At 72.4% G+C, this 56,407-nt stretch carries 44 protein-coding genes, 1 rRNA gene and 1 other RNA gene (1 of these 46 running past the window's edge); 21 read left to right on the forward strand and 25 right to left on the reverse strand.

What is annotated here, in order from left to right:
* The 5 genes from AB0D48_RS08505 to AB0D48_RS08525 all read right to left on the reverse strand — a co-directional run.
* On the reverse strand, positions 1–108 hold the 5' portion of the coding sequence (locus AB0D48_RS08505) for an ABATE domain-containing protein (RefSeq protein ID WP_362392173.1). The gene continues 438 nt to the left of window position 1, outside the view; the window shows 108 of its 546 coding nt (coding positions 1–108); its start codon is at positions 106–108; its stop codon lies beyond the left edge, outside the window.
* A 248-nt stretch (positions 109–356) separates the two neighbouring features.
* Entirely contained in the window at positions 357–905 is a 549-nt protein-coding gene (locus AB0D48_RS08510; RefSeq protein ID WP_362392175.1) for a GNAT family protein, read from the reverse strand.
* A 32-nt stretch (positions 906–937) separates the two neighbouring features.
* Positions 938–2,089 (reverse strand): uroporphyrinogen-III synthase, encoded by a 1,152-nt coding sequence (locus tag AB0D48_RS08515; protein WP_362392177.1) that lies wholly within the window; start codon positions 2,087–2,089, stop codon positions 938–940.
* Positions 2,090–2,195: 106 nt separating this feature from the next.
* Entirely contained in the window at positions 2,196–3,566 is a 1,371-nt protein-coding gene (locus AB0D48_RS08520) for a nitrate/nitrite transporter (RefSeq protein WP_362392179.1), read from the reverse strand.
* 95 nt (positions 3,567–3,661) lie between these two features.
* On the reverse strand, positions 3,662–4,627 hold the full coding sequence (locus AB0D48_RS08525; protein ID WP_362392181.1) for a LysR family transcriptional regulator: 966 nt from the start codon (positions 4,625–4,627) through the stop codon (positions 3,662–3,664).
* Positions 4,628–4,721: 94 nt separating this feature from the next.
* Here AB0D48_RS08525 and AB0D48_RS08530 point away from each other — a divergent pair, with 94 nt between their 5' ends.
* From AB0D48_RS08530 to AB0D48_RS08540, 3 genes are read left to right on the forward strand one after another with little or no spacing between them, the layout of a single operon-like run.
* Complete coding sequence (locus AB0D48_RS08530) at positions 4,722–5,999, forward strand: MFS transporter (RefSeq protein WP_362392331.1); 1,278 nt, start codon at positions 4,722–4,724, stop codon at positions 5,997–5,999.
* Positions 6,000–6,030: 31 nt separating this feature from the next.
* The gene (locus AB0D48_RS08535) at positions 6,031–6,306 is read left to right on the forward strand and encodes a type II toxin-antitoxin system Phd/YefM family antitoxin (protein WP_362392183.1); all 276 of its coding nucleotides are present in this window, start codon (positions 6,031–6,033) and stop codon (positions 6,304–6,306) included.
* Entirely contained in the window at positions 6,303–6,560 is a 258-nt protein-coding gene (locus AB0D48_RS08540; RefSeq protein WP_362392185.1) for a Txe/YoeB family addiction module toxin, read from the forward strand. Before AB0D48_RS08535 ends, AB0D48_RS08540 begins: the two co-directional genes overlap by 4 nt.
* A gap of 58 nt (positions 6,561–6,618) precedes the next feature.
* Here AB0D48_RS08540 and ssrA read toward each other — a convergent pair.
* The 5 genes from ssrA to ftsE all read right to left on the reverse strand — a co-directional run bounded on the left by ssrA (position 6,619) and on the right by ftsE (position 10,517).
* Positions 6,619–7,007, reverse strand: a transfer-messenger RNA (tmRNA) gene (gene ssrA / locus AB0D48_RS08545).
* 84 nt (positions 7,008–7,091) lie between these two features.
* On the reverse strand, positions 7,092–7,577 hold the full coding sequence (gene smpB, locus AB0D48_RS08550; RefSeq protein ID WP_069920480.1) for an SsrA-binding protein SmpB: 486 nt from the start codon (positions 7,575–7,577) through the stop codon (positions 7,092–7,094).
* Positions 7,578–7,595: 18 nt separating this feature from the next.
* A complete protein-coding gene (locus tag AB0D48_RS08555) occupies positions 7,596–8,777 on the reverse strand; it encodes a S41 family peptidase (RefSeq protein WP_362392188.1) in 1,182 nt (393 codons plus the stop codon).
* A gap of 67 nt (positions 8,778–8,844) precedes the next feature.
* Positions 8,845–9,810: a permease-like cell division protein FtsX gene (ftsX, locus tag AB0D48_RS08560; protein ID WP_362392190.1), complete on the reverse strand. Its 966-nt coding sequence runs from the start codon at positions 9,808–9,810 to the stop codon at positions 8,845–8,847.
* A 17-nt stretch (positions 9,811–9,827) separates the two neighbouring features.
* A complete protein-coding gene (gene ftsE / locus AB0D48_RS08565; RefSeq protein ID WP_328925968.1) occupies positions 9,828–10,517 on the reverse strand; it encodes a cell division ATP-binding protein FtsE in 690 nt (229 codons plus the stop codon).
* 239 nt (positions 10,518–10,756) lie between these two features.
* Between ftsE and AB0D48_RS08570 the strand changes: the two genes are divergently transcribed.
* Positions 10,757–10,948 (forward strand): hypothetical protein, encoded by a 192-nt coding sequence (locus AB0D48_RS08570; protein WP_030662818.1) that lies wholly within the window; start codon positions 10,757–10,759, stop codon positions 10,946–10,948.
* A 129-nt stretch (positions 10,949–11,077) separates the two neighbouring features.
* Here the strand turns inward: AB0D48_RS08570 and prfB are convergent, their stop codons facing one another.
* Positions 11,078–12,187, reverse strand: a complete 1,110-nt coding sequence (gene prfB, locus AB0D48_RS08575; RefSeq protein WP_362392195.1) for a peptide chain release factor 2 — start codon at positions 12,185–12,187, stop codon at positions 11,078–11,080.
* Between the two features lie 315 nt (positions 12,188–12,502).
* On the opposite strand from prfB, the gene AB0D48_RS08580 reads away from it, so the two are divergent.
* Entirely contained in the window at positions 12,503–13,507 is a 1,005-nt protein-coding gene (locus AB0D48_RS08580) for a 2-oxoglutarate and iron-dependent oxygenase domain-containing protein (RefSeq protein ID WP_362392198.1), read from the forward strand.
* A 360-nt stretch (positions 13,508–13,867) separates the two neighbouring features.
* Here the strand turns inward: AB0D48_RS08580 and AB0D48_RS08585 are convergent, their stop codons facing one another.
* A complete protein-coding gene (locus tag AB0D48_RS08585) occupies positions 13,868–15,127 on the reverse strand; it encodes a serine/threonine-protein kinase (RefSeq protein WP_362392200.1) in 1,260 nt (419 codons plus the stop codon).
* A 160-nt stretch (positions 15,128–15,287) separates the two neighbouring features.
* A complete protein-coding gene (locus AB0D48_RS08590) occupies positions 15,288–16,988 on the reverse strand; it encodes a serine/threonine-protein kinase (RefSeq protein WP_362392203.1) in 1,701 nt (566 codons plus the stop codon).
* Positions 16,989–17,412: 424 nt separating this feature from the next.
* Here AB0D48_RS08590 and AB0D48_RS08595 point away from each other — a divergent pair, with 424 nt between their 5' ends.
* The 5 genes from AB0D48_RS08595 to AB0D48_RS08615 all read left to right on the forward strand — a co-directional run bounded on the left by AB0D48_RS08595 (position 17,413) and on the right by AB0D48_RS08615 (position 27,029).
* Complete coding sequence (locus AB0D48_RS08595; RefSeq protein ID WP_362392205.1) at positions 17,413–20,871, forward strand: FHA domain-containing protein; 3,459 nt, start codon at positions 17,413–17,415, stop codon at positions 20,869–20,871.
* Between the two features lie 117 nt (positions 20,872–20,988).
* Positions 20,989–22,350: an ABC transporter substrate-binding protein gene (locus AB0D48_RS08600; protein WP_362392208.1), complete on the forward strand. Its 1,362-nt coding sequence runs from the start codon at positions 20,989–20,991 to the stop codon at positions 22,348–22,350.
* A 4-nt stretch (positions 22,351–22,354) separates the two neighbouring features.
* Positions 22,355–23,686 (forward strand): sugar ABC transporter permease, encoded by a 1,332-nt coding sequence (locus AB0D48_RS08605; protein WP_362392211.1) that lies wholly within the window; start codon positions 22,355–22,357, stop codon positions 23,684–23,686.
* Positions 23,683–24,639: a carbohydrate ABC transporter permease gene (locus AB0D48_RS08610; protein ID WP_362392214.1), complete on the forward strand. Its 957-nt coding sequence runs from the start codon at positions 23,683–23,685 to the stop codon at positions 24,637–24,639. The genes AB0D48_RS08605 and AB0D48_RS08610 overlap by 4 nt, the downstream gene beginning before the upstream one ends.
* A 134-nt stretch (positions 24,640–24,773) precedes the next feature.
* Positions 24,774–27,029, forward strand: a complete 2,256-nt coding sequence (locus tag AB0D48_RS08615) for a bifunctional glycosyltransferase family 2 protein/CDP-glycerol:glycerophosphate glycerophosphotransferase (protein WP_362392217.1) — start codon at positions 24,774–24,776, stop codon at positions 27,027–27,029.
* A gap of 96 nt (positions 27,030–27,125) precedes the next feature.
* Here AB0D48_RS08615 and AB0D48_RS08620 read toward each other — a convergent pair whose 3' ends face one another.
* Positions 27,126–27,743 (reverse strand): TetR/AcrR family transcriptional regulator, encoded by a 618-nt coding sequence (locus AB0D48_RS08620; protein ID WP_362392220.1) that lies wholly within the window; start codon positions 27,741–27,743, stop codon positions 27,126–27,128.
* A 146-nt stretch (positions 27,744–27,889) separates the two neighbouring features.
* Between AB0D48_RS08620 and AB0D48_RS08625 the strand changes: the two genes are divergently transcribed.
* Positions 27,890–28,795 carry an ABC transporter permease gene (locus AB0D48_RS08625; RefSeq protein ID WP_362392223.1) on the forward strand — a complete coding sequence of 302 codons (906 nt, stop codon included), beginning with the start codon at positions 27,890–27,892 and terminating at the stop codon, positions 28,793–28,795.
* On the forward strand, positions 28,788–29,570 hold the full coding sequence (locus AB0D48_RS08630; protein WP_362392226.1) for an ABC transporter ATP-binding protein: 783 nt from the start codon (positions 28,788–28,790) through the stop codon (positions 29,568–29,570). Before AB0D48_RS08625 ends, AB0D48_RS08630 begins: the two co-directional genes overlap by 8 nt.
* A 191-nt stretch (positions 29,571–29,761) precedes the next feature.
* On the opposite strand, the gene AB0D48_RS08635 is transcribed toward AB0D48_RS08630, so the two are convergent.
* The 3 genes from AB0D48_RS08635 to AB0D48_RS08645 form a co-directional block, all read right to left on the reverse strand.
* Positions 29,762–34,729 carry an NAD-glutamate dehydrogenase gene (locus AB0D48_RS08635; protein WP_362392229.1) on the reverse strand — a complete coding sequence of 1,656 codons (4,968 nt, stop codon included), beginning with the start codon at positions 34,727–34,729 and terminating at the stop codon, positions 29,762–29,764.
* A 367-nt stretch (positions 34,730–35,096) separates the two neighbouring features.
* A complete protein-coding gene (locus AB0D48_RS08640; protein WP_362392232.1) occupies positions 35,097–35,768 on the reverse strand; it encodes an HAD family hydrolase in 672 nt (223 codons plus the stop codon).
* Positions 35,765–36,265: a hypothetical protein gene (locus tag AB0D48_RS08645; RefSeq protein WP_362392235.1), complete on the reverse strand. Its 501-nt coding sequence runs from the start codon at positions 36,263–36,265 to the stop codon at positions 35,765–35,767. The genes AB0D48_RS08640 and AB0D48_RS08645 overlap by 4 nt, the downstream gene beginning before the upstream one ends.
* Positions 36,266–36,635: 370 nt before the next feature.
* Between AB0D48_RS08645 and AB0D48_RS08650 the strand changes: the two genes are divergently transcribed.
* Positions 36,636–37,100 (forward strand): Rv3235 family protein, encoded by a 465-nt coding sequence (locus AB0D48_RS08650; RefSeq protein ID WP_362392334.1) that lies wholly within the window; start codon positions 36,636–36,638, stop codon positions 37,098–37,100.
* A 280-nt stretch (positions 37,101–37,380) separates the two neighbouring features.
* Here AB0D48_RS08650 and secA read toward each other — a convergent pair whose 3' ends face one another.
* Complete coding sequence (gene secA, locus AB0D48_RS08655; protein ID WP_362392238.1) at positions 37,381–40,182, reverse strand: preprotein translocase subunit SecA; 2,802 nt, start codon at positions 40,180–40,182, stop codon at positions 37,381–37,383.
* Between the two features lie 242 nt (positions 40,183–40,424).
* On the opposite strand from secA, the gene AB0D48_RS08660 reads away from it, so the two are divergent.
* Positions 40,425–41,009 (forward strand): GNAT family N-acetyltransferase, encoded by a 585-nt coding sequence (locus tag AB0D48_RS08660; RefSeq protein WP_362392241.1) that lies wholly within the window; start codon positions 40,425–40,427, stop codon positions 41,007–41,009.
* A 316-nt stretch (positions 41,010–41,325) separates the two neighbouring features.
* Positions 41,326–42,501 (forward strand): crosslink repair DNA glycosylase YcaQ family protein, encoded by a 1,176-nt coding sequence (locus AB0D48_RS08665; RefSeq protein ID WP_362392244.1) that lies wholly within the window; start codon positions 41,326–41,328, stop codon positions 42,499–42,501.
* A 97-nt stretch (positions 42,502–42,598) separates the two neighbouring features.
* Here AB0D48_RS08665 and AB0D48_RS08670 read toward each other — a convergent pair whose 3' ends face one another.
* The 6 genes from AB0D48_RS08670 to mtrA form a co-directional block, all read right to left on the reverse strand.
* Complete coding sequence (locus tag AB0D48_RS08670; protein WP_362392247.1) at positions 42,599–43,339, reverse strand: response regulator transcription factor; 741 nt, start codon at positions 43,337–43,339, stop codon at positions 42,599–42,601.
* A 208-nt stretch (positions 43,340–43,547) separates the two neighbouring features.
* Positions 43,548–44,243, reverse strand: coding sequence for a ribosome-associated translation inhibitor RaiA (gene raiA, locus AB0D48_RS08675; protein WP_362392337.1), 696 nt, complete (start codon positions 44,241–44,243; stop codon positions 43,548–43,550).
* 315 nt (positions 44,244–44,558) lie between these two features.
* Positions 44,559–45,263, reverse strand: a complete 705-nt coding sequence (locus AB0D48_RS08680; RefSeq protein ID WP_362392249.1) for a ComF family protein — start codon at positions 45,261–45,263, stop codon at positions 44,559–44,561.
* Between the two features lie 74 nt (positions 45,264–45,337).
* Positions 45,338–47,260, reverse strand: a complete 1,923-nt coding sequence (locus AB0D48_RS08685; protein WP_362392252.1) for an LpqB family beta-propeller domain-containing protein — start codon at positions 47,258–47,260, stop codon at positions 45,338–45,340.
* Positions 47,211–49,199, reverse strand: coding sequence for an MtrAB system histidine kinase MtrB (gene mtrB / locus AB0D48_RS08690; protein WP_362392255.1), 1,989 nt, complete (start codon positions 49,197–49,199; stop codon positions 47,211–47,213). The genes AB0D48_RS08685 and mtrB overlap by 50 nt, the downstream gene beginning before the upstream one ends.
* Position 49,200: 1 nt before the next feature.
* Positions 49,201–49,890, reverse strand: a complete 690-nt coding sequence (mtrA, locus tag AB0D48_RS08695; protein ID WP_360903204.1) for a two-component system response regulator MtrA — start codon at positions 49,888–49,890, stop codon at positions 49,201–49,203.
* A 235-nt stretch (positions 49,891–50,125) separates the two neighbouring features.
* Between mtrA and AB0D48_RS08700 the strand changes: the two genes are divergently transcribed.
* The 6 genes from AB0D48_RS08700 to AB0D48_RS08725 all read left to right on the forward strand — a co-directional run bounded on the left by AB0D48_RS08700 (position 50,126) and on the right by AB0D48_RS08725 (position 56,255).
* Positions 50,126–51,358 carry a hypothetical protein gene (locus AB0D48_RS08700; RefSeq protein ID WP_362392260.1) on the forward strand — a complete coding sequence of 411 codons (1,233 nt, stop codon included), beginning with the start codon at positions 50,126–50,128 and terminating at the stop codon, positions 51,356–51,358.
* A gap of 7 nt (positions 51,359–51,365) precedes the next feature.
* On the forward strand, positions 51,366–52,046 hold the full coding sequence (locus AB0D48_RS08705) for a DUF4129 domain-containing protein (protein ID WP_362392262.1): 681 nt from the start codon (positions 51,366–51,368) through the stop codon (positions 52,044–52,046).
* Complete coding sequence (locus AB0D48_RS08710) at positions 52,043–53,404, forward strand: DUF4350 domain-containing protein (protein ID WP_362392265.1); 1,362 nt, start codon at positions 52,043–52,045, stop codon at positions 53,402–53,404. Before AB0D48_RS08705 ends, AB0D48_RS08710 begins: the two co-directional genes overlap by 4 nt.
* Entirely contained in the window at positions 53,401–54,387 is a 987-nt protein-coding gene (locus AB0D48_RS08715; RefSeq protein ID WP_362392268.1) for a MoxR family ATPase, read from the forward strand. Before AB0D48_RS08710 ends, AB0D48_RS08715 begins: the two co-directional genes overlap by 4 nt.
* Entirely contained in the window at positions 54,387–55,697 is a 1,311-nt protein-coding gene (locus AB0D48_RS08720; protein ID WP_362392271.1) for a DUF58 domain-containing protein, read from the forward strand. The genes AB0D48_RS08715 and AB0D48_RS08720 overlap by 1 nt, the downstream gene beginning before the upstream one ends.
* Positions 55,698–55,829: 132 nt before the next feature.
* The gene (locus AB0D48_RS08725) at positions 55,830–56,255 is read left to right on the forward strand and encodes a nuclear transport factor 2 family protein (protein ID WP_362392340.1); all 426 of its coding nucleotides are present in this window, start codon (positions 55,830–55,832) and stop codon (positions 56,253–56,255) included.
* Positions 56,256–56,314: 59 nt separating this feature from the next.
* Here the strand turns inward: AB0D48_RS08725 and rrf are convergent.
* A 5S ribosomal RNA gene (gene rrf, locus AB0D48_RS08730) occupies positions 56,315–56,407 on the reverse strand; the annotation flags it as partial.

Raw genomic sequence — 56,407 nt, forward strand, 5'->3', positions numbered from 1 at the left:
CCGGTCGGGCACCAGCCCGGCCCCGGCGAGCCACTGCCGCAGCTCGTCGCCGTCCCGGATCTCCTCGGCCACCAGGTCCAGGCAGACCCGCCCGGCGTCGAACCGCATGCCCGTCACCGCCTCGCGTCTTGGGGGCGCCCCACCAGAGTGCCCCTCGCCGCCGCGCAGCGGAACCCCCCGTGCGGGTGCGGCCTCCGCCTCGCGGAGCCTTCCCCGCCCCGCCCTTCGCCGCTCCCCGGGCTCCCCCGGACCCTCGTCGCCGGTGAGGCTCAAAGACCTGGGGCTCCGCCCCGGACACTCCCCAGACTCCGTCCGGGGGCGGAGCCCCCGGCGACGGCTCCGCACCCACCTGACGGCTAGCGGCCCGGGGGGTCGTCGTGCAGCAGTCGCTGGAAGAGGCGGTGGTCCCGCCAGGCACCGTTGATGTGGAGGTACCGCGGCGCGACGCCGTACGGCTCGAAGCCCGCCTTCGCCAGCACCCGCTGCGAGGCCACGTTGTCGAGCAGGGTCCCGGCCTCCACCCGGTGCAGGCCCAGGTCGTCGCGGGCGGCCCGGCACACCTCTTCCAGGGCCGCCGTGGCCACGCCCTTGCCGTGCCAGGCCCGGTCCACCCAGTAGCCGACGCCTCCGCTGCACAGCGGCCCGAGCGCGATCGAGCCCAGGTTGATCGCGCCGACCGGCGCACCCGTGGCCGCGTCGGCCAGCACGTACGGGACCATCCGCCCCGCGTCGCGCTCGGCGAGCATTCCCTCGATCCGGGCGCGCTGCCCCTTCTCGGTGTAGAAGTCCTCCGGCCGGACCGGCTCGAAGGGCGTCATGTACGCACGGTTCCGCGCGAACGCCTCGGCCAGCCCGGCGGCGTCGCCGAGCCCGAGGCCCCTCATCTCCACCCCGTCAATGATCATTCGGGCACGCTAACCCGGGCCACGCCCGCCGGTCACCCCGCGGGAGCGTCCCCGTACTTGGCCTCCCCGCCCGCGTCCAGCGACAGCCGGTACCCCCGCTTGACCACGGTCTGGATCATCTTCGGCTCCCCGAGCGCCGCCCTCAGCCGGGCCATCGCCGTCTCCACGGCGTGCTCGTCGCGCCCCGCCCCCGGAAGGGCCCGCAGCAGCTCACCGCGGGCCACGACCCATCCCGGCCGCCGGGCCAGCGCCCGCAGCAGGGCCATCCCGGCCGGCGGCACGGGCCGCAGTTCCGCGTCCACCAGGACCGCGTGCCCGCGGATCTCCAGCCGGTGCCCGGCCACCGGCAGCACCCGTGCCCGGCCCGGCAGCTCCCGGCAGAGCAGCTGCACCAGCGGGCCCAGCCGGAAGCGCTCCGGCTGCACGGTCTCCACCCCGTGCGCCTGCAACGGCACCGCGGTCACCGGTCCCACGCACGCCGACACCACCCCGCCCCGCAGAGCCGCCAGCACTGCCTCCTGTACGCCCCGCTCCTCGGCCCGGGACAGCAGCGAGGCCGCCGCCGGGGCCGAGGTGAAGCTGACCGCGTCCACCCCGCCGCCGACCACCGCGTCCAGGAGCCGGTCCAGCGGCGCGAGGTCCTCCGGTGCCATCCACCGGTACACGGGGACCACCACCACCTCGGCCCCGCCGGCCCGCAGCGCCTCCACGAATCCGGGCAGCGGCTCCCCGTGCAGCTGGAGCGCGATCCGCCGCCCGGCCACCCCGGCCGACAGCAGCCGTTCCAGGACCTCGGCGAGCGATTCCGAGTCCGGCGACCAGGTCTCCACGAGTCCGGCGGCCCGGATGGCGCCCTTCACCTTCGGTCCGCGCGCCAGCAGTTCGGTGGTGCGCAGCCGCGCCAGCAACTCCTCACCGATCCCCCAGCCGTCGGCGGCCTCGATCCATCCGCGGAACCCGATGGCGGTGGTGGCGACCACCGCGTCCGGAGCGCAGCTGATCAGCTCCTTGGTGGCGGCGAGCAGTTCACTGTCGTCGGCGAGCGGCACGATCCGCAGCGCGGGCGCGTGCAGCACGGCGGCTCCGCGCCGGCGCAGCAGGGCGATCAGTTCGTCCGCCCGGCGGGCGGCGGTGACCCCGACGGTGAAACCTGCGAGCGGCCCGGTGTGCGTGTCGTCGTTCATGCTGACCTGCCTTGCCCAGTGGGTCGGTGTCGCGTGGCTGGAACCGAGCCTGCCAAGTCGGCGTGTCAGGCTCGGTTCCCCCGCATTTCGCCCCCGTTAACGGCCATTACACCGACGTGAGCTGCGGCTTCGCCGCGACCTCGGCGCCCGGGGCGATCACCGCGGCCGGCCGGCGAAGGTATACCGCCCACGTCACGGCGCAGCACACCGCGTAGAAACCGAGGAAGGTCACGAAGGCGGCCGTCCCCGACCCGGAGTTCAGGAACGCCCCCCGGAAGACCAGGTTGATGCCGAGGCCCCCGAGCGCGCCGACCGCGCCGATCAGCCCCATCGAGGCCCCGGACAGCCGCCGCCCGTACGCGGCCGCGCCCTCGCCGCTCATGCCGCGGGCAAGCGCCTTGGCCTGGAAGATCCCGGGGATCATCTTGTACGTCGACCCGTTGCCCAGCCCGCTCAGCACGAACAGGGCCACGAACCCGACCAGGAACACCGGCAGCGACTCCCGTACCGAGGCCAGGACGACGACCCCGGTCGCGGCGGCCATCGCCACGAAGGTGGCGAGGGTGATCCGCGCCCCGCCGAACCGGTCCGCCAGCGCGCCGCCCACCGGCCTGATCAGGGAGCCGAGCAGCGGTCCGATGAAGGTCAGCGAGGCCGCCTGGAGCGGGGTCCGGCCGAACTGCGTCTGGAGTACGAGTCCGAAGGCGAAGCTGTAGCCGATGAAGGACCCGAAGGTGCCGATGTAGAGGAAGGCCATGATCCAGGTGTGCGGTTCACGGACCGCCTCGCGCACCGCGCCGGTGTCGTTGCGCACGGGCGCCAGGTTGTCCATCCGCAGCGCCGCGAGCGCCGCCGCGGCCACGATCAGCGGGAGGTACGCGCAGAGCAACAGCCGCGGGTGCCCGGCCCCGGCGGTGGCGATGACCAGCAGCGCGGCGAGCTGCACCACGGGGACGCCGATGTTCCCGCCGCCCGCGTTCAGCCCGAGCGCCCAGCCCTTCTTGCGCAGCGGGAAGAAGGCGTTGATGTTCGTCATCGACGAGGCGAAGTTCCCGCCGCCGACGCCGGTCAGGGCGGCCACGGCCAGGAAGGTGCCGTACGAGGTCCCGGGCTCCATGACCACCACCGCGGCCACGGTCGGCGCGAGCAGCAACAGGGCGCTGACGACGGTCCAGTTTCGGCCGCCGAAGCGGGCTACGGCGAAGGTGTACGGCACCCGCACGAACGCGCCCACGACGGTCGCCGTCGCGATCAGGGAGAACTTCCCGGCCGGGTCGATCCCGTACTGCGGACCCATGAAGAGGACCATCACGGACCACAGTGACCAGATGGAGAACCCGATGTGCTCGGAGAGCACGGAGTAGAGCAGGTTGCGGCGGGCGATCCGCTCCCCCGTCTCGTTCCAGAACGTCTCGTCCTCGGGTTCCCACCGCTCGATCCAGCGGCCCCCCTTGCGCGGTGCGGTCGTACTGGTCATCACGCCTCCACAGCTGTCGCGTCCGTGGTGACGAGCGTAGGAACGGCGCGTTTCGGCCCCGGTCCCCGCCGGATGACCTCCGGGAAACCTTGCTCTCACCCGCCGCCGGGACCGTGTGTGAGCCGTACCGGGCTCCAGCTTCCGGGCGGCGGTACGAGCCACCCCCGGTCGGCGGCCAGACCCGCAGCCGCGGCGCGCAGTGCGTCCAGCCCGGGATGGCCGAATCCCTTGCGCCACACCATCGACAGCGGGGACAGCGGCACGGGGTCGGTGAGCGGCCGCTTCACGCAGCCGGGCATGTCGAGGAAGTCCACCGTCGCCAGTACCGGATGGCCGGTCTTCACCATCACCCGGCGGAACTCCTCCTTCCCCACGGCCACGGGGGCGGGCGGCGCCACCTCGATCCCGCGCCCCGCGAACAGCTCCCGCGCGAGCCCCGTCCACTCCACGGTCCGCGGGTTCCCGGCGCCCGCGTACACGGTCTCCCCGGCCAGCTCGTCCAGGCGTACGGCGGCCCGCGCGGCCAGGGCGTGCCCCTCGGGCAGCAGCACGGCGAGCGGCTCGTACCGTACGGGTGCCTGCGCGAGGCGTGCCCGCAGCGCCGGGGCCAGGCCGTCGGCGTATCCGAAGGCGACGTCGAGCCGGCCGGCCGCGATCTCGGCGGCGGCGTGGGTGAGCCCGCTCTCGAAGCGGGCCATCAGCTCGCAGTCCGGGGCGAGTTCGCGGGCCCGTTCCAGCACCGCGCGCCCGGTGCTGGGACCGTCGGTGTTCAGGTCGACGAGCAGCGCCCTGGGGGAGGTGAAGGCGGCGGCCAGGTCCTCGTGCGCGCGCAGGACCCGCCGGGCCAGGGGCAGCAGCCGCTCCCCGTCGGGGGTCAGCTCGACCGCGCGGGTGGTCCGCACGAACAGGCCGGCGCCCAGGGCCTGTTCGAGGCGCCGGACGTCCCGGCTGAGGGCCTGCTGGGCGACATAGAGCCGGGCGGCGGCGCGGGTGAAGTGCAACTCCTCGGCGGCGGCGACGAACCCGCGCAGGAGCCGGGGGTCCACATCACGGGGCATCATCCCCGGAGACTAACAACAGAAGGGCGTGAATGGGCCCCGAACAGGTGTTGGACGGTGGACGGGGTCCCGGCCGAGGGTGGTGGTCATGCCCCTCATGACCGTCACCGGCACCACGCTCGTCCTCGCCGCACCGCCCGCACCGCCCGCACCGGCCACCCCCGCCACTCCGGCCCCGCGGCCTCCCGGCCCGTACCGCCGCCTGTTCGCCCTGCCGGGCACCCGGGCCTTCACCGCCGGGAACCTCCTCGCGCGGCTCCCCATGGGCATGTTCGGGATCAGCGCGGTCATGATGATCGCCGGCCAGCGCGGCTCGTACGCCCTCGCCGGCGCGGTCACCGCGACCGGGCTTGCCGCCACGGCGCTGGTGGCGCCCTGGACGGCTCGGCTCGTCGACCGCCACGGCCAGGCCAGGATCGCCCTCCCGGCCACCCTGATCGCGGTCCTCGGCTCCCTCTCCCTGATCGTGTGCGTCCGTACGGAGGCGCCCGCCTGGACCCTCTTCGCCTCGTACGCCGCGACCGCCACCACCCCCAACATCGGCGGCATGTCCCGCGCCCGCTGGACGCACCTGCTGCGCGGCGCCCCGGCCTCGCACCACACGGCGATGTCCTTCGAACAGGCCGCCGACGAGCTGTGCTACATGCTCGGCCCGGCGCTGGCGGCCTTCCTCTGCACGGCCGTCTTCCCCGAGGCCGGCACCCTCACCGGCGCGGCCCTGTTCCTCACGGGGATGCTGCTCTTCACCGCCCAGCGCGCCATGGAGCCCCCGGTGACCGGGGTGGCGGCGGCCCGGCGGGGCTCGCCGCTGCGCGCCCTGGGCCCGCTGCTGGTCCTCTTCCTCTGCCTGGGCCTGGTCTTCGGCTCGATGGAGGTCGCCTCGATCGCCTACCTCGACTCCGCCGGCCTGGGCGCCACGTCCGGCCTGGTCCTGGCCCTCCAGGCGGCGGGCTCCTGCGCCGCCGGCCTGCTCTACGGCACCCTGCGCCCGCGCGGCCTGGGCGCCTGCCTGGCCGTCCTGGCCCCGGCGATGGCCCTGCCGGCCGCGGCCGCGGCCACCGGCTCCGTCCTCCTGCTGGCCCTGGCCCTGCTCCTGGCGGGCATGGCCACGGCCCCGACGATGGTCACCGCGATGTCCCGGGTCCACGCCCGCACTCCGCAGGGCCGCCTCAACGAGGGCATGACCCTCGCGGTCACCGCCATCCTCACGGGCATCGCGGCCGGCTCGGCCACGGCAGGCCTGACCGTCGACCACCTCGGCCCGTCGGCGGCCTACGTCCTCCCGGCCGTCGCCACCCTCCTGGCCCTCCTGATCGGCATGCGGGTCACTCCACTCAGAGCCGTACAGCATTCCGGTACCAATCCTGTACCGTAAACTCGTACAAGCCAGAAAGGGAGTGTGGACCGTGTCCATAAGTGCCAGCGAAGCGCGGGCGAGCCTCTTCCCGCTCATCGAGCGCGTCAACACCGATCACGCCCCGGTGCGCATCACCTCTCGCAACGGCGACGCCGTCCTCATGTCCGCCGACGACTACGACTCCTGGCAGGAGACCGTCTACCTGCTGCGCTCCCCCGCCAACGCCCAGCGCCTGATGGAGGCCGTCGCCCGCGATCGGGCAGGCGCGCCCACCGTCACCAAAACCATGGATGAGCTGCGGGAGCTGGCGGGGGGTGAGGGGTGAGGAGCGTCCACTTCGACTCCGACGCCTGGGAGGACTTCCTTTTCTGGCTCGCCTCGGACCGCAAGATGGCCCGCAGGATCACCCGCCTGATCGGCGAGATCCAGCGCGACCCGTTCGGCGGGATCGGCAAGCCCGAGCCCCTGAAGGGCGAGCTGTCGGGTTATTGGTCCCGCCGGATCGATGACGAACACCGGCTCGTCTACCGGGCGGACGAGAAGGAAGTGAAGATCCTCAAGGCCCGCTACCACTACTGATACGGCACGACGAAGGCCCCGCAGCCGAGAGGCTGCGGGGCCTTTGCCCACATGGGATGAGTGGAGATGGCGGGAATCGAACCCGCGTCCAACGGTGCAGAAGCAGGGCTTCTCCGAGCGCAGTCCGCTGCGCTTTTCTCGGCCCCGGAGATCACACGGACAAGTCTCCGACGGGCTCAGTCACTGTTTGATTTCCCTCCAACCCCCGTGACCGGGGCTAGAGGTTTAGATCCCTAGTTGACGCCAGGATCCGGACCGGGACCACTTCCGGGCTGACGCTCCTCACAGAGGCTTCAGCTCACTGTTATTAGGCAGCGAGGGTGAAGCGGGAGTTATCGCTCTTGGAGTTGGCGATTATTGTTTGCGACATATGGTTAGCGAGATCATTGCCGCTTCCTCGGCTCGCTTCCCCTGCATCGACATCCGCTGTCGAAACCGATCATCCCCATGTTTTTTTAACAAAGTGCTCCACCCGCAAGCGGGGGGTGCTGACGCCATGGTACGCGAAGTGGACCACTGCGTGCCAGAAGATTAAACCGTGCCCCGCTGCTTGCGGCGGATCGCCGAGATCGCCCGGTTCGTCTCGCGGGTGTCCTGCTTCTCCCGCAGCGTCTGCCGCTTGTCGTACTCCTTCTTGCCCTTCGCCAGCGCGATCTCGACCTTCGCGCGGCCGTCCTTGAAGTACAGGGACAGGGGCACGATCGTGTGACCCGACTCGTCCGCCTTCCGCTCCAGCTTGTCGATCTCCTCGCGGTGCATGAGGAGCTTGCGCTTGCGGCGGGCGCTGTGGTTCGTCCAGGTGCCCTGGCTGTACTCCGGCACGTGCACGTTGTACAGCCAGGCCTCGCGGCCCTCCACCGACACGAAGCCGTCGACCAGCGAGGCCCGGCCCTGGCGCATCGACTTGACCTCGGTGCCCGTGAGCACGAGACCGCACTCGTAGGTGTCGAGGATCGTGTAGTCGTGCCGCGCCTTCTTGTTCTGGGCGATCAGCTTGCGCCCTTTTTCCTTAGCCATAGTGAGGTCATTTTCGCACTACGGACCCACCCCGAGGCCACCCAATACCTTGGCGGCCCGTTCCTCGACCCGCTCGCCCACCGCCAGGTCCGGGGTGATGCCGCTGCCGTCCAGACTGCGGCCCCCCGGCGTGCGGTACGTGCCCACCGTCAGCTCGGCCACCGAACCGTCCGGGAGCTCCGTGGGCATCTGCACCGAGCCCTTGCCGAAGGTCCGGCTGCCGACCGCCACGGCCCGGCCCCGGTCCTGGAGGGCTCCCGTCACCAGCTCGGCCGCGCTCATCGTGCCGCCGTCGACCAGCGCCACCAGCGGCCGGGCCGTGTCCCCGCCCGGCGCCGCGTACAGGGCGCGCTGGTCGCCCCGTACGTCGTACGTCGCCACGAGCCCCCCGTCCAGGAAGGCGGAGGCGGCCGTCACCGCCTCGGCGACCAGCCCGCCCGGGTTGCCGCGCAGGTCGAGCATGACCCCGGCGCCGGGCGGGGCCTCGCGGACCGCGGCCTTGACCCGTTCGCCCGAGCCGCGGGTGAAGGAGGCGACCTTGATGACGGTGATCCCGCCCGTGAGCTGCCGTACCGTCACCGGCTCGGTGCGCAGCTGCTCGCGGCGGACGGTCTCGGTGAGGTCGACGCCGTCGCGGCTCAGGTTCAGTACGACGGGGGTGCCGGCCTCGCCGCGCAGTAAGCCCACCACCTCGGTGAGGGGCAGGCCGGTGACGGCGTGCCCGTCGACGCTCAGCAGCCGGTCCCCGCCGCGCAGGCCGGCCCGCGCGGCGGGACCGCCGGGCTGGACCTTGTCGACCTTGATCAGGCCGTCCCGGCCGCGTTCGGCCCAGAGCCCGACGCCGGTCCAGCGGCCGTCGAGGCCCTCGGCGAAGGCGGCGTACTCACCCTGGTCGTAGACGGTGCCCCAGCGGTCGCCGCTGCGGCTGACCACCTCCTGGGCGGCCTTCTTGCCGGACTTCCCCTCGGCGACGGCCTCGGCGGCGGCGCGGGCCACTGCCTCGCGGTCGGCGGTGCCCGTCGCACGGGGCTCCTCGGGCGCCGCGGCCCCCGTACGGGCGGCGAGGGCTGCGGTGGGGTCCTCGCGGTCCCAGCAGCCGGTGCTCGCGGCGGTGCCGACGGCCGCCAGGAAGGCCAACGTCAAAACGGCCCCGCGACGCAAGTCGCGGGGCCGGAGACAGAAGGCGGGAAGACCCGGCATGGCGCCGAGTCTAGGACAAGCCCCGCGCCGGTACGGATGGTTGACCGGACCGCTCGCGGGGCGCTTGTCACACCTTCAGGTACTTGCGCAACGCCAGGAAGGCCGCCAAGGAGGGCATCAGGAGCCCGATGAAGAGCACGTACGGCAGCTTGCCGATCATCGCTCCCCAGCCCAGGAAGTCGATGAGTTCCATCCTGTCCCGCAGCGCGAAGCCGTGGTCGATCACGAAGTACTGGCCGGAGACGAGCATGCCGCAGGCGAGGACCGCGCCGATGAGGCCGGCGACGGCCGCCTCCATGATGAAGGGGAACTGGATGTAGAAGCTGGAGGCACCCACCAGCCGCATGATCCCCGTCTCCCGCCTGCGGCTGAACGCCGAGACGCGCACGGTGTTGACGATCAGCAGCAGCGCCACGATCAGCATGATCAGCATGATGCCGAGCGCGGCGATGTTGACGGAGTTGAGGAGCCCGAAGAGGGCCTCCAGCGACTGACGTTGGTCGTCGACGGTGTGGATGCCGTCCCGGCCGACGAAGGCGGAGGTGACGACCTTGTACTTCTCCGGGTCGTTGAGCTTGACCCGGAAGGACTCCTGCATCTGGTCGGGCGTGATGGAGGAGGCCAGCGCCGTGTGCCCGTACTGCTCCTGGTAGTGCTTGTACGCCTCGTCCGCCGACTCGTGGGCGACGGACTTCACCAGGGACATCTGCTTGAGCTCGGACTCGATCTGCTTCTTCTGCTCGTCGGTCACCGCGCCCTTGCGGCAGGTGGCGACCCCCAGGTCGCCCGCCGACCCGGCCGCCTTGTTGGCGGCCTCGGTGGCCTGCTCGGCGTCCTGCTTGTTGCAGAGGTAGATCGAGACGTTGGCCTTGTCGTACCAGTAGCCCTTCATGCTGCTGACCTGCTCGCGCATGAGCAGGGAGCCACCGAACAGGGCCAGCGACAGGGCCACGGAGATGATGACCGCGAAGGTCATGGTGAGATTGCGGCGGAGACCGACGCCGATCTCCGACATGACGAACTGGGCGCGCATTGCGTCTCAGGGACCTTTCAGTGCTGGTAGCCGTAGACGCCGCGCGACTGGTCGCGCACGAGTCGGCCCTGTTCGAGTTCGATGACGCGCTTGCGCATCTGGTCGACGATCTGCTGGTCGTGTGTCGCCATGATCACGGTGGTCCCGGTCCGGTTGATCCGGTCCAGCAGCTTCATGATCCCGACGGAGGTCTGCGGGTCGAGGTTGCCGGTGGGCTCGTCCGCGATCAGCAGGGCGGGGCGGTTGACGAAGGCGCGGGCGATGGCCACGCGCTGCTGCTCACCACCGGAGAGCTCGCCGGGCATCCGCTCCTCCTTGCCGCCCAGGCCGACCAGTTCCAGGACCTGCGGGACGGCCTTGCGGATCTCGCCCCTCGGTTTGCCGATGACCTCCTGCGCGAAGGCGACGTTCTCGGCCACCGTCTTGTTGGGGAGCAGGCGGAAGTCCTGGAACACGGTCCCCAGCTGGCGCCGCATCTGCGGGACCTTCCAGTTGGAGAGCTTGGCGAGGTCCTTCCCCAGGACGTGCACCTGGCCGTGGCTCGCCCGCTCCTCGCGCAGGATGAGCCGCAGGAAGGTGGACTTGCCGGAGCCGGAGGAGCCGACCAGGAAGACGAACTCGCCCTTCGCGATGTCGAGGGAGACATCTCTGAGTGCGGGACGGCTCTGCTTCGGGTAGGACTTGGAGACGCTGTCGAATCGGATCACGGGTGCACCACGGTCGCCGGGAGTAGGTGTGCGTGACCATACGCGAACGGGCGCGGGGTGTGGACCCGGCACCCGGACTTGCCCCTTTTATCCCCTGGTCCGGGAGGGTCGGGACGGCGATTGCCCGGACGGGCCGCGCCGAACGCCGGCGAAGCTGGCACAGTGGGAGGGGGAACGGTCTCGTTCCCCACGGCGTTATGTCTAATGGAGTACAGCTGAGGGGACGAGAGGAGGAGCGCATGACATATGACCGGCTCGTGTGCGCGAACTGCGCCGCACCCGTCAGCCAGGGCCGCTGCCCTGTGTGCCGGGCGAACCGGGAGCGCCTCCAGCAGGAGGGCCCCTTCTCCGGACTGAACCCCGTGGCGCTCATCGTCCTCATGGTGGTCCTCGTGGCCGCTCTGGTGCTGGTGGCCCAGCAGACCGCGTAGACGTACCGATCACACAGACGTCCGGTCATGCAGACGTCCGATCATGACGGAGCGTGCCGGACACGCGGACATGACGAAAGGGCCCGGACACCACTGGTGTCCGGGCCCTGCGCGTGTGTGCGGGTGCGCTTACGCGGTCTGTTCCTGCTGCTTGCGCCAGCGGATTCCGGCCTCCAGGAAGCCGTCGATCTCGCCGTCGAGCACCGCCTGCGGGTTGCCGACCTCGAACTCCGTCCGCAGGTCCTTGACCATCTGGTACGGGTGCAGGACGTAGGACCGCATCTGGTTGCCCCAGGAGCTGCCACCGTCCTTGAGGGCGTCCATCTTGGCCTGCTCCTCCTGGCGGCGCCGCTCCAGCAGCTTGGCCTGGAGGACGTTCATGGCGCTGGCCTTGTTCTGGATCTGCGAGCGCTCGTTCTGGCAGGAGACCACGATGCCGGTCGGCAGGTGCGTGATGCGCACGGCCGAGTCGGTCGTGTTGACGCCCTGGCCGCCGGGGCCGGAAGCGCGGTACACGTCGATGCGCAGCTCGCCCTCGTCGATCTCGACGTGGTCGCTGGACTCGACGACCGGCAGCACCTCGACGCCCGCGAAGGAGGTCTGGCGGCGGCCCTGGTTGTCGAAGGGCGAGATCCGCACGAGGCGGTGGGTGCCCTGCTCGACGGAGAGGGTGCCGTAGGCGTACGGGGCCTTGACGACGAAGGTGGTCGACTTGATGCCGGCCTCTTCCGCGTACGAGGTCTCGTAGACCTCGGTCGGGTAGCCGTGGCGCTCGGCCCAGCGCAGGTACATGCGCTGGAGGCGCTCGGCGAAGTCGGAGGCGTCCACGCCGCCGGCCTCGGCACGGATGTTGACCAGGGCCTCGCGCTCGGCGTACTCGCCGGAGAGCAGGGTCCGGACCTCCATCTCGTCCAGCGCCTTGCGGACGGCGACCAGCTCGGTCTCCGCCTCGGCGAGGGTGTCCGCGTCCTCCATCTCCTGGGCGAGCTCGAAGAGGACCGCGAGGTCGTCGATGCGGCCGCGCAGACTCTCGGTCTTGCGGACCTCGGCCTGGAGGTGCGAAAGCTTGCTCGTGATCTTCTGAGCGGCGTCCGGGTCGTCCCACAGGGACGGCGCGGCGGCCTGCTCCTCGAGCACGGCGATTTCTGCCCTCAGCTTGTCGAGGTCCAGGACGGCCTCGATCGACCCCATGGTCGAGGAGAGGGACTTCAGCTCTTCGGAAACATCGACGACTGCCACGGGTCCAGCGTAGCCGGTCATCGGAGGGTGCCGTCCGGGCAGGCCGGATCACCCGTACTGATGAACACGGGTACGGGCGTACGCTCACCGTATGACTGTTCTTCTCGTCAAGCGCCGCCATGTGGACCACATGCGTGTCACGACGACGAGCTGTCTGCCGCCGGAGCATCCCCAAGCCTGATCCACCCCGATCCGACTTGGTCCTGTTCGCGGCCCAGCGGCCCCGGCGCCATCCCTGCCGGCGGCCCTCCCCCTCCCGCGACCCCCGCCACCTGAAGGGGAACAGGACCCCGTGACATCCGAAACGGAGCCGTCATGCCGTCCGCGCACACCTCCCTCCCCGTCCTGGACCTCTCCCAGGCGGACGACCCGGCCCAGCGGGCCGACTTCCTGAAGAACCTGCACGCGGCTGCCAGGGACACCGGGTTCCTGCACCTCACCGGCCACGGCATCACGGAGGCCGAGACCGCCCGGATCCTGGAGCTGACCAGGGCCTTCTTCGCCCTCCCGGAGGCCGACCGGCTCGCCGTGAGCAATCTGAGGTCCCCGCACTTCCGCGGCTACACCCGGATCGGCCACGAGCTGACCGGCGGAGCCTCCGACTGGCGCGACCAGCTGGACGTCGGGGCCGAGAGGCCCGCGCCGGTGGTCGGGCCGGACGACCCGCCGTTCCTGTGGCTGGAGGGCCCGAACCTGTGGCCGGAGGCCCTCCCGGAGCTCCGTACGGTGGTGCTGGAGTGGCAGTCCCGACTGGCCGCGGTGGCCCACCGGCTCCTCCAGGAGCTGCTGGTCTCGATCGGCGCCCCGGCGGACTTCTTCGACGAGGCCTTCGCCGACCGCCCCCACCTGCACACCAAGCTGATCCGCTACCCGGGATCGGCCCCGACGGGCACGGACCAGGGCGTGGGGGCCCACAAGGACTACGGCTTTCTGACCCTCCTCCTCCAGGACTCGGTGGGCGGTCTCCAGGTGGTCCGCGACGGGGGTTACCTGGACGTGCCGCCGCTGCCGGGGGCGTTCGTGGTCAATCTGGGCGAGCTGCTGGAGATCGCGACGGAGGGCTACCTCACGGCCACCGACCACCGGGTGGTGAGCCCGCCGGGCGCGGTGGAGCGGTATTCGGTGCCCTTCTTCTACAACCCGCGGCTGGACGCGGTCATCGAGACGGTCCCCGGCGATTACCTGCGGTCGGCCCCCGGCATCGCGCACGACGCGTCGAACCCGCTGCACGCGGAGTACGGCCGCAACGAGCTGAAGGGCTGGGTCCGCGCCCACCCGGCCGTCGCGCGGCGCTGGCACCCGGAGCTGGTCGGGGCGTAGCCCCCGCCCCGCCCTCGGGCGCCGCTGCCGCGGTACCGGTCGGGGCCTGGCCCCCGCCGCCGTGCCGTGTGCGGCGCCGCTGCCGGGGGCTCTGCCCGCGGAACCCCCGCGCCTCAAACGCCGGCGGGGCTGAATATGCCCGGCGGCATCCCAGACGTGCGCGCAGCGCAACCCGGCGGGGCTGGATTGCCCGGAGGGCGATTTCAGCCTCGCCGGCGTTTGAGGTGCGGGGTTGCGGGGCGGAGCCCCGGTCTTCGAGCCCAGCCGGACACAACCGGCCCAGGCGGGCACCATCCAGCCCCGCCGGCGTTTGAGGCGCGGGGTTGCGGGGCGGAGCCCCGGCAGCGGCGCCGCAGGGGGCTACGGGGTGCGCGGGCCCGACTGTTTGGTGTCCTGGGGGGCGGCCTGGTCGTCGGGGCCCGAGAAGGCGAGCCAGGCGCCGAGCCCCACCGCCGCGGCCAGCGCGACGGCCGCCGCCGACATGACCAGCCGCCGCTTGCGCGCCACCTCGGCCCGGTGCCGCGCCGCGCCCGGCCGGTGCCCGCCGGCCGGGCGCGGCACCCGCGCGGTGCCCAGCGCCCCGCCCGCCAGCTCGTCCGGACCCGGCACCCGCATCGAGGTGTGGGTGTCCCGGTTGGAGTCCGTCGCGGAGCCCGGCACCAGCGGGACCACGCCCCGGCGGCGTACCGGATCGGCGGCGACCGCGGCCGGTTCCTCCGACGGGCCCGCCTCCGGCTCCGCGTCGTCCGGCTCGTCCACGTCCAGCGGCGGCATTCCGGTCAGCAGGGGCAGCAGGTCCCGGAGGCGTGCGGACAGCTCCGAGGCCCGCAAGCGCGACGCCGGCGCCTTGGCCAGGCACTGCACGATCAGCTGCCACAGCTCGTCGGGGATCCCCGGCAGCGGGACGACCGTCTCCGTCACGTGCCGCCGCAGCACCGCGCCCGGGTGGCCCCCGCCGAAGGGGGTGAAACCGGCCAGCAGCTCGTACAGGACGGTGGCCAGGGCGTATATGTCCACCGCGGCCCGCGGCGGCAGACCCTCGACGATCTCGGGCGCCAGGTAGTCCGGGGTCCCGATGATCCGGGTGGTCGGGGCCGAGGCCCTGCCCGCGGAGGCCCGCCGCGGGGTGTCGATCAGCTTGGCCACGCCGAAGTCGGTCAGCAGCGCCGGGTGCGCGCCGCCCGGTCCGAGCGGCCCCTGCATGTCCAGCAGGACGTTCTCGGGCTTGACGTCCCGGTGGACGACCCCGGCCGCGTGCGCGGCCGCCAGCGCGTCGGCGACGTCCGCGACGATCGCCACGGCCGCCTCGGGGGCGAGCCGCCGCTCGCGGTCGAGGCGCGTGCGCAGGTCCGTACCGCGTACGAGGTCCATGACGAGGGCGAGGTCGTTGCCGTCGACGACGAGGTCGCGGACGGACACGACGTGCGGATGTTCCAGGCCGAGCAGCGCGCTGCGCTCCTGGACGAACCGCCCGACCAGCTCCTGGTCGGACGCGAGGTCCTCGCGCAGCAGTTTGACGGCGACGGGGCCGTCAGGCCCCTCGCCCAGCCACACCGTGCCCGCGCTGCCGCGCCCCAGGATCTGGTGCGCGGTGTACCGGCTGCCGATCTTCCGTGCCACGACTGCTCCCTCAGCGGCTGGCGTACGCACCAAAGCTACGCGGCCGGGTGGGCGTTGGAGGCCAGCAGGGGCCCGGATTCGCGGCGACCTTCACTTCTGCGGGCGAAATCACGTCCCAGAAGTCGACAAATCCACGAACTCAGCGCTACGGGGGTCCTTTTCAGGGCGTGGAGGACCCCGAGGCGTCCCCGATGGCGCCGATCCAGTCGGCGATGCCGGTGCCCCAGCTCCACACCTGGTCCCACCATCCCTTGCCGGTGCCGACCCACTCCTGGAGCGGGGTCAGCTCCCAGATCAGCCACCCGCCCACGAAGAGCAGCAGGATCATGACCAGGCAGCCCTTGAGACAGCCGAGACCGGGGATCCGCACGGGGTTGGCGCTGCGACGCCGCGGCTCGCGCGGGGCCTGCTGCCGGGGCGGCGGGCTCTGTGGGGGCTGCTGCTGGGGCGGCTGGGGCTGCGGCTGGCGGTACTGGGGCTGCTGTGGCTGCTGGTACTGCTGAGGCTGGCGCTGCTGCTGCGGCTGGTAGTGCTGCGGAGGCGGCGGCGGCGCGTACTGCTGCTGTGGCGGCTGCTGCTGGTACTGCTGCGGCGGCGGCCCCTGCCGGTACGGCTGCTGCGGCTGGTGCTGCGGCGGCGGGGGCGCCTGCCGCTGCGGGCGGCGCCGCAGGGGGTCCTCGGCCGGGTCGAGGTACTGCATCTGCGTCTGCTCGTTGCGGTCGCGGACGGCGCGCATCTGCGACTCCCACGGGTGCGGCTGGTCCGGCCGCTGCACCGGCGGCATGACCGAGGTGGCGTCGGCCGCGCCGGCCGCGCCGGCCGCACCGACCGGCGGCATGACGCTGGTCATCGCGTTCGGGTCGTAGGCACCGACCGGCGCCGCCCCGACACCGCCGGGCAGCACCTGGGTGGGGTCCGCGGCACCCGGCGTCTCGGGGACCGGTGCCGGTGAGGGGTCGGGGGCGAGCAGCGCGCCGACGCCGAGCGCGGCCTCCACCTCGGCGGCCGTGGAGTGCACGCCGATGCCCGAGGCGACCACCCGCAGCCCGCGGGCCAGGCTCTCGGCGCTGGGGCGCTCGTTCGGCTCCTTGCGCAGGCAGCGCTCGATGACGGTCCACAGCGGCTCGGGCACGCTCGCGGGGCGCTGCGGGTCCTCGCTGAGGTGCCGGTGGAGCACTTCGAGCGCCGTGCCGCCCGCGAACGGCGGACGGCCGGTGAGGAGCTCGTAGAGCAGGATGCCGGCGCCGTAGATGTCGACGGCGGAGGTCTGCGGGCGGCCCTCGGCGGACTCGGGGGCGACGTAGGCGGGGGTGCCGACGAACTCGTGCGTACGGGTCAGGCCCGGGGAGTCCGCGAGGCGGGCGATGCCGAAGTCGGTGAGCATCGGCTTCATCTGTCCGCCGCGCTCGTCGAGCAGCACGTTGGCGGGCTTCAGGTCGCGGTGGACCACGCCGTCGGCATGGCTGGCCGCGAGCGCGTCCGCGATCTGCGCGGTCAGCAGGCTCGCCGCGACGGGGGTGAAGGGGCCGTTCTGGCGGAGGTACTTGTGCAGGTCCGGGCCGTCGATCAGGTCCATGACCAGGGCGAGCAGGTCGCCCTCGACGACGAGGTCGCGGGTGCGCACGATGTTGGGGTGCGTCAGGCGCAGCAGGACGGAGCGCTCGCGCAGGAAGCGCATGACGATGTCCGCGTCCTGGGCCAGCTCCTCCTTGAGGACCTTGATGGCCACGGTCTCGCCGGGCTGCCCGGCGACGGCCGCCTCGGCGCCCGCGGTCTCTCGCTGGCGGGCACGCCAGACAGTGCCCGTGGCGCCGCGCCCGAGCGGCTCCTCGAGCAGGTATTTGCTGCCGACTGGCCGCACGTCTCGCGCTCCCCTGCTGTCGTCTGCTGTGGTCGATCCGCTGATCGGTTTTCCGGCCCACTCTAGGGGGTGTCCCCGTGGAAGACGCCGGACGTCGGAGGTTGGTTGCCGCACATATGTACGAAGGGTGATGTTTGCGGGGTATGCCGGAGGCGATTTTCCCCTGCTTGCTGTCCGATCCGCGTGAGGTCGGCACCGCGCCGCGACCGATCAAGATCACTTGTCGGCGGGTGCCGGGCGTGTTGTCGGCGACAGGTGCGAGGATGCACACGTACGGACGGCACGGGACGGGAGCCCCGCCTTCCGGCAGACCTGACCGGACGACGCGTCCGTGCCGGGTGGGGGGCGATCGGGCAGCCATGTCCCGACATCCCCCTGCCGGGCGCACACACCGCGCACCGCGCAGAAGGGACCGCTGACGGCGATGCAGATCCGGCTGACCGTCCTTGGGTCGCGCAGCGGCCACCAGCCCGCGACCGCCCCCGTGAGCTGTGACGTGCTCGTCACAGCGCCCGCCGGCACCGCGCTGGCCGCGGTCGCCTCCGGGCTCGCGGCGACCGTCGGCGGGCCCGACACGGGGGGCACCGTGGTCCTCTACGCCGGCGCCGAGCGGCTCGACCTGCAGCGGCGGGTGCTGGGCGAACCGCCGCTGGTGGACGGGGCGGTGGTGGCGCTGCAGGGCCCGGTCCCGGACGTCCTGCCCGAGGAGAGCCTCGGCGCGCCGCAGCTGCACGTGGTGGCCGGACCCGACGCGGGCGGGGTGCACCTGCTGCACAGCGGGCAGATCCGGGTGGGCCGGTCCGCCGACGCCGACGTCCCGCTGGACGACCCGGACGTGTCCCGGCTGCACTGCGCGGTCACGGTGATGCCCGACGGGCGGGTTTCGGTGGCCGATCTGGACTCGACCAACGGCACCACGCTCGACGGTTCCCCGGTGGGACCGCAGCCGGTGGCCCTGCCGCCGGGCGCGCTGCTGCGGGTGGGCGAATCCACCCTGCGGCTGGCACCCGCGGGTGCGGCCGACGCCGCCTCCCTGCCGGTGGTACCGGACCTGGAGGGCCACCTCTCGCTCCCCGGCCGCGCCGCGCCGGCCTCCGGCGCGGGGTACGGGGCGGGCGCGGGCCCGGCCGGGCCCGCCGCGCGGGGGCCGCGCGGCACCTTCTCCGACCCGGCCCCGGCCGCCTCCGGAGCGGCGGGCCCGGCCACCGGCCCCGGCGGGGCCCTGGGCGGCCACCCCGGACCCGGCACGGCCCAGTGGACGGCGACCGACGGGCGGGCCGTCGGCCCCGGCGGGCTCCCCGGGGGCAACCCCGAACCTGACGCAGCCGGTTGGACGGCGACCGGCGGGTCTCCGGGCGCCGCCGGCACCAGCACCGGCACCGGCACCGGCACCGGCAGGACCGCCGCGCACCCGCAGCCGGTTCCCTCGGGCCGAGGTCCCGCCAGGCCCGGCGCCCCCGGCTCGGCGGACGCCTCCGGCGCGGGACCGGGCGAGGCCGGCAGCTCCTCCGCCGGGGGACCGGGGGCCTTCCCCCACCCCGCCCCTTCCCACGCCGCCGATCAGCGGCTCCGTCGCGCCGCGGGCTCCGCCGCCGGCCCCGCCGGAGCCGGCACGGGACCTGGAGGCGCCCCGGCGACGTCCGGCGCAGCCGGGGCCGCAACCCCCGGCCTCGTGCCGGACCGCCCCGGGTCGCGCGCGGCCACCGGCGCCCACGGCCCGGGCGGTGACACGGCGGCGGCTTCGAACGCCTCCGGCGCGGCCGGGCCCGGTGCGCCCGTCGGCCGCCGCAGGGGGCTCGGGGCCTGGGCCCGCAAGTGGGTACGGGGCGAGGAGGCCGCCGAGGCCCCCGCCGAGCCCGCTGTGGCGGCCGAGGCCGCTCCCGATCCCGACGACCCGGCCGCGCTGCTGCTGGCCGCGCTGGGGCCCACCGAACGGTTGTGGTCGCGGGGTCCCGGGCATCCCGGAGTACTGGACGTGGGGCTCGGCGCCGGGAGCCGGGTGTCGCTGCGCACCGTCGGCGCGCTCGGCATCGCCGGTCCGCGCGCCCGGCTGGCCGGGGTCGCCCGCTGCGTGATCGCCCAGGTCGCGGGCCTGCACGCGCCCGGGCAGCTGGAGATCGTGCTCCTCTCCACCGACCGGGCGCGCCCCCTCGCCGAGCGCCGCCGCGACTGGTCCTGGCTCGGCTGGCTGCCCCACGTACGGCCCGCGCACGGCCAGCACTGCCGGCTGCTGCTCGCGTACGACCGCGACCAGGCCGCAGCCCGCACCGGTGAACTGACCCGGCGCCTCGACGACGGTCCGCTCGGCACGCACTGGGCCGCCGCCGATCCCGAGCAGGTCCGGCAGGCTGCCGACGCCTACGAGGGCCCGTACACGCTCGTGGTCCTCGACGGCGATCCCGGCGCAGGCCCCCTGCGCGACATCACCGGGCGGCTCGCCTCGCACGGCCCGGCCGCCGGGATCCATGTGCTGGCGCTGGCCGAGGCCCCGGCCGCGACGCCCGCCTCCCCGGTCGCCGAGACGTACGAGGCGGCCTGCGCGAGCGCCCCGGCCTTCCGGGACTGCGGCGCGATCGCCCTGCTCAGCGGTGATGTGGCCACGGCCGTACGGACCTTCGCGGTCAGCGGCGGCCGCCCGGTCCCGAGCGGCGCCACCGCCACCGCCGACGCCGTCTCCGCGGCCTGGGCCGAGCGGTTCGCCCGGGCGCTGGCGCCGCTGCGCGGCGACAGCGGGACCGTCGAGCCGTACCGGCCGGCCGCAGCCACCCTGCCGGCCACCGCCCGGCTGCTGGACGAGCTGGGGCTGGCGCGGGCCACCCCGGCCTCCCTGATGGCCCGTTGGGCCGCAGCCACCGATCAGGGGCAGGGGGTGGGCGGCCTCGCCGAGATCGTGCTGGGCAGCGGGCGGCGCGGCGTCGTGGGCGCCGAGCTGGTCCACGACGGACCGCACCTGCTCGTCGAAGGGCCCGCCGGCAGCGGGCGGACCGAGCTGCTGCGGTCGGTGGCCGCGTCGCTGTCGGCGGCCGCCCGGCCCGACCGGCTGGGGCTGGTGCTCCTCGACGGGTCGGGCGGCGAGCGCGGCGACGGGCTGCTGCCCTGCACCGAACTCCCGCACGTCGCGGCCCATCTGGTGGCCTCCGATCCGCTGCGGATGCGGGAGTTCGCCCAGGCCCTGGGCGCGGAGCTCAAACGCCGCGACGAGCTGCTGGGCGGGCTGGCGTTCGCCGAGTGGCACGCGCGCCGCGAGGTCTCCGACCGGATGGTCTCGCCGCGCCAGCCCACCCCCGGTGAGCAGCGCGGCGACGTGGACAGCCAGCGCACGGGCACGCTCCGGCTGCGTGCCTCGGCCACCCGTACCGATCCCGCGGGGCCGAGCCCGCTGCCCCGGCTGGTCGTACTGGTCGACGACTTCGACGCGCTGGTCGCGCCGGGGCTCGGCGCCACGGGCCGGCCCGCCGCCGGTTCGGTGGTCCGGGTGCTGGAGGCGGTGGCCCGCGAGGGCGCCCGGCTCGGCGTCCACCTGGTGGCGACCAGCGCCCGTCCGGACCGCACGGCCGAGACCGGGCTGGCCCGGCTGACGACCCTGCGGGTGGAGCTGGACGCCCCCGACCAGCCCGGCCCCGGCCGCGGCCTGCTCCGGTACGCGGACGGCCGGACGGTCCCGTTCCAGGCGGGCCGGGTCACCGGCCGGATCCCCCGGACGGCGACGCTGCGGCCGACCGTGGTGCCTCTGGAGTGGGAGCGGATGGGTGATCCGCCGGCCCGCCGTCCGGTACGTGAGCTGGGCAACGGACCGACCGACCTCGCACTGCTTGCAAGTGCCCTGGACCGGGCCTCGCACCTGGTCTCGGCGATACCCGTGCTGTTCCCGGCGGCCCCCTGACGGCTCCTCGACACCCCCGGAGGCGGCCCCTGTATGCCGGGAGGCGGTATTGCGGGGGCGCGCGGCTCGGCGTAGACCTGTGGTCCGGGACACATCATGAACCTCGGGGGCAGAACCATGCGCAAGCACGGAACCAGCCGTACGACTTACCGCTGGGCGGTCCTGGCCGCGGCGGGCGCGCTCGCGCTCACCGCGTGCGGGGGCGACCCGGACGCGAAGGCGGATCCGCCACAGGGCGGGACCTCGGCCGGGCCGAAGGTCGAATTACCTCAACTGACGGGTGAGAAGCTCTCGGTCGCCGCCGTCTGGACGGGGCCGGAGCAGGAGAACTTCACCAAGGTCCTCAAGGAGTTCGAGAAGCGGACCGGCGCCTCCGTCACCTTCGTCCCGGCCCAGGACCCGATCGTCACCTTCCTCGGTTCGAAGATCGCCGGCGGTGCCCCGCCGGACGTGGCGCTGCTCCCGCAGGTCGGGGCGCTGGTGTCCGCGGTGCAGAACAAGTGGGCGCAACCGGTGGGCCCGGAGACCCAGGCGCAGCTCGACAAGAACTACTCGGCGGGCTGGAAGACGCTCGGCGCCGTCGACGGCACCCAGTACGGCGTGTACTACAAGGCTGCCAACAAGTCGCTGATCTGGTACAACGCGAAGGCCTTCGAGGCAGCGGGCGTGAAGCCCCCGACGACCTGGAAGGAGCTGATCACCGCGGCCGACACGCTGTCCGCCTCCGGTACGCCGGCGGTCTCGGTGGCGGGCGCGGACGGCTGGACCCTCACGGACTGGTTCGAGAACGTCTACCTCTCCCAGGCCGGCCCGCAGAAGTACGACCAGCTGGCCAAGCATCAGATCAAGTGGACGGACGACAGCGTCAAGCAGGCGCTGACCACGCTGGGCGAGCTGTTCGGGCGCAAGGACTTCCTGGCGGGCGGGGCGAGCGGGGCCCTGTCCACCGAGTTCCCGAAGTCGGTGACGCAGACCTTCACGGGCGGCGACCGGCCGGCGGCCGCGATGGTCTTCGAGGGCGACTTCGTGGCGGTGAACATCGCGCAGACCGAGGCGAAGGTGGGCACGGACGCCCTCGTCTTCCCGTTCCCGGCGGTCGGGGGGAAGGCGCCGGTGGTGTCGGGCGGTGACGTGGCGGTCGCGCTGAAGCCGTCGAAGGGCGCGCAGGCGCTGCTGACGTTCCTGGCCTCGCCGGACGCGGCGGAGATCCAGGCCCGCGAGGGCGGTTTCGTCTCCCCGAACAAGGGGGTCGATCCGGCCGCCTACCCCAACGACATCCAGCGGGGCATCGCGAAGGCACTGATCGCGGCGGGCGACGACTTCCGCTTCGACATGTCGGACCAGGCTCCGGCGGCCTTCGGCGGGACGCCGGGCGCGGGTGAGTGGAAAGCGCTCCAGGACTTCCTGGCGAACCCTTCGGACGTGGCGGGTGCCCAGGCGAAACTGGAGGCGGACGCGGCCAAGGCCTACGGGAACTAGTCCGGTGACGGCCACGGTCACCAAAACCGCGAAGAGCACCGCCCGCGACGCCGAGGCCAGGCGCCGCCGCCTGGTCGCGGCGGCGTTCCTCCTGCCGGCCCTGGTGCTGCTGGGGGCGCTGGTCGTGCACCCGATCGGCTACTCGGTCTACCGCAGCTTCTTCGACCGCTCCGGGTCCGCCTTCGTCGGCGGCGACAACTACCGGGAGATCCTGAGCGACCACACGATCCGCACCGCCCTGCAGAACACGGCGCTGTGGGTGGTGCTCGCCCCCACCACGGCGACCGCCCTCGGCCTGATCTTCGCGGTGCTCACCGAACGGGTCCGCTGGGGAACGGCGTTCAAGCTGCTGGTCTTCATGCCGATGGCGATCTCGATGCTGGCGGCGGGCATCATCTTCCGCCTCGTCTACGACCACGACCCCGACCGGGGCGTGGCGAACGCGCTCTGGGTCGGGGTCCACGACACCTTCGCGGAGTCCTCGGCCTTCCCCAAGGCCCGCCCGGGCCGGGATTCCCCGCTGGCGGACGCCGGCGGGGGCGCCTTCGTGACCCGTGATCCCGTGCGGGCGGGCACCCCGGTGCTCCTCCCGCTGGTCGGTGTGGCCCCGGAGGCGCTGCCCGAGGGAACCCGTACGGCCGAGGCGGCTCCCGCCGAGCCCGGCAAGGTCACCGGGACGGCCTGGCAGGACTTCACCCGCGGCGGGGGCGGCCGTACGAACGCGGTCGACCCCACGGAGCAGGCCTTCGCCGGGATGCGGATCGAGGCGGTCAAGGACGGCAAGGTGGTCGACAGGGCGACGGCCCGCGCCGACGGCACCTTCACCCTGTCCGCGAAGGCCGACGGGGCGCGGCTGCGCCTGCCGGCGGTGAACTTCCAGGAGGCGTACGGGGGAGTCCAGTGGCTCGGCCCGACGCTCGTGACCCCGGCGGTCATCGGGGCGTACGTGTGGATGTGGGCCGGGTTCGCGATGGTGCTGATCGGGGCCGGACTGGCCGCCGTACCGCGGGAGCTGCTGGAGGCGGCGCGGGTGGACGGGGCGAACGAGTGGCAGGTGTTCCGCCGGATCACCGTCCCGCTGCTGGCGCCCGTCCTGGCGGTCGTGCTCGTCACCCTCGTCATCAACGTCATGAAGATCTTCGACCTGGTCTTCGTGATCGCGCCGGGAGCGGTGCAGGACGACGCGAACGTGCTCGCGCTCCAGCTGTACCGGACCTCCTTCGGCACGGACGCCGATCCGGGCCTGGGCAGCGCGATCGCCGTCCTCCTTCTGGTGCTGGTGGTCCCGGTGATGCTGGTGAACATCCGTAGGCTGCGCAAGGAGGGGTCCCGATGAGCGGTTCCGACCGGACGCCGGAACCGATGGCGGTGGCCGAACCGGCGGTGGCGATACCGGCGGGAGCCGCGCCCTCCGCCGGCCGGGGGACGGCCGGGCGGCGGACGGCGGGCCGGGCCGCTTACGCAAAGCTCGCCGCGAGCGGCCTGTTACGCGTCTTCCTGGTCGCGGCCGCGCTGTTCTGGCTGCTGCCCACCCTCGGTCTGCTGATCTCCTCCTTCCTCTCCCCCACCGACCTCAACAAGGGCGGCTGGTGGCAGGTGCTGTCCGCGCCGTCGCGGCTGACGGCCGGCAATTACGAGCGGCTGCTGGCCAACGACACGATCACCGGCTCGCTGCTGAGCACGGTCGCGATCGCCGTCCCGGCGACCCTGCTCGTCCTCGTGCTGGGTGCGTTCGCCGGATACGCCTTCGCCTGGCTGGAGTTCCCGGGCCGGGACTGGCTCTTCCTGGTCGTCGTCGGGCTGCTGGTCGTCCCCGTTCAGGTGGCGCTGATCCCGGTCTCCGAACTCTTCGGTGTCATCGGGCTGTTCGAGACCACCGCGGGCGTGGTGCTGTTCCACACCGCCTTCGGGCTGCCCTTCGCCGTGTTCCTGCTGCGGAACTTCTTCGCGGAGATCCCGCGCGAGCTGCTGGAGGCGGCCCGCCTCGACGGCGCGGGCGAACTGCGGCTGTTCGCACGGGTGGTGCTGCCGCTGGGCGGCCCGGCGATCGCGTCGCTCGGCATCTTCCAGTTCCTGTGGGTGTGGAACGACATGCTGGTCGCACTGGTCTTCGCGGACTCGGCGAACCCGCCGGTGACGGTCGCGCTCCAGCAGCAGGTACGGCAGTTCGGGAACAACATCGACGTGCTGGCGCCCGGGGCGTTCCTGTCGATGGTGGTGCCGCTCGTCGTCTTCTTCGCCTTCCAGCGGCAGTTCGTCTCGGGGGTGATGGCGGGCGCGATCAAGTGATGCCTCCGGTCGGCGCGCCCCGGGTGACATGCGGTGTTGACGCTGCGTAACTCGAATGCCACACGCTGCGTAACCCGATCGCCACGCCGGGGGTTGCTGGGCAATATGCCCGCCCGCCGACCCCTGGATGTGCCGTGCCCCGGTTCAGCGTCATCGTGCCCGCGTACAAGGTCCAGGCGTACCTCCAGGAGAGTCTGGACTCGGTCCTGACGCAGTCGTACCCGGATCTGGAACTGATCGCGGTCGACGACGCCTCCCCGGACGCCTGCGGATCGATCATCGACGAGTACGCGGCCCGGGACCCCCGGGTCACCGCGGTGCACCTGGCGCACAACCTCGGGCTGGGCCCGGCCCGCAACGCGGGCCTCGCCCGGGCCACCGGCGACTACCTGGTCTTCCTCGACGGCGACGACACCCTGGCCCCCGGCGCCCTGCAGGCCATCACCGACCGGCTGAAGGCCACCGGCTCCCCCGACGTCCTGGTCTACGACTACGCGCGCACCTTCTGGACCGGCGGCCTCGTGCGCAACCGCCTCTCCCACCGGCTCTCCGAGGAGGGCCCGGCCAGCTTCCGCCTCGCCGACCGACCGACGCTGCTCGGCATGCTGATGGTGGTGTGGAACAAGGCGTACCGGCGCGAGTACGTGGAGCGCGAGGGCTTCGCCTTCCCGCCCGGCTTCTACGAGGACACCCCCTGGACCTACCCGGCGCTGCTGGCCGCGGAGTCGGTCGCCGTCCTGGACCGGGTCTGCGTGCACTACCGCCAGCGGCGGACCGGATCGATCCTGACCACCTCCAGCCGCCGCCACCTCGACATCTTCGACCAGTACGACCGGGTCTTCGGCTACCTCGCGGGGCGCCCCGAGCTGGAGCGCTGGCGCCCCACCGTGCACCGGCGGATGGCCGAACACTTCTGCGCCCTGTACGCCGATCCGCGCCGGCTCCCGCGCGGCAGCCGGTCCGAGTTCTTCCGCCGGGCCTCCGCGCTGCTGCGCCGCTACCGGGCGCCGGGCGGCGCGGGCGCGCTGCCGCTGTCCCTGTCCCGGACCGACCGGGTCCGGCACACCCTGATGCGGCTGGGGACCCGGCGCACGTACCGGCTCCTGTCGGTCGTGCGCTCGGCCGCGCTGACGGCGGGGCGCGGCGGCTCGGCCCTCTCGCGGGGGCTGCGCGAGACCGCGCTGCGCCTCCACTACCGGATCCAGCGCCTCCTTCCCCTCCGCTCCGAGCTGGCGGTCTTCTCCGCGTACTGGCACGGCGGTTATGCCTGCAACCCGGCGGCGATCGAGGCGAAGCTGCGGGAGCTGGCGCCCCGGATGCGGACGGCGTGGATCTGCGACCCGGCGCACGCGGCGACCCTGCCCCGGGAGACGGCGGCGCTGCGCCCGGGCTCGGCGGCGTACTGGACCGCCCTCGCCAGGGCCACGTACCTGGTCACGAACGTCAACTTCGAGCGGGGCCTGGTCAAGCGTCCGGGCCAGATCCTGGTCCAGACCCAGCACGGGACCCCGCTCAAGCGGGTCGGCCTCGACCTCCAGGACCGCCCGGCGGCCACGCCGACCACGGACTTCGCGGGCCTGCTGCGGGGCGCCGACCAGTGGGACTACCTGCTCTCCGCGAACCGGCACTCCACCCTGGTCTGGGAGAGGGCCGTCCCGTCCTCGTACACGACGCTGGAGTACGGCTACCCGCGCAACGACGCCTTCCACCGTGCCACCCAGGCGGACGTCCTGGACCTCCGCGAACGGCTCGGCATCGCGCCGGGCACGACGGCGGTCCTGTACGCGCCCACGCACCGCGACTACCGGCGCAGCCGGCCGGACCACCTGGACTTCGAGCGGGTGCTGCGCGATCTCGGGCCGCGGTTCACGCTGCTGGTCCGCACGCACCTGACGTACGCGGACTCCCCGGCGGCCGGGCTCGACCCGCACCCCCGGCTGATCGACGTCTCCTCCCATCCCTCGGTGGAGGAACTCTGCCTGGCCTCGGACGCGTTGGTGACGGACTACTCGTCCCTGATGTTCGACTACGCGGCGCTGGACCGGCCGATCGTGATCCACGCGGATGACTGGGAGGCGTACGAAGCCGCCCGCGGCACCTACTTCGACCTGCGCTCCTGCCCGCCGGGGGCGATCGCCCGCACGGAGGACGAGCTGGTGGACATCTTCGCCACGGGCCACTGGCAGGGCTCGCGCTCCGCGCAGCTGCGGTCCGCCTTCCGCGCCAGGTTCTGCTCGTACGACGACGGCCACGCGGCCGAGCGCGTCGTACGCCGTGTCTTCCTGGGCCAGTCCGGCGCCCCGACCCCGCCGGTCGTCCCCCTGGAGGAGCGCCGCCCCGCCCCCGCGGCCCCCGCCCCGGCCCCGGCCCTGACTCCGGTCTGGCCGTAACGCCGCCGGGGCTCCGCCGGGAACAGTGCGGCGCCGATGCCGGGGGCTCCGCCGCGGGGTCTGGGGTCGGAGCCCCGGGAAGGCTGCCCGCAGGGGTCAGGAAGCCCGCAGGCCCGCGACGACCGAGCGGGCCAGATCGTCCAGATAGGCGGTGGGAACGGCTTCACGGACGACCACCTGCCGCCAGTACAACGGGCCGATCGCCAGATCGAGCGCCCGCCCCGGGTCGACACCCTCCGGCAGCTCGCCCCGCGACACCGCTCCGGAGACGATCCCTTCCGCCATGCGCCGCTGCCCGTCCAGCAGAGCGCCCCGCACCGCGTCCGCGATCTCCGGATTGCGCGCCGCCTCGACCAGCAGGTCGGGGATCACAGCCGAGGCCACCGGATGCCGCAGTACGTGTGACATGACCTCCAACAGGGCCCGTACGTCCCCGTACAGCGATCCGGTCTCGGGCACCGGGAGGCCGTCCGCCGCGAAGGCGCCCACCAGGTCAAGGACCAGGTGCAGCTTCGACTTCCAACGGCGGTAGACCGCGGTCTTCCCGACCCCCGCCCGCCGCGCGATCCCCTCGATGGACATCCGGGAGAAGCCGACCGCGGCCAGTTCCTCGACCACCGCCTCCCGGATCGCCTCGGTCACGTCCTCGCGCAGGACGGCGGCTCCGGCGGGGGCACGGCGGGCGGGGGCGGGGGCGGCAGGCTCCGAGGTCATGCACACAGCATAGCTTCGCGCGTCACGACGATACGGTTGCGTTCCGACGAGCGGCACCCTAACCTCGCCGTAGCGACGATACGGGCCCGTCCCGTCCTCGTCGCCAGCGCAGCGCACCCGCCCCGACCCCGGCGAAAGCGACCCCCGTGACCACCGCGACCGCAACCAAGACCGCATCCGCATCCGCGACCCCCGCGGAGCTGGCCGCCGCCCACGGCCTGACCCTCAGCGGCGCCCGCCCCACGCTCCCCCGCTACATCGCGGAGCTCTGGGGCCGCCGCCACTTCGTCACCGCCTACGCGACCGCCCGCATGCAGGCCACGTACAGCACGGCGAAGCTCGGCCAGGTCTGGCACCTGGTGACCCCGCTGCTCAACGCGGCGGTCTACTACTTCATCTTCGGCGTCGTCATGCGGGCCAGCCAGGACGTGCCCGACTACGTGCCGTTCCTGATCACCGGCGTCTTCGTCTGGGACTTCATCGGCAGCTCCCTCAACGCCGGGACCCGCGCCGTCCACAGCAACCTCGGCCTGGTCCGCGCCCTGCACTTCCCCCGCGCGAGCCTGCCCCTCTCCACCGTCATCCAGCTCTTCCAGCAGCTGCTCGTCACCATGGGCGCCCTGGCCATCCTGCTGCTCGCCTTCGGCCAGACGCCCGCCCCGTCGTGGCTCCTTGCCGTACCGACCCTCCTGCTGATGGCCTGCTTCGCCGCCGGCTGCGCGATGGTGCTGGCCCGCATCGGCAGCAAGAGCCCGGACATCAGCCAGCTGATGCCGTTCGTCCTGCGCACCTGGATGTACTCCTCGGGCGTCATGTGGTCCATCGACTCGATCCTCAGGACGGACCACCTGCCGCACTGGGTGTCGATGGTGCTCAAGCTCAACCCGGCGGCCGTCTACATCGACCTGATGCGGTTCGCGCTGATCGACAGCTTCGAGGCGCACTCGCTCCCGCACCACGTGTGGGCGATCGCCACCGGCTGGGCCCTGCTCGCCGGCGTCGGCGGATTCATCTACTTCTGGAAGGCTGAGGAGGAGTACGGCCGTGGCTGACACCGCAACGAAGGCCCGCGTCCCCACCGTGATCGCGGACGAGGTCCACGTCGTCTACAAGGTCCACGCGGGCGGCGGCCGCAAGGGCGGCGCCACCGCCGCCCTCAGCCGGATCTTCTCCGGCAAGCCGGCCCCCGGCGTCCGCGAGGTGCACGCCGTCAAGGGCGTCACCTTCACCGCGTACAAGGGCGAGGCCATCGGCCTCATCGGCTCCAACGGCTCGGGCAAGTCCACCCTGCTCAAAGCGATCGCCGGCCTCCAGCCGGTGGCCCGCGGCGCGGTCTACTCGCACGGCCAGCCCTCGCTCCTCGGCGTGAACGCCGCCCTGATGAACGACCTGACCGGGGAGCGCAACGTCATCCTCGGCGGCCTCGCGATGGGCATGTCCAGGCAGCAGGTCCAGGAGCGCTACCAGGACATCGTCGACTTCTCCGGCATCAACGAGAAGGGCGACTTCATCTCCCTGCCCATGCGTACGTACTCCTCCGGCATGGGCGCCCGGCTGCGGTTCTCCATCGCCGCCGCCAAGGACCACGACGTGCTCATGATCGACGAGGCCCTGGCCACGGGCGACGCCGCCTTCCAGCGGCGCAGCCAGGCCCGCATCGAGGAGCTCCGCGAGCGCGCGGGCACCGTCTTCCTCGTCAGCCACGGCATCAACACGGTCCGCGAGACCTGCGACCGCGCGATCTGGCTGGAGTCTGGCGTCCTGCGCATGGACGGCCCCTCCGCGGAGGTCTGCGACGCGTACGAGGCCTTCACCGCGGGCCGCTGACCCGCCGGCCCCATTCCCAGCCTCGGCGGGGCAATCCCAGCCTCGCCGGCGGACCAACCCCAGCCTCGCCAGCGTCTGAGGCGCGGGGGCCCGGGAGCAGAGCACCCGCAACGGCGCCGCACCCGCACGCAAACGGGCCGGGCCCGGGACCACGAGGTCCCGGGCCCGGCCCGTCTCCGTACACCCAGCGGTCAGCTATGGGTGCGCAGCAGGCTGCGCATCGTCCGCATCGCCACCGACAGGTTCGCCAGGTCGAAGTCGTCCGAGCCGCGGATCTCGTCCAGCGTCGTCCGGGCCCGCCCGATGATCGCCGCGTTCTTCTCCTCCCACGCCCGGAAGCGCTCCTCGGGAGTCGAGCTGCCGTTGCCCACCGACAGGACGTCGGCGGTCAGGGCGGCGTGCGCCGCGAACAGGTCCTCGCGGATGGAGGCGCGGGCCATGGACTGCCAGCGGTCGGCCCGCGGCAGCTCGATGATCCGGTCCATGAGCTGGGTGATGTCCAGACGGTCGGCGAGGTCGTAGTAGACCTCGGCGACGTCCAGCGGAGCCACCCCGGTGCGGTCCGCGATCGCGACGACGTCGAGCGTCGGGAAGGCAGAGGAGAAGCCGGCGACCTTGGCCGCCAGTTCCTCCGGGACGCCCTCGCCCGTCAGCTCGTCCATGATCGACTGGTACCACTCCAGGTCGGCTCCCCGCACCAGCTTCGGCAGCTCGGCCCAGACGTGACCGACCCGCTCCGCGAAGAAGTCGATGGTCTCGGTGATCTGGAGCGGCTGCGGCCGGTTGTTCAGCAGCCAGCGCGTACCGCGCTCGACCAGGCGCCGCGAGTGCAGCCGGATCCGGGTCTGGACGTCGGCCGCGACCTTGTTGTCGAGTGCCTCGACCGAGTCCCACACCTCGGCCAGGCCGAAGATCTCACGGGCCGCCAGCTGCGCCCGGACGATCTCCTCCGTGGAGGCGCCGGTCTCCTCGCGCAGACGGTGCAGGAACGTCGAACCACCCGTGTTGACGGTGTCGTTGACCAGGAGCGTGGTGGTGATCTCCCGGCGCAGCGCGTGCCCCTCGATCTGCTCGGGGAACTTCTCGCGCAGGGCGGCCGGGAAGTAGGCGTAGAGCAGGCGGCGCAGGTACGGGTCGTCCGGCAGGTCGGTGGCGATGAGCTCGTCCGCCACCGTGATCTTCGTGTAGGCGAACAGGACGGCGAGCTCCGGCTGGGTCAGGCCCCTGCCGTTGCTCAGCAGCTCACGGACCTGCCGGTCGGCGGGCAGGAACTCCAGCTGGCGGTTGAGCAGTCCTTCGCGCTCCAGGCGGCGCATGAAGCGCTGCTGCGCGTGGAGCAGGCTCGGGGCCTGCGCCGCACCGTTGGCGAGCGCCGTGTTCTGCGCGTAGTTGTTGCGCAGCACCAGCCTGCCGACCTCGTCGGTCATCTCGGCGAGCAGCTTGTTGCGCTGCTTGACGGTCATGTCGCCGTCCGCGACGACCGCGTTGAGCAGGATCTTGATGTTCACCTCGTGGTCGGAGGTGTCCACACCGGCGCTGTTGTCGATGGCGTCGGTGTTGATCTTGCCGCCCTCGCCGCCGGCGCCGGAGCGGGCGAACTCGATCCGGCCGAGCTGGGTCAGACCCAGGTTGCCGCCCTCGCCGATGACCTTGGCGCGCACGTCGGAGCCGTTGACGCGGATGGCGTCGTTGGCCTTGTCGCCGACGTCGGCGTGGGTCTCGGCCGTGGCCTTGACGTACGTGCCGATGCCGCCGTTCCACACCAGGTCCACGGGGGCCTTGAGGATCGCCTGCATCAGCTCGGCCGGGGTCATCTTGGTGACGGTCGCCTCGATGCCGAGGGCCGCGCGGACCTGCGCGGTGACCGGGACGGCCTTCGCGGAACGCGGGTGGATGCCGCCGCCCGCCGAGATCAGCGAGGTGTCGTAGTCGGCCCACGAGGAGCGCGGCAGCTCGAACAGGCGCCGGCGCTCGGCGTACGAGGTGGCCGCGTCCGGGTTCGGGTCGATGAAGATGTGCCGGTGGTCGAAGGCCGCGACCAGCCGGATGTGCTCGGAGAGCAGCATGCCGTTGCCGAACACGTCGCCGGACATGTCGCCGACGCCGACGACCGTGAAGTCCTCGGTCTGGGTGTCGTGGCCGAGCTCGCGGAAGTGCCGCTTGACGGACTCCCACGCGCCGCGGGCGGTGATGCCCATGCCCTTGTGGTCGTAACCGGCGGAGCCGCCCGACGCGAAGGCGTCGCCGAGCCAGAAGTTGTACGAGACGGCGACCTCGTTGGCGATGTCGGAGAACGTCGCGGTGCCCTTGTCGGCGGCGACGACGAGGTACGTGTCGTCCTCGTCGTGGCGGACCACGTCCTGCGGCGGGACGACCTCGCCGGCCACCAGGTTGTCGGTGATGTCGAGCAGCGCCGAGATGAAGGTGCGGTAGCAGGCGATGCCCTCGGCGAGCCAGGCGTCACGGTCCACGGACGGGTCCGGGAGCTGCTTGGCGACGAAGCCGCCCTTGGCGCCGACCGGCACGATCACCGTGTTCTTCACCATCTGCGCCTTGACCAGGCCGAGGATCTCCGTACGGAAGTCCTCACGCCGGTCCGACCAGCGCAGACCACCGCGCGCGACCTTGCCGAAGCGCAGGTGCACGCCCTCGACGCGCGGCGAGTACACCCAGATCTCGAACGCCGGGCGGGGTGCCGGCAGGTCCGGGATGGCCTGCGGGTCGAACTTCATCGACACGTAGTCGTGCCACTCGAAGCCCCGCGCCTCCTGGAAGAAGTTGGTGCGCAGGGTGGCCTTGATGAGGGTGAGGAAGGCCCGCAGGATGCGGTCCTCGTCGAGCGAGGCGACCTGGTCCAGGGCCCCGTCCAGCTCCTCCAGCATGGCGTCGACGAGCTCGGTGCCGGCCGTCTGCCGCGCGGGCGACAGCCGGGCCTCGAACAGCGAGACCAGCAGCCGGGTGGTGTGGACGTTGTTGCGGAGGGTGTCCTCCATGTAGTCCTGGCTGAAGGTGGAGCCGGCCTGGCGCAGGTACTTGGCGTACGCGCGCAGGACGACCGCCTGCCGCCAGGTGAGCCCGGCGCTCAGCACCAGGGTGTTGAAGTTGTCGTTCTCCGCCTCGCCGTTCCAGACGGCCGCGAAGGCCTCCTGGAAGCGCTCGCGGGCGTCGTCGCCGAGGTACGAGTCGCCGTTCGCGCCGACGGCGGGCATCCGCAGGCCGAAGTCGTAGATCCAGGCGCTGACCCGGTCGGTGCGGCGCAGCTCGTACGGGCGCTCGTCGGTGACCTCGACGCCCAGGCGCTGCAGCACCGGCAGGACCGCGGAGAGCGAGACCTGCTCGCCGGTGCGGTAGATCTTGAAGCGGCGCTCGCCGGGGGCCGCGCCGACCGGCTCGTACAGCGAGAGCGCGAACGGGAGGTCGCTGGCGGAGAGCTTCTCCAGGTGGCACAGGTCGGCCACGGCCGCGCGCGGCGAGTGGTCGGCCTTGTAGCCCTCGGGGAAGGAGGTGCCGTACTTGCGCAGCAGCTCGGCGGCGCGCTCCTCACCGAGTTCGGCGACCAGGGCCTCGGCGAAGCCGTCGGCCCAGGAGCGGGCGGCGTCGACGAGCCGGCTCTCGATGCGCTCGACGTCGGTGTCGGTCAGGACGGGCAGTTCCTTGCCCTGCGGGACGCGGACGACGAAGTGGATGCGGGAGAGGATCGACTCGGTGTTCCAGGCGGTGAAGTCGACGCTGATGCCGTCGAGCTCCTCCTTCAGGATGTCCATCAGGCGCAGCCGGACGCCGGTGGTGAACCGGTCGCGCGGCAGGTAGACGAGCGCCGAGTAGTAGCGGCCGTACTCGTCCTGACGCAGGTACAGCCGCAGCCGGCGGCGTTCCTGGAGGTAGAGCACCGAGGTGACGATCGACTGGAGCTGGTCGACGGGCGTCTGGAAGAGCTCGTCGCGCGGGTAGGTCTCCAGGATCTGCAGGAGGTCGCGGCCGTCGTGGCTGGACGGCGCGAACCCGGCGCGCTCGAGGACCTCGGCGACCTTGCGGCGCACGACCGGGACGCGGCGCACGGACTCGGTGTACGCGGCGGAGGAGAACAGGCCGAGGAAGCGGCGCTCGCCGACGACGTTGCCATCGGCGTCGAACTTCTTGACGCCCACGTAGTCGAGGTACGAAGGACGGTGCACCGTGGAGCGGCTGTTGGCCTTGGTCAGCACCAGCAGGCGGTGCTCGCGGGCCTTGGCGCGGGCGTCGGCGGGCAGCCGGTTGAAGGACGGCGAGACGGGGTGGCCGTCGTCCTTGCCGCTGTGGTGCGGGTCGGAGCGCAGGATGCCGAGGCCGGTGCCGGGGACGGCCGAGAGGGCGTCGCCGTCGACGAGGTTGTACTCGCGGTAGCCGAGGAAGGTGAAGTGGTCGTCGGCGAGCCAGCGCAGCAGTTCGCGGGCCTCTTCGAGCTCGTACTCGCGCAGGTCCGGGGCGGTCGGCTCGTCGGGCAGGCCTTCGGCGATGCGCAGCGCCGCGTCGCGCATCTTCTCCCAGTCCTCGACGGACTCGCGTACGTCGGACAGGACGCGCAGCAGGTCGCCGTTGATCTGCTTGAGGTCGGCGCGGTCGGTCTCGCGGTCGATCTCGACGTGGATCCAGGACTCCACGAGGGAGTCGTGGGGGCGCTTGGTGAGCGGGCCGTGCGCGTCGCAGTCGGGGCCGAGGATCTCGATCAGCTTGCCGGCGATGTCACGGCGGACGACGACCTGAGGGTGGATCACGACGTGGATGCCGCGGCCCTGGCGGGACAGCTCGTTGGTCACGGAGTCCACGAGGAACGGCATGTCGTCCGTGACGACCTCGACGACGGAGTGGCTGGACGTCCAGCCGTTCTCCTCGACGGTGGGCGTGTGCACGCGCACGCTCGCGGTGCCCTGCGGCCGGTTCTCCGCGAGCCGGTAGTGCGAGAGCGCTGCCCCGAACACGTCGACCGGGTCGCGGTCCAGCAGGTCTTCGGGGGCGGTGTGCAGGTAGTAGCGCTGGAGGTATGCGAGCACTGTGTCCCGGTCGGGACGCTCCCCCTGCTCGGACCCAGTCGGAAGTAGCCCCCCGGCCGGGCTGTTCTCAGCTACCCGTGCCGCCCGCGCGAGCAGCTCGGCCTTTGCTTCGTCCAGCTTGGTCTGCATGTCCTCTGGCTCCTGTCGCGCGCCATTGCGTGACGTAGGTGAAGGAAGGAAGGGCGTAGCGCCGCGAGGCGGGGTATCCGTCCGGGATCGACGCTATGCCGTCGAGAAGGCCTGCCGGGAGGGAATCGGCCATGATCGGCGAGAGGTCCCGGCGGCGGAAATCAGCGAAGGCCCGGGCACGGTTGTGCGCCGGGCGCAGGCCGGAGGCTCCAGTGCCCCCGATGACTATCGCGCTGATCACGGGTACAAGGCTATCTCGCCCCACCCCCAGGTCGTCATGCACTGCTTCTGTACAAATCTTGGGGTGGAACTTTGACACTCTGGCCAGCGACGTGAAGAGCAGTCCGTGCACTGGCCTGTCCAGTGTCTATTCGGACAGCTCGCGAGCTGTCCGTACGGCGTCGGCCAGGGTGTCGACGACGGGCACACCGGCCGATTCGAGACTGCCGCGGCTGTGTGAACCGCCCGTGTAGAGGACGGCCCGGGCGCCGACGTGGGCCGCGGCGAGCGCATCGTCGACGGCGTCTCCGATGAGGACCGTACGTTCTGCGGTCACGCCCGTCCCGTCCAGGGCGGACAGGTGGCGTACGAGATGTCCTGCCTTGCTGGTGTGGGAGGGACCGATGCGCCCGTCGACGCGCAGGAAGTGCCGCTCGATGCCGTGGAACCGTACCAGCGGCACCAGCTTCTCGTGGGGCGCGAGCGACAGCAGCGACTGGGTGAGCCCGTCTCGCTGCCAGCCCTGGAGCAGCTCCCGGGCGCCCTCGGCGAGCCCGGCGTCCTCGGCGGCGGCCCAGTAGTGCCGGTGGAACGTGTCGTCCATGACCAGCCACTCCTCATCGGTGGGCAGCCGGCCCATGAGGCGCTCGTAGAACTTGGGCACCGGTACGACGTACAGGTCGCGGTAGGTCTCCAAGGTGATCGGCGCGAAGCCGAGCTCGGCGAAGCTGGCGTTGGTCGCGGCCATCACGGCGTCGATGTCGTGGAGCAGCGTGCCGTTCCAGTCCCAGACGAGGTGCGTCGCGTGTACGGACGTCACGTGAGCAGCCCTGGAATCTCCTGCACGCCGAACCACAGCAGCTCGTGGTCCTCGGCGGCGTCGACGGTGAACTGCGCGTCGTCGTCCCCGGCGTCGGCGGCGTCGACGGCCGCCGCGGCGGCGGCCACGTCCTGCTCGGCGTCGTCGGCGTCGACGTGCACGGCGGCGGCCACGGTGAGCCGTACGGCGTCGGCGAGGGCGACCTGGCCGAGGGTGGCCTCGTCGAGCCCGGGGGTGGCCGTGGCGGCCTTGTCGGCGACGTCCAGGGCGACGACGACCCGCCTGCGCGGGGCCGCCGGGTCGGCGGCGATCAGCCGCAGGGAGGCGGCCGCGGCGCGGCTCAGGGCCGCGTACTCCAACTCCTCGATGTCGTCCGACACGTACCACTCGCGCAGCCCGGGCGTGACGGCGTACGCACGCAGCGGGCCGGGGCCCAGCTCACCCGCCTTGTGCGCCTCGGCGAGCCCGGGGAGGGTCAGGGGGACGTACACGCGCATGGCCGGCTGCTTTCGGTAGTCGGAAACGCCCTCAGGATACGACCGCCCCCGCCTTCACCGGGAGACGGCCGCCCGCCCACGGGCTCCGCGACGGCGTCGGTTCCCGCGCCCCTCCGGGTGACGGCCTCGTCCCCCTTCGGGGTGCGGGAGCGGGACCCGCGTCCGTCCACCCCGGTCCCCTCGGGCACGCCGCCGAGGCGCTGGGCAGCGCGCCGCGCACTCGGATAGGTGAACCGGGCGGGGGCCCGGGCCCGAGGGGGCCGACGGTTGCGGAGCGTGTTCGGGCGGCCGTAGAAGATCCCCATCAAGTTACCGCCCGGTACCGCTCCGGGCCCGGCCTGTTCGGGGGCAGATCGCGATGGACACCACGATGCGCGGCACGATCGGCGGCGAGGCGGCCCGGCGCCGGACCGGCGGCCAGTCCCGGACCCGGCCCGCCGGGCGGCGCGATGGGAGGCGTCCGGCGGCCCCGCCGCGGGCCCTGCGGCTCGGCCCGCACCACTGGTTCGCCGAACGCCTCCTGGCGGTCGTCAGCGGCCTGCGGCCGGTCCACTCGCTCCTGGGCCACACCGTCGGCCCCGCCTACCAGCAGCTGGTGAGTCTGGCCCCCTCCCACCCTTCCCCTCGCCCTTCTGGCGGGGCGGACGCCGAGCGCGAGCGCCTGCGCCCGGTGGTCCGTCAGTGCGGCCGCTTCACCCCGGGCCCGGGCGTCATCGAGGCCTTCGCCCGCATCGCCACGGGCGACCGCATGACAGCGATGGCCTTCCGCCTGGAACAGGGCCCGGACCTCCGCTGGCGCTGCGCGGCAATCGAAATCCAGGGCCGCCGCCCCTGACCCCCACCGGCCCCAACCCGTCCCCGCCGGCGCTCGAGGCGCGGGGACCGGGGCGGAGCCCCGATCGTTCCGCCCCACCGGGCCCACCCCGCCCGAACGGGCACAACCCAGCCCCACCGGCGTTTGAGGCGCGGGGCCCGGGGCGGAGCCCCGATCCTTCTGCCCCACCGGGCCCACCCCGCCCCACCGGCGGAGCCCCGGCCCCGGCACACAACGCGGCCGGGGCCGGACACCCCACGGTGTCCGGCCCCGGCCGGCGGATCAGCCCCGGGCGGCGGGGCTACTTCTTACGGCGACGCCCGCCGGAAGCCTTCTGCGCCTTGCGCCGCTCCGCCCGCGTCATCCCGTCACCGTCGCCACCGGCGCCCTCGGACTCGAAGTCGCCCTCGACGACCCCGCCCTCACCGTCGACCGTCGGCGCCGAGAAGTGCAGCCGGTCCGGCCGCTGCGGAGCGTCCAGCCCCTTCGCCCGGATCTCCGGACGCCCGGCCGGCACCGGCTCCTTCGTCAGCGACGGCGCCGTGTCCTGCACCGGAACCTCCTCGACCTGCTGCTCGACCTGCACCTCCAGGTTGAACAGGTAGCCGACGGACTCTTCCTTGATGCCGTCCTGCATCGCGTTGAACATGTCGAAGCCCTCGCGCTGGTACTCGACCAGCGGGTCCTTCTGGGCCATCGCCCGCAGGCCGATGCCCTCCTGCAGGTAGTCCATCTCGTACAGGTGCTCGCGCCACTTGCGGTCCAGCACGGACAGCACCACGCGCCGCTCCAGCTCGCGCATGATGTCGGAGCCGAGCGTCTTCTCGCGCGCCGCGTACTGCTCGTGGATGTCGTCCTTGATGGACTCCGCGATGAACTCGGCGGTGATGCCCGCCCGGTCACCCGCGGCCTCCTCCAGCTCCTCGATGGTGACCTTCACCGGGTAGAGCTGCTTGAAGGCGCCCCACAGGCGCTCAAGGTCCCACTCCTCGGCGAAGCCCTCGACCGTCTCGGCCGCGATGTACGCGTCGATCGTGTCGTCCATCATGAAGCGGACCTGCTCCTGGAGGTCCTCGCCTTCCAGGACGCGGCGGCGCTCGCTGTAGATGACCTCACGCTGGCTGTTGAGGACCTCGTCGTACTTCAGGACGTTCTTGCGCGTCTCGAAGTTCTGGGTCTCGACCTGCGACTGGGCCGACGCGATCGCGCGCGTCACCATCTTGTTCTCGATCGGCACGTCGTCCGGCACGTTGGCCATCGCCATGACGCGCTCGACCATCTGCGCCTTGAACAGGCGCATCAGGTCGTCGCCAAGCGACAGGTAGAAGCGGGACTCGCCCGGGTCCCCCTGTCGGCCGGAGCGGCCGCGCAGCTGGTTGTCGATACGGCGCGACTCGTGGCGCTCGGTGCCCAGCACGTACAGCCCGCCGAGCTCCTTGACGTCCTCGAACTCGGCCTTCACCGCCGCCTCGGCCCTGGTGAGCGCCTCGGGCAGGGCGTGCGCCCACTCCTCGATGTGCTCCTCCGGGTCCAGGCCGCGCTGGCGCAGCTCGGCCTCGGCGAGGTCGTCCGGGTTGCCGCCGAGCTTGATGTCGGTACCGCGGCCGGCCATGTTCGTGGCGACGGTGACGGCGCCGCGGCGGCCGGCCTGGGCGACGATCGTCGCCTCACGGTCGTGCTGCTTGGCGTTGAGCACCTCGTGCGGGATGCCGCGCTTGGAGAGCTGCTGGGAGAGGTACTCGGACTTCTCGACCGACGTCGTACCGACGAGGATCGGCTGGCCCTTCTCGTGCTTCTCCGCGATGTCGTCGACGACCGCCGCGAACTTCGCGACCTCGGTCCGGTAGATCAGGTCCGGCTGGTCCTTGCGGACCATGTCGCGGTTGGTCGGGATCGGCACGACGCCGAGCTTGTAGATCTGGTGGAACTCGGCGGCCTCGGTCATGGCCGTACCGGTCATGCCCGACAGCTTCGAGTAGAGGCGGAAGAAGTTCTGCAGGGTGATCGTGGCGAGGGTCTGGTTCTCGTCCTTGATGTCCACCCCTTCCTTCGCCTCGATCGCCTGGTGCATGCCCTCGTTGTAGCGGCGGCCGGCGAGGATACGGCCGGTGTGCTCGTCGACGATCATGACTTCGCCGTCGAGGACGACGTAGTCCTTGTCCTTCTTGAACAGTTCCTTCGCCTTGATGGCGTTGTTCAGGTAGCCCACGAGCGGGGTGTTCACCGACTCGTAGAGGTTCTCGATGCCGAGCCAGTCCTCGACCTTGGCGACACCGGACTCGTGGATGGCGACGGTGCGCTTCTTCTCGTCGACCTCGTAGTCGCCGGTCTCCTCGATGCCCTTCAGCGGCTGGCCGGGCTCGCCCTTCTTCAGGCGGGTCACCAGCTTCGCGAAGTCCCCGTACCACTTCGTGGCCTGGTCGGCCGGGCCGGAGATGATCAGCGGGGTGCGGGCCTCGTCGACGAGGATCGAGTCGACCTCGTCGACCACGGCGAAGTTGTGGCCGCGCTGGACGAGCTCGTCCTGGGACCACGCCATGTTGTCGCGCAGGTAGTCGAAGCCGAACTCGTTGTTCGTGCCGTACGTGATGTCGCAGCTGTACTGCTCTCGGCGCTGCGCCGGCGACATGTTCGCCAGGATGCAGCCGACCTCCAGGCCGAGGAACTTGTGCACCCGGCCCATCAGCTCGGAGTCGCGCTCGGCGAGGTAGTCGTTCACCGTGATCAGGTGGACGCCCTTGCCGGACAGCGCGTTCAGGTACGCGGGCAGGGTGCCGACGAGGGTCTTGCCCTCACCGGTCTTCATCTCGGCCACGTAGCCGAGGTGCAGCGCCGCGCCGCCCATGATCTGGACGTCGTAGTGCCGCTGGCCGAGGACGCGCTTGGCGGCCTCGCGTACGGTCGCGAAGGCCTCCGGCAGCAGGTCGTCCAGGCTCTCGCCGTCCTGGAAACGCTGCTTGTACTCGTCCGTGAGCGCCCGCAACTCGGCGTCGGAGAGGTTGACGAAGTCCTCTTCGATGGAGTTGACCTGGTCCGCGATGCGGTGCAGTTTGCGCAGGATCTTGCCTTCGCCTGCACGCATGAGCTTGTTGAAGACGGACACCGAGGTTTGTCTCCTTGCCGGTCGGGCCTGGGCACTGTACGTACACGGGCACGGCAGGTGGGCCCCACCGCAACGGCCATCGTAAGCGAGGACGTGGTCGCGTCGGGAGGTCCGCCGTGGCCCTAAGGGCGTGGGTGCCCTGATTGAGAACGTACGGGGGACACCGAAGGTGCCGCTGTCCCGGAGCTCCTTTACGAAAAAAGTGTTCGCACGGTGCATCGCGGCACCACCACAATCACGTCATGGAACCCATCTCACTGACCACCGCCCGGCTGGACTTGCGGCCTTTCGGCCCCGCCGACGAGGACGAGGTGTACGCCGCCGCGCAGGATCCCGACATCCAGCGCTGGACCATGGTCCCCTCCCCCTACGAGCGCGCCCACGCGCACGTCTTCGTCAACGAGATCGTGCCGAACGGCTGGCGGGAGGACACGGCGTACCCGTTCGCCGTACGCCTGGGGGCCGGCGGCCCGCTGGTCGCGGCCGTCGGCGTCCACGTGCACGAGGCCTTCGGCACGAACTCGTACGAGATCGGCTACTGGGCCGCCAAGGAACACCGCGGGCAGGGCTTCATGACCGAGGCCGTGACCGCCGTCGCCCGCTGGGCCTTCACCGAGCTGGGCGCCGTACGCCTGGAATGGCGCGCCGAGGCCGGCAACACCGCCTCGCGGGCGGTCGCCGAGAAGGCCGGCTTCCGCTTCGAGGGCCTCCTGCGGGCCGGCCTGATCAGGAACGACACCGCGCGCGACTGCTGGGTCGGCGCCCTGCTCCCCTCCGACCTCGGCCTGACCCCGGCGCTGCCGTACCTGACGTCAGGCGCCGAATAGGGGCCGGGCAGAACCGCGATCATGGAGCCGATCACGCTGACCACCGAGCGTCCCGTGCTGCGCCCTCACACCCCCGAGGACGCCGCCGAGGTGCATGCCGCCTGCCGGGATCCCGAGATCGGCGCTGGATATCGGTGCCCGTCCCGTACGAACCCGCCCACGCGGAGGACTACGTGACGCAGAGCGTCCCGGCCGGGTGGTGCGAGGACATCGCGTACGAACTGCTGGGCCGGCGCGCTGCTCCCGTCCGACCTGGGCCTGTCCTCCCGGATCCCGTACGCGCCCGCTGTCAGTGGCGCCGCCTAGGCTTCGGCGCATGAGCAGCCTGCCGCCGCCGACCGTGTCCCTGTCCGCCGACGAGGCCCGCCGGATCGCCCTGCGCGCGCAGGGCTTCCTCGGAGCGCCCGACCGCCGCGGCGGGGTCCGCGGCGTCCTGCGCCACCTGGGCGCCGTGCAACTGGACACGATCTCGGTGCTGGCCCGCTCGCACGAGCTGATCCCGTACGCCCGCCTGGGCGCCGTCGGCCGGAACACGGTGGAGCGGGCCTACTGGTCGGAGCGCCACGCCTTCGAGTACTGGTCGCACGCGGCCTGCATCCTCCCCATCGAGGAATGGCCGCATTTCGCCTTCCGGCGCCGCGCCCGCCGGGCGCGCGGCCACCGCTGGCACGTCCTCCAGGACAAGGAGCGCTCGACGAAGGCGGTCCTCGACCGGCTGCGGGCCGACGGCCCGCTGACCTCGACCGAGCTGGGCGGCGCCAAGAACGGCGGCGAGTGGTTCGAGTGGTCCGAGACGAAGATCGCGGTGGAGTGGCTGCTCGACACCGGCGAGGTGGTGTGCAGCGAGCGCCGCGGCTGGAAGCGGGTGTACGACCTCCCCGAGCGCGCCGTCCCCGACGAGCTGCTCCACGACGACCTGGACGACCGCGAGTGCGTGCGCCGCCTGGTCGCCCTGGCCGGCCAGTCGCTGGGCGTGGGCACCCGCGCCGACATCGCCGACTACCACCGCCTCAAGGGGGACCAGGTCGACGCGGTGATCTCGGACTCCGGGCTGGTGCCGGTCACGGTGGAGGGCTGGGCGAAGCAGGCGTGGGCGGACCCCGCGGCGCTCGCGTCGGCCCCCCGGGGCCGCCACCGCACGACGCTGCTCTCCCCCTTCGACTCGCTGGTCTGGGACCGCCCCCGCACGGAGCGGATCTTCGGCTTCACGCACCGCCTGGAGGCGTACGTGCCCAAGCCGAAGCGGATACACGGGTACTTCGCGATGCCGCTGCTCGCGGGCGGCCGCCTCCAGGGCCGCGTCGACCCGGGCCGCGAGGGGAGCACCCTGGTCGCCCGCCAGCTCTCCCTGACGTCCCCGAAGGCGGCCCGCCCGATGGCGGAGGCCCTGCGGGAGGCGGCGGAATGGGTCGGCTGCGACGCCGTCCGCGTCGACCGCGCCCAGAACCCCCAGGAGGCCGCTGCCGTCGTGGCGGAACTGGCCGCGCTGTAGGCGTGTCCGCCCCCCCGGGCTCCTCTCCCCGGGCCCCGGGACCCCGCGGCACCCGTAGCCGGGCCCCTGGCCCCCTGCCCCCGAGGCCGGCGGGCGGCTAGCGGATTTCGAGGATCTTCTCGCGCATCGCGTAGACCACGGCCTCCATCCGGGAGTGCAGCTGCAGCTTCTCCAGGATGTTGCGGACGTGGTTCTTCACGGTGTTCTCGGAGATGAACAACTGCTTGGCGATGTCCCGGTTGTTCATGCCGGTGGCCACCAGCTTCAGGACCTCCAGCTCCCGGTCCGTCAGCCTCGGCGCCGGCACCAGCCGCCGCTCGTCGGTCCGCTGGATCATCGACTTGAACTCGGTGAGCAGCTTCGACGCCATCGAGGGGCTGATCTGCGACTGTCCGTCCGCCACCGCCCTGATCGCCGTGGCCACCTCGTCCGTCGAGATCTCCTTCAGGAGGTACCCGGTCGCACCCGCCTTGATCGCGTCGTAGAGGTCGGCCTCCTCGTCGCTGATCGTCAGCATGATGATCTTCGCGGAGGGGGCCACCTCCTTGATCGAGGTGCATGCCTCGATCCCGCCGCGCCTGGGCATCCGTACGTCCATCAGCACGATGTCCGGCAGCAGGTCGGCCGCCTTGTCCACGGCCTCCGCGCCGTCCCCGGCCTCACCGACGACCTGGATGTCCTCCTCCTGCGCGAGGACGATTTCCAGCCCGCGCCGGAACAGCGCGTGGTCGTCGACCACGAGTACCCGGATGGGCTCCCCGGCGGGCTCCGCCGCCGCGTCCGCCGCACGGCAGCCCGCACCGTCGTCACCGCGCACCGGCCCGAAGCTGTCCGCCATGTTCCTCCCCCTGCCCCTGCATGTGCCGAGCTGCCGGGCCAACCGGACGGGCATCCCCGCCGGTTGACTGCCCGCCATGATTCCATGCCCGCGGCACGGCGCGGGGGGCCGGCGACGGCTGCCTGGCGCATACGCGCCACACGAGAGGCCGCACAAGAGCCCCCCGCGGGACGCCGGAGCGTCCCGCGGGGGGACGGCGAATGTGTGCTCAGCCGCCGAGCGCGCCCCCGGCACCACCACGCGGCTGCTCCGAACTGGAGGCCCCGTCGGGGTTCACGTGGATCACGCCGTAGTCGTACGCGTGACGTCGGTAGACGACGCTGGGCAGCTTCGTCTCGGAGTCGACGAACAGGTAGAAGTCGTGACCGACCAGTTCCATCTCGTAGAGAGCCTGGTCGAGCGACATGGGTGCGGCCGAGTGGGTCTTCTCGCGGACGATGAGCGGGCCTTCGCCCTGCACTTCCAGCGATCCGATCCGGGTGGTCGGGATCGCGTCCGCCTTCTCGTCGGTGACCGGCTGGCCGTTCCCGTTCAGGGTGGCGGCGTCCGGCACCACGTCGGCGACCTCCGCCGCCGAGAGCCGGCCGTTGCCGCGGCGGGTGTGGCGCTTGTCGTGCTGCTTGCGCAGCCGGGCCTCCAGCTTGTCCTGAGCCAGGTCCAGCGCCGCGTACGGGTCTGCGGCGGCGGCCTCGGCACGGATCACCGGGCCCCGCGAATGCAGGGTGATCTCCACGCGGTCGGAACGGTCGGCCTGGCGCGGGTTGTGCTCCTTGGACACCTCGACGTCCAAGCTGATCACCTTGGCGTCGAGCTTCTGGATCCGCTCCGGATTCAGCTTCTCGGCCACGTGCTTGCGGAACCGGTCGGGCACCTCGGTCTTGCGGCCCTTGACGACGATGTCCACGCAGAACTCCGTTCCCGGATAGCTCCGCCCGACGGGGCGAAGCGTCTCCCTTTCGCACCAGACTCCGGTGAAGGCCGGAGCCTCGGACTTGGCGACTTTCACCTCCTCCTCCCCCATCGGCAAGATCAACACCCCACCGACGTCGGAGTCGAGAGACAGCGATGCGGGGGGCCTCAAGGCTCGCCAGTCCTCACAACCGAACATATCCCTCAATGACGGTTGTCGGCACCCGCTACCGGAACGTACTTCCGTTCAGATAGCCGTTCCCTCTTACTACCTGCAACGATGGGCCTTCCCCCGCAGTTCCAAATCTATTCACGGGATTTTTTGCTCTGTGCGAGTTGCGGCCACGACCGCCGCCCGCAGACCCGCCACGTGCGCAAGCCGCCCAGCGCGCACCGCCCGCGCGGCCTCGGCCAGCGTCGCCCCCGTGGTGATCAGATCGTCCACGAGCACGATCGTGGCCCCGCCGGTCAGCCGCGCCCCGCCCCGGCACACCTCCAGGGCTCCCGACAGGTTCTCCCGCCGCTGCCGGGCCCCCAGCCCCGCCTGGTCCGCCACCGCCCGCCGCAGCCGCAGTACGGGCGCCACACGCGCGGGCACACCGGCCCGCCGCAGCCGGCCCGCCGCGGCAAGGGCGATCCTGCGCGCCGGATCGTGCCCGCGCGCCCGGACCTGCCGCCGCGCCGACGGGACCGGCACCAGTGCCACCTCCCGCTCCCCTACCGCCACTCCGCCCGCCCACACCGCCGACGCCAGGGCGGCACCGAGCGCACCGGCCAGCGGCAGCGCCCCGCGCTCCTTGTGGGCCAGCAGGACCGCCCGTACGGGCCCTTCGTACGCGGCGGCCGCATGGACCGCCGGCAGCCCCTCGGGCCGCGGAGACGGCCGCGCCACCGCCGCCCCGGCCCCGCTCAGCGCCTCCCGGCAGCCGGCACACAGCAGCACCCGGGCGGACCCGCAGCCCGCGCAGTCGACCGGCAGGACCAGCCCGGCCAGCTCCTGCCACCACCCCCGCATGCATCCAGTCTGCCGGGCACCACGAGCGCCCGCCACCCCTGTGGACAACGGACGCAAGAGGACGTAAGAGCAGGTCAGCCCGGGTACACCGGAGCCCGGCCGCCCGCCATCACGGTGCGCCACTGCGCCCCCGGGGGCAGCCACACGATCCCGTCCCCGTCGGAGAAGGCCACCACCGGCTTCGGCTTCGACTCGTCCTCCGAGGCGGCCACCGCGACCGCGGTCAGCCCCGTGGCACCGGGCAGACCCGCCGCGACCATCGAGCCGTCCGCCAGCATGTAGCGGGCCTGCACGATCCCGCCGCTCTCCCGGCCCACCACCAGCAGCCGGCCCCGTGGCGCCCAGCTCATCGTCGTCACGTCCGCCATCTGCGGGGCCGCCGGGCGCAGCTCGCGCACCGACACCGCCGAGACGTCACCCTTGCCGTCGGGCCGTTCGATCCGCCCCACCAACAGCTTCTTGCGGGCGCCGTCCTGCTGCACGAGCAGCGCGATGCGCACTCCGTCGGGGGAGGCCCTCAGCGAGATGATCCGGCCGCCGTCGAGCCCGGCCACCTGGACCTTCTCCGGGGCCCCGGTCCCGCCGGGCACCCGCCACAGCCCCAGGTGCTGCGGATCCTGGTCGGCGAACCACAGGTCGCCCGCCGCGTCCCAGCTGGGCGCGGTCAGCGAGTTCGGCTTGTTCCCCTTGCCGACGAACACCGGCTGCGGCATGGGCCCGGACCCGGTCATCGACACGACGTACAGCCCGTGCCCGTCCTCCGAGACCACGGCCGCGCGCCGCTCGTCGTACGACACGGCCGCCGAGCCGACCTTGAACCCCGGCGGGCCGGCCAGCGGCCCCGGCACCGGATCGGGCCGGTACTGCTGGTCCTCGCTCGAGATGTCGAGCTTCATCCGGACCAGCCGGTCCTCGTTGTCGACGAAGTACTGGTACTCGGGGATCTTGGGCCGGTTGGCGATCGCGGCCGCGCTCACCTCGGTCACCGAACACAGCGAGGACGACTTGCCGTCGGAGCGCAGCAGTTCGACCTGGTCCAGCCGGGAACCCGTCAGGTCCTTGACGGTGTACAGGAGTTGGGTGGCCATCTTCCGGCACTGCGGCTGCGCGACGTTGTCGGCCTTGTCGTTGAGCGGCACCCGCAGCGTGTTCTGACCGTCGTACGAAAGGGACTTGGTGCCCGGCCGCAGTTCCGTACCGGTCGGGAAGCTGGACTCGACGACCGGGCTGAGCCACCGGGACGGCCCTGCCAGCAGCGACTGCACCGTCTGCGTGGTCGGGTCCATCCGCGAGTCGGGGTCGCTGCGCTGCCGCACGTACACGGGGTCGGCGACCAGGGTGCCGCCCGCGAAGTAGTACTTGTTGACCGGCATGTAGATGCGCTGGAAGTCCGACTCGCTCAGCACGAGGCTCTTCGGCGGGCTCGCGATCCGCCATTGCTTGTCCTCCTGGACCAGCTGGAGGAACTCCTCGTACGCCGGCCCGCCGGTCTCCGGCTGGTACGCGCTGCGCTCGTCCACCGTCGCGAGCTTCTTGCCGGTCACCCTCCAGCGGGGCCCCTCGGGATCCTTCTCCCCGCGGACCGGGGACCGGTCGAGGCCGCCCGAGAGCACGGTGACGGCGGAGCCGGGCTTCCAGCTCTTGGCCGCCTCCTCCGTGAGGTACTTGCGGGCGGTCTCCAGCTGCGGGTCGTCGCTGGTCATCGCCTCCAGGAAGCCGTCGACGATCTCGCCCGCACTGGCCTTGTCGGCGGGCGGTACGCCGAACACCCGGACCTGGGAGTCGACGCCCTGCGAGGCCTGTACCGAGCGGATCTCCCCGTGGTCGGGCATCGAGGCGCATCCGGCCAGCAGCAGCCCGGCGACGCCGAGGGCGTACGTCCGTACGGTGCGCAGCCGCCTGCCCCTGCCCCGGCCGTGCTCGGTCCCGGCCCCGGCGTCCACGGGCTCAGCCTCCATGGGCTCCGCGTCCACGGGCATCGCCATCGGCGTCGGCATCGGTTCGATCCTCCTGTGGTGCCTGCTCGGCCGGCCGGGCCACGACCCTGGCTCCGTTGCCGGGCAGGGCGGTCGGGTCGGCGGGTACGGGCAGCGCTCCGGCGACCGCCGACCGCGGCGGTATCGGCGACCGGTCGCCGCCGTCCGCCGGCTGCCGGTCCGCCGCGCTGCTCGCGGCATCGGCCGCGGCGTCGGCGGCGGCCCTGGCCCGGTTGGCCCGGGAGTCCTCGGGTTCCAGCGGGATGGGCGAGCCCCGCAGCGGCTCGTCGGCCGTGCGCGGCAGGGTCAGGCGGAACTGCGAGCCGCCGCCCGGCTCGCCCCACGCCTGGAGCCAGCCGCCGTGCAGCCTGGCGTCCTCGACGGCGATGGACAGGCCGAGGCCGGTGCCGCCCGTGGTGCGGGCCCGTGCCGGGTCGGCCCGCCAGAAGCGGTTGAAGACGCGGGTGGCCTCGCCGGGCTTGAGCCCGACGCCGTAGTCCCGTACGGCGACCGCGACGGCCCCGCCCGCGGAGGCCAGCCGGACCACCACATCGCGTCCCTCGCCGTGCTCCACGGCGTTGACGACCAGATTGCGCAGCACCCGCTCCACCCGCCGCGCGTCGGCCTCGGCGATGACCGGCTGGGTGTCGCCGAGCACCCGGATACGGGTGCCCTTGTGCTCGGCGAGCGGCTCGGCGCCGTCGGTGACGCGGCGCACGACGTCCCGCAGGTCGATCGGCTCGGCCTCCAGGGCGGCCGCGCCCGCGTCGAACCGGCTGATCTCCAGCAGGTCGGCGAGGAGCGACTCGAACCGGTCGAGCTGCCCTGCGAGGAGTTCGGCGGAGCGCGCGGTGACCGGGTCGAAGTCGACCCGGGCGTCATGGATGACATCGGCGGCCATCCGTACGGTCGTCAGCGGGGTCCGCAGCTCGTGCGAGACGTCCGAGACGAACCGGCGCTGCATCCGCGACAGCTCCTCCAGCTGCTGGATCTTGAGCTGGAGGTTCTGCGCCATCTTGTTGAAGGCTTCGCCCAGCCGGGCGATGTCGTCCTCGCCGGTGACCTTCATCCGCTCCTGGAGCCGGCCCGCCGAGAGCCGTTCGGCGATCCCGGCGGCCATCCGCACGGGGGTCACGACCTGGCGTACGACGAGCCAGGCGATGCCGCAGAGCAGGACGACGACGAACAGGCCCGCGGTCACGATGGTGACCTTGATCAGGTTGAGTGACTCCTCCTCCTGCGTGAGCGGGAAGAGGTAGTACAAGTCGTACGGATCCCCGTTGATGTCGGTGAGCCGCTTGCCCACGACCAGCGCGGGCTCGGGGGCCTTCTCCCCGGCCCCGGCGGTGTACCGGATCTCGGAGAAGGTCTTGAAGGTGCCGGCGGAGTGGTTGACGGCCCGGCGCAGCGCGATCGGCACGCTGGCGGCCGGATCCACGTTGCCGGAGGCGCGGGCGCCCTTGACCCCCTGGGTGCCGGGCAGGACCTGGTCGCCGGTACCGGCGCCGAGCGCGACCACCTCGAAGGCGGTCTGGCCGCCACTGGCGAGCTGCTTGACCAGCAAGTTCATCCAGGTACTGGCGTCGAGTCCGACCTTGTTGTCGGCGGCGTCGGGCCCGTCCACGGTCGCGGGGGCGTTGGCCTTCTCCTGTGCGACCGCGAAACCGCCCGCGGCCTGGCTCTGCGCCGCCTCCTCCTTGGCGTCGAGGAGACCCTTGCTGACCTGGGCGATGACGACGAAGCCCAGGGCGAGGACCACGGCGAGCGAGATCAGCAGCGTGGCCGCGACGACCCGCAGCTGGATGTTGCGGCGCCACAGCCGGACAGCCGGAAGCACCGGCCGGCGCAGGAGACGTACGAACAGCCGCAGCACAGGGCCGCCGGGCGCTCCGTCCTGGAGCAGCCGGCCGCCCCTCAGCGCTCCCCAGAGGGAACCGCTGCGGTCCCTGCCGGGCTGCACGTCAGCTGGGTCCGGCCTTGTAGCCGACACCGCGCACCGTCACGACGATCTCGGGGCGCTCCGGGTCCTTCTCGACCTTGGAGCGCAGGCGCTGCACGTGCACGTTGACCAGCCGGGTGTCCGCCGCGTGCCGGTAGCCCCAGACCTGCTCCAGCAGCACCTCACGGGTGAACACCTGCCAGGGCTTGCGCGCGAGGGCGACCAGCAGGTCGAACTCGAGCGGGGTCAGGGCGATGGAGGCACCGTCCCGCTTGACCGAGTGGCCGGCCACGTCGATGACGAGGTCACCGATGGTCAGCTGCTCGGGGGCGGGCTCCTCCGACCGGCGCAGGCGGGCCCGGATGCGGGCCACCAGCTCCTTCGGCTTGAACGGCTTGACGATGTAGTCGTCGGCACCGGACTCCAGGCCCACGACGACGTCGACCGTGTCGCTCTTCGCCGTGAGCATCACGATCGGCACGCCCGACTCCGCCCGGATCAGCCTGCACACCTCTATGCCGTCCCTTCCGGGCAGCATGAGGTCGAGCAGCACCAGGTCCGGCTTCGCCTCCCGGAAGGCAGCCAGTGCCTTGTCGCCGTCCGCTACGAACGACGGCTCAAAACCTTCTCCACGCAGCACAATGCCGAGCATCTCGGCCAGCGCGGTGTCGTCGTCGACGACAAGGACGCGTCCCTTCATGGTTGACATCATCCCATTAGCTAATCGTTACCTGGCGGTGAGCTGTCCCACAGCCAAAAGGGCTGGAAATCGCCCCTCGGACCTGCGTGGAGATCAGGTCGACCAGTCTGCCCCGGATCCGGGTGACAATTGAAGGTACGGGCTGCCGAGGATCCGGGGGGACGGCTGGTCCGTTCGTGGACCTCACGTGGCACGATGGCAGCGACCAGCGCCCCCCGCCGCAGCAGGTGCACGTGAAGGAGCGACGATGAACGACTCTCCGGGCTGGGCTACGCCCGGATCCTCTCCGTCCGACGGCGAGCGACCTGGGGCGCCCTCCGATCAGCCGGCTTCCGGCGGCCCCACGTGGTCGTCCGAGCAGCCGCCGCCGGGCCAGTGGTCCAGCCCGACGCCCGGCCAGAGCTCCGGCTCGACCCCGCCTCCGCAGGCACCGCCGCAGCAGGGCCAGGGCTGGGGACCGAACGGAGGCCAGTACGGAAGCCCGTACGGCGGCCAGTACGGCTACCCGGGCGGCCCCGGTCAGTGGGGCAAGCCCCCGGCCGCCAAACCCGGTGTGATCCCGCTGCGCCCCCTGGACATGGGCGAGATCCTCGACGGCGCGGTCGCCACCATGCGGGCCCACTGGCGCTCGGTGCTGCCGATCACGCTGGTCGTGGCCACGCTGGTGCAGGTGATGAGCGTCCTCCTGCAGAAGTACGTGATGTCCGACCTCGTCCTCGGCACGGACCCCGCGGAGAACTTCGAGGAGGCGATCAGCACCCTCGGCACCGCCGCGGCCGTGACGATCGGAGTCGCCTTCATCCAGGCCCTCGGGGGCATCGTGGCCACCGCGATGCTCACGATGATCTTCAGTCGGGCGATCCTCGGCAACAGCTCCACGATCTCCGCCGCCTGGCGCGAGGCCCGTCCTCAGCTGCTGCGCATGACCGGACTGACCCTGCTGCTGGGACTCGGCTTCGCCCTCCTCGCCGCCGTGCTGATCGTGCCGGCCTTCCTCGCCCGGAGCCCGGGACTGGGCGTCCTCGGTATCTTCGCCGCGTTCCCGCTGGCCACCTGGCTGTGGATCAAGTTCAGCCTGGCCTCGCCCGCCCTGATGCTGGAGAAGACCACCGTCTTCAAGTCCCTCGCCCGCTCTTCCAAGCTGGTCAAGGGCACGTGGTGGCGCATCTTCGGCATCACCCTCCTCACCGGCGTCATCACGTCCATCGTCGCGGCGATCATCGTCTGGCCGCTCACGTTCCTCGGCATCGGCCTCTTCGGCGGCGGCATGAGCGGCCTGGGCTCCGGCACCGCCTCCACCGCCTGGGGAGCGCTCGTCCTCTCCGGCGTCGGCGCGATCATCGCGCAGACCATCGTGATGCCGATGCAGTCGGGCGTCACCGTCCTCCTCTACGTCGACCAGCGCATCCGCCGCGAGGGGCTCGACCTGGAGCTCGCCCGGGCCGCGGGCGTCGAGAACTACGGCACGACCGGAGGCTGACACACCCATGATGAGTACGGGGGGCCTCATCACCCGCGCCACGGCGCTCCTGCCGAGCGCGGCGACACCACCGGTCACGACACCGCGCGAGCCTGCCCAGGAGGCGGCGGAGCGCGAACTGTCCAAGCCCATGTACCACCAGAACGACCCGGGACTGCTGGACCGCGCCCTGCGCAAGTTCTTCGAATGGCTCGACGACCTGTTCGGCGCGGCCTCCGGGGGGACCCCGGGAGGCACGCTCGGCCTCGTCGTGATCGTCCTCCTGGTCGTCCTGGTCGTCGGCGCCCTGTGGTGGCGGCTCGGTTCCCCCCGCCGGGCCGTCTCCGGGGCGGGTGTCCTCTTCGACGACGGCATCCGCAGCGCCGCCGACCACCGCACGGCCGCAGAGGTCCACGCCGCCGCCGGGCGCTGGACCGAAGCCGTCCAGGAGCGCATGCGCGCCGTCGTCCGCTCCCTGGAGGAGCGCACCCTGCTCGACCCCCGCCCGGGCCGCACCGCCGACGAGGCCGCGGCCGAAACCGCCGTCTCCCTCCCGGACCACGCCGGGGACCTCCGCGCGGCCGCCCGTACCTTCGACGACGTCACCTACGGCGGCCGCACCGCCGACGCCGACGCGTACGCCCGCCTGCGCGCCCTCGACCTCACCCTGGAACGCGCCAAGCCGCTCCTGACGGGACCCACCGCATGACCGGCCCCACTACACCCACCCCCGGCCACGGCGGGCACGAGACCCCGCCCGGGCGGCCCCCGCAGGACGCCGACCGTCATTCCGCCGTACTCTCCGACCCCACACCCGGTTCGGTGTCCGGGAAGACGGCCCGGCGAGCGCCCGGCCCCGCCGGAGCCACCACGGGCGCGTCCGGCGACACCGCGGCTCCCCGCCCCGGCCGGGCGCAGCGGATACGCCGGACGCGCCGCGTCCTGGCCTTCCTCGCCGTGCTGGCCGCAGGCGGCCTCGCCGTCGCCGCCCTCGACTCCGGCACCCGCCACGGCTTGCTCGACCCCCGCTCCCCCGACCCCTACGGCAGCAGGGCCGTCGCCGAACTCCTCGAGGACCGCGGTGTCACCACCCGCGTCGTCACCACCGCCTCCGAGGCGGCCGCCGCGGCCGGCCCACGCACCACCCTCCTGGTCACCGACCCCGACCGCCTCGGCACCACCCAGCGCGGAGTCATCCGTTCGGCCATGGACCTCTCCGGCGGCCGCACCGTCCTCCTGGCCCCCGGCGGCCACAGCCTTCCCGACCTGACCCCCGGTGTGCACACGAAGGGCGAGGCCGAGTCGGACACGCTCGCTCCGGCCTGCACCCTGCCCGCCGCCACGTCCGCGGGCCGCGCCGGCACCGGCGGCGGCCTCCGCTACACCACCGCCCTCCCTCGGGCCACCACCTGCTACCCGAGCGACGGCCACCCCACCCTCCTCGTCCTCCCCACCGGCACCACGGGCGGCGACACCGTCCTCCTCGGCTCCGAGACGGTCCTCCTCAACGAGAGCCTCGCCGAGGAGGGCAACGCCTCCCTCGCCCTCCAACTCCTCGGCTCCCGCCCGGAGCTCGTGTGGTACATGCCGTCCCTCGCGGACTCCGACCCCGCGACCGACTCCGGCGAGAAGAGCCTCTTCGACCTCATCCCGGCCGGCTGGTCCTGGGCCCTGCTCCAGCTCTTCGTGGCCGCCGTACTCGCCGCCCTCTGGCGCGCCCGCCGCCTCGGCCCCCTCGTCACCGAGAAGCTGCCGGTCGTCATCCGCGCCTCCGAGGCCACCGAGGGCCGCGCCCGCCTCTACCGCAAGGCCGGGGCCCGCGACCGCGCCGCCACCGTGCTGCGCGCCGCCACCCGCGAACGCCTGGCCGCCCTGGTCGGCGTACCGCACACCCAGGCCCACGATCCTTCGGCGCTGACGCCCGCCGTCTCCGCCCGACTCACCGGCGAGCCGCAGGCCAGGGACGTCACCGCCCTGCTCTTCGGCCCCACCCCCTCCGACGACGCGGCACTCGTCGCGCTCGCCGACCACCTCGACGCCCTCGAAAGAGAGGTCCGTACGTCATGACGTACCCGGCCACCGAGTCCACGGCTGCGACCGCGGACAGCGCCCGCGCTTCCCTGGAAGCGCTCCGCACCGAGATCGGCAAGGCCGTGGTCGGTCAGGACTCCGCCGTCACCGGTCTCGTCGTCGCGCTCCTGTGCCGCGGCCACGTGCTCCTCGAAGGCGTCCCCGGCGTCGCGAAGACCCTCCTCGTACGGGCCCTCGCCGCCTCCCTCGAACTCGACACCAAGCGCGTCCAGTTCACCCCGGACCTGATGCCGAGCGATGTCACCGGCTCCCTCGTCTACGACGCCCGCACCGCCGAGTTCTCCTTCCAGAACGGCCCCGTCTTCACCAACCTCCTCCTCGCGGACGAGATCAACCGGACCCCGCCCAAGACCCAGTCCTCGCTCCTCGAAGCGATGGAGGAGCGGCAGGTCACGGTCGACGGCACGGCGCGCCCGCTCCCGGAGCCCTTCCTCGTCGCCGCCACGATGAACCCCCTGGAGTACGAGGGCACGTACCCGCTCCCGGAAGCGCAACTGGACCGCTTCCTCCTCAAGCTCACCGTGCCCCTCCCGTCCCGCGCGGACGAGATCGGTGTCCTGACCCGGCACGCCGCGGGCTTCAACCCCCGCGACCTGCACGCCGCGGGCATCCGCCCGGTGGCCGGCCCGGCGCAGCTCGAAGCCGCCCGAGAGGCCGTCGCCAAGGTCTCCGTCTCCCCCGAGATCGCCGGCTACGTCGTCGACATCTGCCGTGCCACCCGCGAATCGCCGTCCCTCACCCTCGGCGTCTCCCCGCGCGGCGCGACCGCCCTGCTGGCCACCGCCCGCGCCTGGGCCTGGCTCACCGGCCGCGATTACGTGACCCCCGACGACGTCAAGGCCCTGGCCCTGCCGACCCTGCGCCACCGCGTCCAGCTGCGCCCGGAAGCGGAGATGGAGGGAGTTGCGGCCGACGCGGTCATCACGGCGATCCTCTCCCACGTCCCCGTCCCGCGCTGATGGCCCTCACCGGACGCGCCGCCCTGCTGGCGGCCCTCGGCAGCATCCCCGTCGGCATCCTCGAACCGAGCTGGACGGGGATGCTCGCGGTCAACGGACCGCTCGCGCTGGCCTGTGCGGTCGACTACGCGCTGGCGGCGCCCGTCCGCACCCTCCGCCTGACCCGATCGGGCGACACCTCGGTCCGCCTCGGCGAACCCGCGGACGTCCACCTCACCGTCACCAACCCCAGCGGCCGCAAGCTGCGGGCCCACGTCCGCGACGCCTGGCCTCCCAGCAGCTGGATCCCGGGCACGGAGACGTCAGCCTCACGCCACGAGGTGGTGGTCCCCGCGGGCGAACGCCGCCGCCTGACCACCCGCCTGCTCCCCACCCGGCGCGGCGACCGCCGGGCCGACCGCGTCACGATCCGCTCGTACGGCCCGCTGGGCCTGCTGTCCCGGCAGGGCGCTCACGTCGTCCCGTGGACGGTCCGCGTCCTGCCGCCCTTCACGAGCCGCAAGCACCTGCCGTCCCGACTGGCCCGCCTGCGCGAACTGGACGGCCGTACGAGCGTTCTGACCCGCGGTGAGGGCACCGAGTTCGACAGTCTCCGCGACTACGTACCGGGCGACGACACCCGCTCCATCGACTGGCGCGCCACGGCCCGCCAGACCAAGGTGGCCGTCCGGACCTGGCGGCCCGAACGCGACCGGCACATCCTGATCTGCCTGGACACCGGCCGCACCTCGGCGGGCCGCGTCGGCGACGCCCCGCGCCTGGACGCGGCGATGGACGCGGCCCTGCTCCTCGCCGCCCTGGCCACCCGCGCCGGCGACCGGGTGGACCTGCTGGCTCACGACCGCCGTCCCCGCGCCCAGGTCCAGGGCCGCCCGGCCGCAGACGTCCTTCCGTCCTTCGTGAACGCGATGGCCCCTCTGGAGCCGGAACTGGTCGAGACGGATTCCCGCACCCTCGTCTCCACCATCCTGCGGAGCGCCCCGCGCCGCTCCCTGGTGGTCCTTCTGACGAGCTTGGACGCGGCCCCGGTCGAAGAGGGCCTGCTGCCCCTCCTGCCCCGCCTCACGCAGCGCCACACGGTCCTGCTGGCCTCGGTGGCGGACCCCCACGTGGCGGAGATGACGACGTCCCGCGGCGGCGTGGACGAGGTCTACGAGGCCGCGGCCGGCACCCAGTCCCAGTCCCAGCGCCGCCGCACCGCCGACCAGCTCACCCGGCACGGCGTCCACGTGGTCGACGCCACCCCGGACACCCTGGCCCCGGCCCTCGCCGACGCCTACCTCTCCCTCAAGGCCGCCGGCCGGCTGTAGGACCTGGCGGCCCTCCAGCGCGATGACCTCCGAGGTAATCGCGCCCGGTGGCCCGCGCGGCCGAGAATGCTGTTCTCTCCGCGTCGCGCCGACGCGGGCCCCGAACCGGAGGGATCAGCCATGGGCGAGACGATGCCCACGAACACGCGCGTCGTGGTGGAGGAGCTCTTGCGCCGCATCGGCGAGGGCGACGCCCGGCACATCGCCGAACTGTACGCGGAGCACGGCGACTGGAAGCTGGCCTGGCCGGAGGCGGAACACGGTCGTGCCGACACCCCGTGGATCCGGCACCGTTCCACCCGCTCCGACGCTGCCGCCCATTTCCGTGAGCTTGCCGAACACCACGTGCCCGGCAAAGCGGCCACGGAGATCGAACGCATCCTCATCGACGGCGACGACGCCGTCGTAGTCGGTGAGATCCGCCGGACCGCCCGCCCCACCGGCCGTTCCTATCGCGCCCGGTTCGCCCTGCACCTCACGGTCGAAAACGGCAGGATCACCCGTCACCACGTGTACGAGGACAGCCTTGCCGTCGCCCAGGCATTCACCGGACCGTAAACGCAGAAAAGCCCCGCACCGGACCCCGAAGGGTCTGGTGCGGGGCTTCCGCAATGATTGTTCGGCGGCGTCCTACTCTCCCACAGGGTCCCCCCTGCAGTACCATCGGCGCTGAAAGGCTTAGCTTCCGGGTTCGGAATGTAACCGGGCGT

Origin of the sequence: Streptomyces sp. NPDC048269 (assembly GCF_040652395.1) — a bacterium.
GTDB lineage: Bacteria > Actinomycetota > Actinomycetes > Streptomycetales > Streptomycetaceae > Streptomyces.

Excerpts from the sequence above, each read along its gene's own strand:
- AB0D48_RS08510 (WP_362392175.1), bottom strand. The coding sequence starts at position 905 with ATGATCATTGACGGGGTGGAGATGAGGGGCCTCGGGCTCGGCGACGCC.
- AB0D48_RS08515 (WP_362392177.1), bottom strand. The coding sequence starts at position 2,089 with ATGAACGACGACACGCACACCGGGCCGCTCGCAGGTTTCACCGTCGGG.
- AB0D48_RS08520 (WP_362392179.1), bottom strand. The coding sequence starts at position 3,566 with ATGACCAGTACGACCGCACCGCGCAAGGGGGGCCGCTGGATCGAGCGG.
- AB0D48_RS08525 (WP_362392181.1), bottom strand. The coding sequence starts at position 4,627 with ATGATGCCCCGTGATGTGGACCCCCGGCTCCTGCGCGGGTTCGTCGCC.
- AB0D48_RS08530 (WP_362392331.1), top strand. The coding sequence starts at position 4,722 with ATGACCGTCACCGGCACCACGCTCGTCCTCGCCGCACCGCCCGCACCG.
- smpB (WP_069920480.1), bottom strand. The coding sequence starts at position 7,577 with ATGGCTAAGGAAAAAGGGCGCAAGCTGATCGCCCAGAACAAGAAGGCG.
- AB0D48_RS08555 (WP_362392188.1), bottom strand. The coding sequence starts at position 8,777 with ATGCCGGGTCTTCCCGCCTTCTGTCTCCGGCCCCGCGACTTGCGTCGC.
- ftsX (WP_362392190.1), bottom strand. The coding sequence starts at position 9,810 with ATGCGCGCCCAGTTCGTCATGTCGGAGATCGGCGTCGGTCTCCGCCGC.
- AB0D48_RS08570 (WP_030662818.1), top strand. The coding sequence starts at position 10,757 with ATGACATATGACCGGCTCGTGTGCGCGAACTGCGCCGCACCCGTCAGC.
- AB0D48_RS08580 (WP_362392198.1), top strand. The coding sequence starts at position 12,503 with ATGCCGTCCGCGCACACCTCCCTCCCCGTCCTGGACCTCTCCCAGGCG.
- AB0D48_RS08595 (WP_362392205.1), top strand. The coding sequence starts at position 17,413 with ATGCAGATCCGGCTGACCGTCCTTGGGTCGCGCAGCGGCCACCAGCCC.
- AB0D48_RS08600 (WP_362392208.1), top strand. The coding sequence starts at position 20,989 with ATGCGCAAGCACGGAACCAGCCGTACGACTTACCGCTGGGCGGTCCTG.
- AB0D48_RS08610 (WP_362392214.1), top strand. The coding sequence starts at position 23,683 with ATGAGCGGTTCCGACCGGACGCCGGAACCGATGGCGGTGGCCGAACCG.
- AB0D48_RS08620 (WP_362392220.1), bottom strand. The coding sequence starts at position 27,743 with ATGACCTCGGAGCCTGCCGCCCCCGCCCCCGCCCGCCGTGCCCCCGCC.
- AB0D48_RS08635 (WP_362392229.1), bottom strand. The coding sequence starts at position 34,729 with ATGCAGACCAAGCTGGACGAAGCAAAGGCCGAGCTGCTCGCGCGGGCG.
- AB0D48_RS08645 (WP_362392235.1), bottom strand. The coding sequence starts at position 36,265 with ATGCGCGTGTACGTCCCCCTGACCCTCCCCGGGCTCGCCGAGGCGCAC.
- AB0D48_RS08650 (WP_362392334.1), top strand. The coding sequence starts at position 36,636 with ATGCGCGGCACGATCGGCGGCGAGGCGGCCCGGCGCCGGACCGGCGGC.
- AB0D48_RS08660 (WP_362392241.1), top strand. The coding sequence starts at position 40,425 with ATGGAACCCATCTCACTGACCACCGCCCGGCTGGACTTGCGGCCTTTC.
- AB0D48_RS08665 (WP_362392244.1), top strand. The coding sequence starts at position 41,326 with ATGAGCAGCCTGCCGCCGCCGACCGTGTCCCTGTCCGCCGACGAGGCC.
- AB0D48_RS08670 (WP_362392247.1), bottom strand. The coding sequence starts at position 43,339 with ATGGCGGACAGCTTCGGGCCGGTGCGCGGTGACGACGGTGCGGGCTGC.
- AB0D48_RS08680 (WP_362392249.1), bottom strand. The coding sequence starts at position 45,263 with ATGCGGGGGTGGTGGCAGGAGCTGGCCGGGCTGGTCCTGCCGGTCGAC.
- AB0D48_RS08685 (WP_362392252.1), bottom strand. The coding sequence starts at position 47,260 with ATGCCGACGCCGATGGCGATGCCCGTGGACGCGGAGCCCATGGAGGCT.
- mtrA (WP_360903204.1), bottom strand. The coding sequence starts at position 49,890 with ATGATGTCAACCATGAAGGGACGCGTCCTTGTCGTCGACGACGACACC.
- AB0D48_RS08700 (WP_362392260.1), top strand. The coding sequence starts at position 50,126 with ATGAACGACTCTCCGGGCTGGGCTACGCCCGGATCCTCTCCGTCCGAC.
- AB0D48_RS08705 (WP_362392262.1), top strand. The coding sequence starts at position 51,366 with ATGATGAGTACGGGGGGCCTCATCACCCGCGCCACGGCGCTCCTGCCG.
- AB0D48_RS08710 (WP_362392265.1), top strand. The coding sequence starts at position 52,043 with ATGACCGGCCCCACTACACCCACCCCCGGCCACGGCGGGCACGAGACC.
- AB0D48_RS08715 (WP_362392268.1), top strand. The coding sequence starts at position 53,401 with ATGACGTACCCGGCCACCGAGTCCACGGCTGCGACCGCGGACAGCGCC.
- AB0D48_RS08720 (WP_362392271.1), top strand. The coding sequence starts at position 54,387 with ATGGCCCTCACCGGACGCGCCGCCCTGCTGGCGGCCCTCGGCAGCATC.
- AB0D48_RS08725 (WP_362392340.1), top strand. The coding sequence starts at position 55,830 with ATGCCCACGAACACGCGCGTCGTGGTGGAGGAGCTCTTGCGCCGCATC.